This window comes from Nonomuraea sp. NPDC050310 (assembly GCF_040655795.1).
GTDB lineage: Bacteria > Actinomycetota > Actinomycetes > Streptosporangiales > Streptosporangiaceae > Nonomuraea.
Genome location: NZ_JBFAKP010000002.1, coordinates 79,566 through 136,738 on the forward strand (window position 1 = coordinate 79,566; position 57,173 = coordinate 136,738).

The following is a 57,173-nucleotide window of genomic DNA, read 5'->3' on the forward strand; positions in this document are numbered from 1 at the left end:
CCCCGGGGCCGCGGGGGGGGGGCCCCCCCCCCCCCACTCAGGTCACAGGCGCTCGAGGAGCTTGCGCATCTGGGCGATCTCGGCCTGCTGCGCGGACTCGACCGCCTTGGCCAGTTCCTTGGCCGCGGGGTCGGCGCCCTGGGCCTGCTCGGTCCTGGCCATCTCGATCGCGCCCTCGTGGTGCGCGATCATGAGCTCGGCGAACTGCCGGTCGAACGCCGCGCCCTTGGCCGCGGCCAGCTTCTTCATGTCGTCGGCGGACATGATGCCGGGCATCTCGTGGTGCATGCCGCCGGACGGGGCCGGCTTGCCCCAGGCGGCGAGCCAGCTCTTCATGGTCTCGATCTCCGGGTCCTGGGCGGCCTTGATCTTCTGGGCCAGCTCCTTGATCTCGGGGTCCGCGGCGCGGGTGGCGGCCAGGCCGGCCATCTCCACGGCCTGCTCGTGGTGCGGGATCATCATCTGCGCGAACATCACGTCGGCGTCGTTGACGGCGGCCGACGGCTTGGTGCTGGCCGAAGGGGACATGCCCTGGTGGCCGGCCGTCGGGTCGGCGGTTCCGTCGGCGTTTCCGCAGGCGGTGAGCAGGGCGAGGGCTCCGGCGGCGAGCGAGATCTTGCGCAGGATCGAGCGGTTGGTGTGCATGACTGTGGACTCTCTCGGTCGAGGTGTACGGCTGAGCTGCGGTGAACTCGACCGGCCTATAGACGCAGCACCGAGAGAGCGGTCAGGCGGGGAGCTGTGGGTGGTGGGCGGGCGGCTCGCCGGACCCGGGTGAACGTCCGGCTCAGGTGGAAGGACGTGCGCCGCAGCCGGCCGCGCCGGGCGGCGAGTGCCAGGACGAGGAGTGAGGCGAGGATCGCCACGCAGACGGCCGTGGGGTCCAGGCCGGGTGCGGCCGGCTGCTGGTGAGGGGACGGGGTGGCGGGTCGTCCGTGGGTGGAAATCGCGGCGGGCTGCTGGTGCGGGGAGGGGGAGGTCGCCTGGGTGGGCTGACCGTGGGTCTGGCCGTGGGTCTGGCCGGGGTGGCCCATCGTGTGCATGCCGGAGATGCCGAGCGCGAGCAGGACGAGCAGGAGCCCGCGCACGAGGCGCGCGCGTCCGTGGTCGGTCAGTTTGCTGCCGGCCATCACTATCCACAGTAGTAGATGGGCGGTCGGGCTCGGAACCGGCCGAGCCCGACACCCGGCCGATCAGACCAGGACCGCCTCGTAGCCGGTCTCCTCGATCGCGTCCACGATGACGGCGTTGTCGACGGTGCTGTCCGTGGTCACGGTGACGTGGCCGGTGGCGAGTTCGATGTCCACGTTGCTGACGCCGGCGACGGTGGTGATCTGGTTCTTCACCTTGGTGGCGCAACCGTTGCAGGTCATGCCGGTGACCTTGTAGGTGGCGGTGGTCATGCCGTCCTCCTCGATCCTTAATACCCCCCTTGGGTATCGACTCGGTGCACTCTACGCCGATACCCCCTCCCTGTATATGAGATCCACATCACACCGCTCCCGTATACCCCAGTGGGGTATGGTCTTTTGGCATGAAACGAATCACTGTGGTCGGGGCGTCGCTGGCCGGGTTGCGGGCCGTACAGGCGCTTCGGCGGGAAGCGTTCGACGGGGAGGTCACCCTGATCGGCGCCGAGACGCACCTGCCCTACAACCGGCCGCCGCTGTCCAAGAGCGTCCTGCGCGGCGACGACGACATCGCCCTGCCCGGGGCCGAAGAACTGGACGAGCAGTGGCTGCGCGGGCGGCGGGCCGCCGCGCTCGATCCGATCGGCAAGGTCGTCAAGCTCGACGACGGCTCGGAGGTCGGCTACGACGGGCTCGTGATCGCGACCGGCGCGCGGCCGAGACGGCTGGCCGAGCACCCGCCAGGCGTGCACACCCTGCGCACCATCGAGGACTCGCTCGCCCTCCGCGCCGAGCTCGCCGCGGGTCAGCGGCGGGTCGTCGTGATCGGCGGCGGCTTCGTCGGCGGCGAGGTCGCCTCGACCGCGCGCTCGCTCGGCCACCGGGTGACCCTGATCGACAGCGCGCCCCAGCCCATGCTGGCCACCGTGGGGTCCGACGCCGCGCACTGGCTCGCCGCGCATCACCGGCGCAACGGCGTGAACCTGCTGTCCGGCGTGCGGGCGATCGGTTTCGCGGGCGAGGCTCGGGTGGCGGGCGTACGGCTCAGCAACGGGCAGTCCGTCCCCGCCGACCTCGTGATCGCCGGCATGGGCGTCGTGCCCAACACCGAATGGCTCGCCGGCAGCGGGCTGACCGTCGAGGACGGCGTGCTCTGCGAGCCGACGCTGTTCGCCAGGGGCGCCGCCGACATCGTGGCCGCCGGGGACGTGGCCCGCTGGCCGCACGGCTTGTACGGCGACGCGCTGGTCCGGGTCGAGCACTGGGCGACCGCCAACGACCAGGGCGCCCTCGCCGCGCTCAACCTGCTGGCCGGGCCGGAGCACGCGAAGCCGTACACCGACCTGCCCTCCTACGCCACGCACGTGCACGACGCGCGGATCCAGACGGCGGGCCTGCCGCACCTGGCCGACGAGGCCAGGGTGCTCGCCGGGTCGCCGGCCGACGACAGCTTCGCGGTCGGGTTCGCCCGGCGGGGCCGCCTGGTCGGCGCGGTGGCGGTCAACTCACCCAAGGAGCTGATCCGCCTCAAGCGCCGGGTCGCCGCCGGTGAGGAGCTCTGATCTACGATCCTCGATAGCATGACGGGATGCGCCGCCTGGGTGAGCTCGAAGCTGTGATCATGGAGCGGATGTGGTCCGGCCGGCGTCCGGCCACGGTTCGAGACCTGGTCGAGGAGCTGCGCAACGACCGGGAGATCGCCTACACGACGGTGATGACCGTGATGGACAACCTCCACACCAAGGGCCTGCTGAAGCGGCGGACCTCGGGCAAGGCGTACGTCTACGAGACGGTGTCGTCGAAAGAGGCCTACGCCGCTGAGCTGATGCGTGAGTTGCTGGCCGGCAGCGGCAACCGGTCGGCGACGCTGGTCCACTTCCTGGAGCGGCTCGACCCCGAGGAGGCCGAGGCCATGGAGGCGGCGCTCCGAATCATCCCGCCGGGCGGCCGCCCCTGACCGTCGGCCGGGGGCTCCTCACTCGGCGGGTTCGAGGCCGATCAGCAGGTTGAAGGCGCCGGTCAGCAGGTTCAGCGACACCAGGCCGACGATCTCGGCGATCACCCGGTCGCTCCAGCCGTGTGCCCTGAGCTCGGCCACGTCCTCGTCGGTGAGTGAGGACGGCTCGGCCAGCACGCGGACGGCCACGGCGATCAAGGCGGCCTCGCGGGCGTCGGTCGAGGTGCCCTGACGGGCCAGTTCGATGTCGGTCTCGCTGAGCCCGGCGGCTCGCGCGGCCTTGGTGTGCGCCGACAAGCACATCGAGCACCCGATCCACTCCTGCACGGCGAGCGAGATCTTCTCGCTCAGCGGGCGCGGGATCTTCACCCGCTTCATCGCCCGGGAGAAGTCCAGGTAGCCCTGGAGCAGCGCGGGCGAGTGCGCCATGGTGGCGACCATCTCGCCGGCCCCGCCCCGCCTGGCGACGATGTCCTCCAGGATCTCGCGGGACTTCTCGGGTGCTTCGGTCGGGTCGAGTGCCGGAAGGCGTCGCATCGTGTTCCTCCTTGTGCCGCTGCCAACGCTATACCCCCTACCAGTATTTCGGAACCCCCACCGGGTATGCTTAAGTTGAACAGTTATGTTCAGGTTAAGGAGTGAGCGGATGAAGAATTCGAGCTGGGCGGTCCTGGTCCTGTTGTGTCTGGCGCAGTTCATGCTGATCATCGACATCACCGTGGTGCAGGTCGCGCTGCCGGCCGTGGGAAGCGGGCTGGACCTCGACCGTGAGGCGCTGACCTGGGTCGTCACCGCGTACACGCTGTGCTTCGGCGGCCTCATGGTGCTGGGCGGCCGGCTGGCCGACGCCTTCGGGGCCCGCCGCACGCTGCTCGCCGGGCTGGTCGTCTTCACCGTGGCCTCGCTGGTGTGCGGCCTGGCCTCGACCGGGGCCATGCTGATCGCCGGACGGGCGTTGCAGGGCGTCGGCGCCGCGTTGCTGTCCCCGGCCGCGCTGGCGATCATCACCAGCACGTTCGACGGCCCGCGGCGTCACCGGGCGCTGGGCGTGTGGGCGGCCATCGGCGGCACCGGAGCGGCGCTCGGCGTGCTGCTCGGCGGCGTCCTCACCGCCGGGCCGGGCTGGACCTGGGTGTTCTTCGTCAACGTGCCGGTCGGGCTGATCCTGCTGCTGGCCATTCCCGCGCTGGTGCCCGCCCTGCCCGGCCGGCCGCAGCGGCTGGACCTGCCGGGCGCCACCGCCGTCACCCTGGCCACCGGCCTGCTGATCTACGGTCTGGTCACCGCGGGCGACGCCGGCTGGGCGGCTCCGGCCACCTTGCTGCCGCTGCTCGGCGCGGTGGCGCTCTACGCCGGTTTCGTGCTGATCGAGCGGGCGTCCCGCGCTCCGCTGATGCGTGCCGAGACGCTCGCCCGCAGGCCGGTCCTCTCCGGGACGTTCGTCATGCTGCTGGCCACCGGCCTCATGCTGGGGCTGTTCTTCCTCAGCTCGCTGTACCTGCAGCACGTCCTCGGCTTCAGCGCTCTGGAGACCGGCCTCGTCTTCCTGCCGGTGGCCGTCGCCATCACCCTCGGGGCGCAACTCGGCGGCCACCTGATCGGCCGGCTCGGCGGGCGGCCGGTGGCGGTGGGCGCGTTCGTCCTCACCGCGCTCGGCGCGGCCCTGATGGCCCGCGTCTCGCCCGAGGCCGGCGTCTACACGACGTTGGTGCCGGGCTTCGTCGTCGCGGCCTTCGGCATCGGGCCCGCCTTCGTCACCGCCACCACCACGACCCTGGCCAACATCCCCAGCGGCGAGACCGGGGTGGCGTCCGGCGTGATCAACACCTTCCACGAGCTGGGCGGGTCCATCGGCGTGGCGGTCGTGTCCACCGTGGCGGCCGCCAGCCTGGCGCCGGGTGCGGGGGACCTGGGTGGCTTCACCTCGGCCTTGGTCGTCTGCCTGGGCGCGGCCGTTGTCGCGGCGGTCGTCTCGTTGGTGCTGGTCCCCGGAGGTAGGCCGGCCGCTGCGTTCGTCGGCCATGGGCACGGGCACTAGGGGACAGTACAGTCTGGGCTGTATTGTCGTGCTGGTGAACACGGTGGTGAATGCGGAGGCGCTGGCCCGGGTGGGGACGGCGCTCGCCGATGAGAACCGGCGCCGGTTGCTGCTGGAGTTGCTGCAGGCACCGGCTTATCCGGCGGATCTGGCCGAGCGGTTGGGGATGACTCGGGGGAACGTGTCGAACCATCTGGCCTGCCTGCGGGGGTGCGGGCTGGTGCGGACCGTGCCGGTGGGGCGGCGGGTTCGGTACGAGCTGGCGGATGTGAAGCTGGCTCGGGCGCTGGCCGAGCTGGCGTCGCTGGTGTTGCTGATCGACGAGGCGGAGGGCCGGGCGGAGGGGGAGGCGTGCGAGCCGGGTGATTTCGGTGGCTGACGCCTGCTGCGCGCCGGGCCCGGCCGCCTCGGGTCCCGCCGCGTCGGGTTCGGCCGCGCCGGGTTCGGTCACCTCGGAGGAGGTGGCGCCGGCGGCGATCTGGCGGGTGCGGGAGCTGCGGTTCGCGGCGGTGGCGGGGGTGTTGCTGCTGGCCAGCGTGGCCGCCCCCGGGCTGTGGGCCGGTGGGGCCGCAGCCTGGTGGGCGGCCGGGTTACAGCTCGCCGCCGTAGCCGTGGGCGGAGCCACGTTCGTCCCGGAGGCGGTGCGGGCGCTGGTGAAGGGGCGGCTCGGGGTCGGGCTGCTCATGGCCATCGCCGCCGCCGGCGCGGTCGCGCTCGGCGAGTACGGCGAAGCCGCCACCCTCGCCTTCCTCTTCTCCATCGCCGAAGGGCTGGAGGGCTACGCCGTCGCCAGAACCAGGCACGGCCTGCGCGCCCTGCTGGACCTGGTGCCGCCGACCGCCCGAGTACGTCGCGACGGCAGGGAGTCGGAGGTCCCGCCCGCGGAGCTGCGCGTCGGCGACATCCTGGCGGTACGGCCCGGCGAACGGATCGCCACGGACGGCGTGGTCACCGCCGGTCGCGGCTCGCTCGACACCTCGGTCGTCACCGGCGAATCGGTGCCCACCGAGGTCGAGCCCGGCGCCGTGGTGTACGCGGGCACGGTCAACGGCTCGGGAGCGCTGGAGATCAGCGTCACCGCGACCGCCAAGGACAACTCGCTGGCTCGCCTGGTCCACATCGTGCGGGAGGCCCAGGAACGCAAGGGCGCGAGCCAGCGCCTGGCCGAGCGGTTCGCCCGCCCGCTGGTGCCCGGCGTCCTGGTCCTGGCGGCGTTGATCGCGCTCGTCGGGAGCCTGACCGGGGACCCGGCCGTGTGGATCGAGCGGTCTCTGGTCGTGCTGGTCGCCGCGGCGCCGTGCGCGTTCGCGTTGTCGGTGCCGGTGGCGGTGGTCGCCGCGATCGGCGCGGCTTCCAAGGCCGGGGTGCTGATCAAGGGGGGCGCGGCGGTCGAGGCGCTGGGCCGGGTCAAGGTGGTCGCGCTGGACAAGACCGGCACGCTGACCCGCAACCGGCCGGTGGTGATCGAGGTGCTTGCCGTACCCGGTGGTGATCGGGATCGGGTCCTCGGTGTCGCCGCCGCGCTGGAGGCGCGCAGCGAGCATCCGCTGGCCGCCGCGATCCTGGCCGCCTGGCCGGGTCCGGAGGCGCCGGCGGCGGACGTGGAGGCGGTGCCGGGGCACGGGCTGCGGGGACGTGTCGAGGGCGTGCCGGCTCGGCTGGGCAAGCCGGGGTTCGTCGAGCCGGGGCCGCTCGCCTCGGAGGTGCGCCGGTTGCAGGACGCGGGGGCGACCGTGGTGCTGGTCGAGCACGACGGCTCCCTGGTGGGGGCGGTAGCCGTACGCGACGAGATCCGCCCGGAGGCGGCCGAGACCGTCGCCCGGTTCCGGGAGCTCGGGGTCGAGGTGGTCATGCTCACCGGCGACAACTCCCGCACCGCCGCCGCGATCGCCGCGCAGGCCGGCATCACGGACGTCCGCGCCGGACTGCTGCCCGCCGACAAGGCGCGCATCGTCACCGAGCTCAAGGCACGCGGGCCGGTCGCCATGGTCGGCGACGGCATCAACGACGCGCCCGCGCTGGCCACCGCCGACGCGGGGATCGCCATGGGCGTCATGGGCAGCGACGTGGCCGTCGAGGCCGCCGACCTGGCGCTCATGGGCGAGGACCTGCGCCGCCTGGCCGACGCCGTCGCGCACACCCGGGCCGCGCGGGCGATCTTCACGCAGAACCTGCTGCTGTCCGGGGCGATCCTGGTGGCGCTGGTGCCGCTGGCCGCCGCCGGGGTGCTGGGCCTGGCCGTCGTGGTGGCCGTGCACGAGGTGGCCGAGGTGCTGGTCATCGGCAACGGCATCCGGAGCGGGCGACGCCGCCACCTGCCCCAGCGGGTCCGGGGCGCGAGCATCCAGGAGGCCGCGTAGACGGCCGAGACGCCGTCGGCGAGCACCGCCACCAGCCCGGATACGGCAGCCATTGATCGCCTCGCGCTCATGACCCGAGATCCGCGCCCTTCGCGGGATCGGCCCCCGGGTTCCCTCATCCCGACCTCTCCGGAAGATCAAGGGGTTCGGCAGCGCTCGACAAGGCACCCGGTCAGGCGACGGTTCCGGCGTCGACCAGGAAGGCCGCGCCGGTGATGTTCCGCCCGCCGGGACCCGCCAGGTGGGCGACCGTCTCGGCCACGTCCTCCGGATCCAGGTAGCGCCCCAGCGCCGTGAAGGCCCGCTCCTCCTCGGCGTCCGGGCCGTCGGCGGGGTTCATCTCGGTGTCGGTGGAGCCGGGATGGACCAGGTTCACGGTGATCCCCCTCGGCCCGAGCTCCCTGGCCAGCCCCTTGGTCAGCCCGACCAGCGCCGACTTGCTCATCGCGTACAACGTCCACCCCCCGTACGGCACGCGCTCCACCAGGCTGCTCCCGATGTTGACGATCCGCCCGCCCGCCCCCATGACCGGGACGACCGCCTGGGCCAGCAGGAACGACGCCCGAGCATGGATGGCCATCGTCCGGTCGAGCTCTTCGAGGGTGACTTGCTCGACCGGCCCGAACGGCGCCACACCGGCGTTGTTGACCAGGATGTCGACCCGCCCGAACACCTCCACCGCACGCTGGACCGCGGCCCGCAGCGCCGCCGGGTCCGTGGCTTCGGCCCGCACCGCCACGGCCTCGCCCCCGGCCGCGTTGATCGCCGCCACGACCTCCTGAGCCCGGTCAGCGGCCGAGGCATAGGTGATCACCACCCGGATGCCGTCCCGCGCGAGCCGCCGGGCGATCGCCGCTCCGATGCCCCTGCTCCCACCGCTCACCAACGCCACTCTCATGACCGCCTCCGATGTAAACGGAATTCATTCCGCTTAAGACGGTATCCAGAATCTGTTCCGTTTACCACCCCGCACTAGGCTGGTCCGGTGACAGCCGAGCGAGCCGACGCCGCCCGCAACCGGGCGAAGATCCTCGCGACCGCGGCGGAGATCGTCGCCACCCAGGGGATCGACGGCCTGACCATGGCCGAGGTGGCCGCGGCCTCCGGGGTCGGGGTCGGCACCCTCTACCGCCGCTTCGGCGACCGCTCCGGCCTGGCCCACGCATTGATCGACGCCCGCGAGCGCGAGTTCCAGCAGGCCTTCCTCACCGGCCCCCCGCCCCTGGGCCCGGGCGCCGAGCCCGCCGAACGCCTGCGCGCCTTCCTGCACGCCCTGGCCGACCGCACCCTCGCCCAGCTCGACCTGCTGCTCATGGCCGAGACCGCCGCCCCGTTCGCCCGCTTCGGCGGCGCCTACGAGGCCTACCACCAGCACCTCAGCCTGCTGCTCGGCCACCTCCGGCCCCCGGCCGAGGCGCCCTTCCTCGCCGACGCGCTCCTCGCCCCGCTGGCGGCCAACCTCGTCGCCCACCGCGGCTACTCGGCCGACACCCTCAAATCCGGCCTCGACCGCCTCCTGCTGAGTCTCGGCTGACTATGAGGCGTCGGAGGCGAGTCTCCCCATCTCGCCCCGCCTCTCCCCGCGATTTCCGGATAATTCGTTTCATGGCGAGGGGATACCGGTATGTCGATGCCGTTCGATTACTGAACGGGGACGAGCCCGCGATCCAGGATCTCGACACCGTCCTGGGGGTGGCGACCCTGGGCCTGTGGGATCTGATCGACGTCAAAGGTCAGCTCGTCCAGGTGGGCAAGGATCTGCTGGCCCGATGGCGGGAGTGGAGATCGCGCAGTTCGTGGCGCAGCCGTACGGAACGGATCGAAGCCGCGCACACGATCGTGGTCGTCACCGCCTTCTTCTCGGCCCTGGACGAGTTGCGCCTGGACATTCGGCTGACCCCGGAAGAGCAGGAGCGGCTCGCCGGTGTTCCGCTCGGCCGGCCGCCGCTCGAATCCGTGCCGTTCTGCCCGTCGCCGCAGCAGCCGTTCGAGGCCACCCGCGACCTGGTCGCGAGCTATTACCGCGACCTCGCCCTCCAGTTGTTCCGTTTCATCGGCGGCTTCGCGTTCTGGGAGGACATGCCGGAACACCGGCGTGAACGGATCTCCGACGCGGTCCTCGCCCAGCAGGCGCTGCGGCTCTACGAGGACAGTTACCGCCGGCTGGCGCAGGACGTACCCGAATTCGGGTTCTGGGCCGGCATGATCGACCACCAGGCCACTCGGGCGAGTCTGACGGACCTGCACGGGCTGCTGTCCCGGGTGGCGGCCGAGATGGTTCCCGGTGACCGGCTCGCCGAATTGACGCGAGCGCAGCAGGCGCTGCTTCGCCGAGCGATCGCCGACATCGGCGAGGTGCCGGACGGCCTCGTTCTGCCCAGCCTGGAAGAGGCCTACATCACGCCGTGCTACCGCATCACCGATGTAGGGCGGGGAGACAATCCCGCCATCGAGTCGTGGTGGGACGAGCATCGGCTCCGCCGCGATCTGCCCGCCTTTCTGGCCGGCTTTCTCACCAATCCCATGGCCAGCCGGGTGCCTTTGGTCGTGCTGGGACAACCCGGAGCGGGCAAGTCGGTGCTGACGAAGGTGCTGGCCGCCCGGCTGCCCGCAACCCAGTACCTCCCTATTCGCGTGCCCCTGCGGGAGGTCTCGGCCAATTCGGGGATCCAGGAGCAGATCGAGCAGGCCGTCCACCAACTGACCTCCGAGCAGTTGTCCTGGCCCACCATCGCGAAATCGGCCAACGGCGCGCTGCCGGTCGTGATGCTCGACGGTTTCGACGAATTGATCCAGGCCACTGGAGTGCGCCAGTCGGACTACCTGGCGAAGGTCGTGAAGTTCCAGGAGCGCGAGGCGGACCTGGGCCGGGCGGTGTCGGTGATCGTGACCTCCCGCACGGCGGTCGTCAACCGGGCGGAGTTCCCGGTCGGCACCGTGGTCGCCCGGCTGGAGCCTTTCGACCAGAAACAGATCGAGGCCTGGCTGGCGATTTGGAACCGGGCCAACGCCGACCATTTCCGTACGGCCAGGATTCAGCCTCTGGGTGCGGAGGAGGTCCTTTCGCAGCGGCAGCTTGCCGAGCAGCCGCTGCTGCTGCTCATGCTGGCCATTTACGACGCCGACGGAAACGCGCTCGGTAAGGGGTTCGAGCTGAGCCAGGCCGAACTCTACGAACGGCTGCTCCGCCGCTTCGCCGAACGAGAGCTGCTCAAGGAGCACCCTCCGGCCCGTGCCCGGGAATTGGTGGACTGGGAGCTGACAAGGCTGTCACTCGTCGCTTTCTCGATGTTCAACCGGAGGCGGCCGTGGGCCACGTCGGACGAAGTCGATCGGGATCTGGAAGCGCTTCTGGAGCCCGCGCCACTGGCCCAGCCCAAGGACTTCGCCACTCCGCTCGGCCACGGCGACCGGGCTTTCGGCCGGTTCTTCTTCGTGCATCGCGCGCAGGCCGTACGGGACGACCGGGTTCTGGAAACCTACGAATTCCTCCACCTGACCTTCGAAGAGTTCCTGATCGCCAGGATGGTGGTCACCGTCGTCGCAGAGCTCGCGATCCAGGAATCGGCCAGATTCCGGCCACGGGCGGCGGACGGTTTGCTGCGAACCCTGTTGTCCTACTCGGTGCTCACCAACAGCACAGCCATCATCACCTTCATGCGGGAGGTCATGGCGTCCCATTCTGTGGAGGAGCGGAAGAACTGGCAGTCCGTGCTCGCCCGGATAAGCCGCGAGCTGGATCAGCGAGACGACTCCCACCTGCCGGGCTATCGGCCCTGGGATGCGGGCTCGGTCAGGCGACATGCTTATTACTCGGCGAATCTCATGATCATCGCGCTGATCTGCCGGCCGAGCCTGAACGCCCGCGAGCTGTTGTCCGACGAGGGCGAGGGCATGGCGGGCGCGTGGCGGCGGCGGGCGCTGCTCTGGCGCTCCCAGGTCGCGCTCGCCGAGTGGTACGGCCTGGTCAGCCTGGTCACCATCAGCGACTACCTGGGCTTGAGCATCGAGGACCTCGCGAGCAGAGAACGGAGCATGCTCTCCAGCAGCGAGGCCTTCACCTACGACCGGGGCGCTCCGAGCAGCGAACTGCTGCGGGAACAGGCCCGCTTCTCGTACCTGGGTGACGAGATCAAGCTTCTCCACGCGGTCGAGCCGATCCTGCCGATGGGTCCTCCGGAACTCCTTCGCGACTATCTGGACATCCTCATGCTGCCGCTGAACGTCCCGGTGAGGGATCGGAGCCAGGCCTACGTCCGCATCGGCTACCGGACGGAGCAGCAGTGGGAGATGAAGGCGATTCTCGGGGACCTCGCGATGATGCCCGTCCAGGCGGCGGGCGCCGTTCTCAAGGAGCTCGCGACCGTGTCCGACGCGGCGGAGCAGTACGCGATCGAGCTCGCCACCCGGCTGGGTCTGCCGCAGCGGATCGGCTGGTATGCCCGGGGATGACCCTTCCAGGGCTTTGACCAAAGCGATCAGAAATGGAGAAGCCCAGGTCGAAGTCCCGCCCGTAGCGTGAGGGCATCACTTCGATCCCATAGAGGAGTCACCGCATGAAGGCGCACGTCAGCTCGATCCTCCTGGCCGTCGACGACATGGAGCGGGCCAAGCGGTTCTACACCGAGGGCCTCGGCTGGAAGGTCAAGAACGACTACGGCATCTCGGTCTTCTTCGAGTCCGACGGGGCCTCGCCGGTCGGGTTCTACGGGCGCGAGGGGCTCGCCGCGCAGGTGGGGCTGAGCCCGGAGGGCAGCGGGTTCAGCGGCCTGGTGCTGACCTACGTGGTCCGCAGCGAGGGCAGGGTGGACGAGATCATGGACGAGGCCGAGAAGGCCGGTGCGACGATCCTGAAGCCCGCCGGGGCGCTGCCGTGGGGCGGGTACGGCGGGGTGTTCGCCGACCCGGACGGCTACGTCTGGAGCCTCGGTTACAGCGACCAGGGCGAGGACCAGCCCTACGCCGAGTAGGACCCGGCGCGCCGGAAATCAGGTGTCCGGCACCCGCACCGCGCGCCGGAAATCAAGTCTGCCGAATCCCCTTCCCGCGGCGTAGGATCCGGGCCTCAACGGGCCGACGGGGGAAGGGTCAGGGAGCCGATGAGCGATTCGTTCGTGCATCTTCACGTCCACACCGAGTATTCGATGCTCGACGGAGCGGCCAAGGTGAAGCCGCTGTTCGCGGAGGCCGCGAGACTGGAGATGCCGGCGATCGCCATGTCCGACCACGGCAACATGTTCGCCGCGTACGAGTTCTACCAGACCGCCAAGGGCGGCCCGGTCAAGCCGATCATCGGCATCGAGGCCTACGTCGCGCCGGAGAGCCGGTTCGTGAAGAAGCCGGTGTTCTGGGGCCGCCGGGCGGAGACGGGCGTCGCCGACGAGGAAGGCGGCAAGGACGTCTCCGGCGGCGGGCGCTTCACGCACATGACGATGTGGGCCAAGGACGCGGCCGGGCTGCGCAACCTGTTCCGGCTGTCGTCGCTGGCCAGCTACGAGGGGTACTACTCCAAGCCGCGCATGGACCAGGAGCTGATCTCCGCCAACGCCTCCGGCATCATCGCCACCACGGGCTGCCCGTCAGGGGCCGTGCAGACCAGGTTGCGGCTGGGGCAGTGGGATGAGGCGGTCCGGGTCGCCGGTGAGTACCAGGACATCTTCGGCCGGGAGAACTACTTCCTGGAGATCATGGAGCACGGCGTCGACATCGAGAAGGAGGTCCGCGCCGACCTGCTCAAGCTGGCCAAGCATCTCGACCTCCCGATGCTGGTCACCAACGACTCGCACTACGTCACCGCGGACCAGGCCGACGCCCACGACAGCCTGCTCTGCGTGGGCGTCGGCAAGAACAAGGACGACCCCAACCGTTTCCGCCTCAACGGCTCGGGCTACTACCTGAAGTCCGCCGAGGAGATGCGCGGCCTGTTCCCGGACTACCCGGAGGGCTCCGACAACACGCTGCTGATCGCCGAGATGGTCGGCTCCTACGACGAGGTGTTCAGCTACGTCGACCGGATGCCGCAGTTCCCCGACGTGCCGGAGGGCGAGACGCAGGAGTCGTGGCTGCGCAAGGAGGTGCTCACCGGGCTGGCGATGCGGTACGGCACGCCGATCCCCGAGCACGTCCTGGAGCGCTACGAGACCGAGATGAAGATCATCGGCCCGATGGGCTTCTCGTCCTACTTCCTCGTGGTCGCCGACATCTGCAAGTACGCCCGCGACAACGGCATCCCGGTGGGCCCGGGCCGGGGCAGCGCCACCGGCTCGATCGTCGCCTACGCCACCCGCATCACCGAGTTGTGCCCGCTGGAGCACGGCCTGCTGTTCGAGCGGTTCCTGAACCCGGAGCGGATCAGCCCGCCCGACATCGACCTCGACTTCGACGACCGCCAGCGTGACCGCATGGTCCGCTACGTCACCGACAAGTACGGCACCGAGATGACCGCCCAGGTCAACACCTTCGGCACGATCAAGGCCAAGGCCGCGGTGAAGGACGCCTCGCGCATCCTCGGCTACCCCTTCGCCGTCGGTGACAAGATCACCAAGGCGATGCCGCCGGACGTCATGGGCAAGGGCGTGCCCCTGGCCAAGCTCTTCGACGAGAGCCACCCGCGTTACGTCGAGGGCACCGAGATCCGCGCCCTCTACGAGAACGACGCCGACGTCCGCAAGGTCATCGACACCGGGCTCGGGCTCGAAGGCCTGATCCGGGGCACCGGCGTGCACGCCGCCGCCGTCATCCTGTCCTCCGCGCCGCTGCTGGACCTGATTCCGATGCACATGCGGAACAAGGACGGCGTGATCATCACCGGGTTCGACTATCCCTCGTGCGAGGAAATGGGCCTGATCAAGATGGACTTCCTGGGTCTTCGGAACCTGGGCATCATCGATCACGCCATGAAGATCATCGAGCAGAACCGGGGCGTCCGGCTCGACACCCTCACCATCCCGCTCGACGACGCGACCACCTACAAGCTGATGGCCCGCGGCGACACGCTGGGCGTCTTCCAGCTCGACGGCGGGCCGATGCGCCAGTTGCTGCGGCTGATGGAGCCCACCCGGTTCGAGGACATCGCCGCCGTGCTCGCCCTCTACCGGCCGGGCCCGATGGCGGCCAACGCGCACACCAACTACGCCCACCGCAAGAACGCCCGCCAGGACATCGACCCGATCCACCCCGAGCTCAAGGACGCGCTGGAGCCGATCCTCGGCACCACCTTCCACCTGCTGGTCTACCAAGAGCAGATCATGGCCATCGCCCGCGAGCTGGCCGGCTACACCCTCGGCGGCGCCGACCTGCTGCGCCGCGCCATGGGCAAGAAGAAGCCGGAGATCCTGGCCAAGGAGTTCGAGAACTTCCAGTCCGGCATGCGCGGCAACGGCTTCTCCGACGAGGCCATCCAGGCGTTGTGGGACGTCATGCTGCCCTTCTCCGGGTACGCCTTCAACAAGTCGCACACCGCCGGCTACGGCCTGGTCGCCTACTGGACCGCCTACCTCAAGGCCAACTACCCCGCCGAGTACATGGCCGCCCTGCTCACCAGCGTCGGCGACGACAAGGACAAGGCCGCGATCTACCTGGCCGAGTGCCGCAAGATGGGCATCCAGGTGCTGGCGCCGTGCGTCAACGAGTCGCACCAGGACTTCGTCGCCGTCGGCGAGGACAAGGTCCGCTTCGGCCTGGGCGCGGTCCGCAACGTCGGGGAGAACGTCGTGGAGGGCATCGTCACCGGCCGTGCCGAGGCGCCCTACACCGACTTCAACGACTTCCTCGGCAAGATCCCGCTGACCGTCTGCAACAAGCGCATCATCGAATCGCTGATCAAGGCCGGCGCCTTCGACGCCATGAGCCACCCGCGCAAGGGCCTGCTGGTCGTGCACGAGCAGGCGGTCGACTCGGTCATCGGCATCAAGAAGAACCAGGCCCACGGCCAGGACTCGCTCTTCGGCTCGTTCACCGAGAGCGGCGACGACGCCTCCTTCTCCATCGCGGTGCCGGACGCCGAGTGGGACAAGAAGACCAAGCTCGACTTCGAGCGCGAGATGCTCGGCCTCTACGTCTCCGACCACCCGCTGGCCGGCACCGAGCGGCTGCTGGCCCGCAACCGCGACACCACCATCGCCGACCTGCTGGACAGCGGCCGCGACGACCGGGGCGACGTGCGGGTCTGCGGGTTGATCACCAAGGTCGAGCGGCGGGTCAACAAGGCCGGCAACATGTGGGCGATCGCCACGGTCGAGGACATGGACGCCGCCGTGGAGTGCCTGTTCTTCCCCAAGAGCTACGAGCTGTACGCCCCGGAGCTGCGCAGCGACCTGGTGGCCTCGGTCAGCGGGCAGATCAACAACCGGGACGGCGCGATCTCCATCTTCGCCACCGACCTCACGCCGCTCGACGTCTCCGGGATCACCAGCGACAGTGGGCACCCGGTGACGCTGCACCTGCGGGAGGAGCGGCTGAACCCCGCCTCCGTGGAGGAGCTGCGCCGGGTGCTCAAGGCGCACCAGGGCACGGTGCCGGTCCGCATCGCGTTGCGGCGGCGGTCGGGGAAGTCGGTGTTGCTGGCGTTGCCGGAGTACCCGGTCACCGCGGAGGTGTCGTTCGCGGCCGACATCAAGACGCTCTTCGGCCCCGACGCGGTTTCCTTGTAGTGAGGTGCCCCCGTGACACGGTCCCTGTGAGACGCCTGCCGTACCTCGCCCGACATATCCGTACTCGCGTGACATGCTCTACGCGTGCCCACCACCATCTACGACGTAGCCCGCCGTGCCGAGGTGTCCGCGGCCACTGTCTCCCGGGTGCTGAACGGTAACCCCAACGTCGATCCCGACATGGTGGCCCGGGTCCTGAAAGCCATCAGGGAGCTGGGCTACCGGCCCAACGCCGTGGCCCGCAACCTGCGGCGCAGCCGTACCACCCTGTGGGCGGTGATCGTCTCCGACGTGGGCAACCCGTTCTTCACCACCCTGGTGCGCGGGGTCGAGGACGTGGCCCAGCAGGCGGGTTTCTCCGTCGTCCTGTGCAACACCGACGAGAACCCCGCCAAGGAGGAGACCTACGTCGCCGCCGCGCTGAGCCAGCAGATGGCCGGCGTGATCATCTCGACCAGCGGCAGCACGAAGGCGGCCAAGTCGCTGGCGGGTTCGCCCACCCCGGTGGTGGCCATCGACCGCGAGCTGGCCGGCGCCGGCGTGGACATGGTGGTGGTGGACAACGCCGGGGGAGCCGAGGCGGCCACCCGGCACCTGGCCGCCGCCGGGTTCGCGCGGATCGCCTGCATCACCGGCCCGGCGGGCGTCTCGACCGCGGAGCAGCGGCTGGCCGGCTACCTGGCCGGGGTGAAGGCGACCGGCCGCGAGCCGATGGTGCTGCGCTCGACCTTCCGCGAGCAGGGCGGGTTCGACGCGATGAGCGCCCTGCTGGACGCCCCCGACCGGCCGGACGCGGTCTTCGTGGCCAACAACCTGATGGCGGTCGGCGCGATGCGCTGCCTGGTGCGCCGCCGCATCGCCGTGCCGGAGGAGATGGGCCTGGTCGGCTTCGACGAGCTGCCGTGGGCCGACCTCATCCGGCCGTCGCTGACCACCGTCGGCCAGCCGGCCTACGAGCTGGGCCGCACCGCCGCCCGGCTGCTGGCCGACCGGATCCAGTCCCCGGCGTCCGAGCCCGCCCGCATCGTCCTGCCCACCCAGCTCAACGTACGGCAGAGCAGCACCCGCTGAACTGAGCAATCGATTGCAGTTACCCTTTCCCTCAGGCGATCCGAACGGGGGCAGGATGACGACGATCTACGATGTGGCCCGCCACGCGGGGGTTTCCGCCGCGACCGTCTCGCGGGTGGCGAACGGCCGGGCGACCGTGGATCCGGTGCTCGCCGAGCGGGTACGGCAGGCGATGAGCGAGCTGAAGTACCGCCCCAACGCCGTGGCCCGCAATCTGCGCAAGAGCAGGACCACGCTGTGGGCGGTCATCATCTCCGACGTCGGCAACCCGTTCTTCACCGCGATGGTCAGAGGGGTCGAGGACGTCGCCCAGCAGGCCGGTTTCTCCGTCGTGCTGTGCAACAGCGACGAGGACCCGGCCAAGGAGGGCAGGTACGTCACCGCCGCGCTCGACGAGCAGATGGCCGGCGTGATCATCTCGCCCTCGGGCCGGGCCACGCACGTTAACCGCCTGGTCGAGGCGGGGGTGCCGGTGGTGATGATCGACCGCCAGGTGCGCGGCAGCAGTGTCGACACCGTGCTGGTGGACAACGAGCACGGCGCCGAACTGGCCACCGCGCACCTGATCGAGGCCGGGTACGAGCGGATCGCCTGCATCACCGGCCCCCGCCGGTTGTCCACCGCGGCCCAGCGGTTGCGCGGTTACCAGCGGGCGCTGCGCGCGCACGGCCGTGCCGTACCGGCGGAGCTGATCAAGTACGCCGACTTCCGGGAGGAGGGCGGGTATGCGGCCATGGCCGAGCTGCTGCGGGAGTCGCGGCCGGACGCGGTGTTCGCCACCAACAACCTGATGACCGTCGGCGCCGTCGAGTGCCTGGTCGACCAGGGGGTGCGCATCCCGGAGGAGGTCGGGGTGGTCGGCTTCGACAACATCCCGTGGGCGCACCTGGTCCGGCCGTCGCTGACCACGGTCGGGCAGCCCACCTACGACCTGGGCAGGACCGCCGCGCTGCTGCTCGCCGAGCGGATCGCCGAGCCCACGCGGCCGGCGACCAGCGTCACCCTGCACACCCGGCTGCACGTCCGGGAGAGCTCGGTCCGCTGAACCCTTGACTCCGGAATCGGGGCTCATTACCTTTTGGGCAACCAGCAATCGATTTCTCAGGGGTGCTCATGACCGTGCCCGCTGTGCTCGGGGTCGACATCGGGACGTCCAGCAGCAAAGGGGTCCTGGTCGGCCTGGACGGCACGCTGCTGCGGACCGCCGTCAGGGAGCACGCGGTGGACCGGCCGATACCCGGCCACGTCGAGATGGACGGGCGTGTCTGGTGGACGGAGTTCGTCTCCCTGGCCCGTGAGCTGGGCCAGGACGCCGAGGTGCGCGCGGTCGGGGTGAGCGGGATGGGCCCGTGCGTCCTGCTCGCCGATGCCGACGACGTCCCGGTCCGCCCGGCCGTCCTCTACGGCGTCGACACCCGCTCGACCGCGCAGATCGCCAGGCTGGAAAGCGAGCTGGGGGCCGAGGAGATCCGCCGGCTGGGCGGCTCCGATCTGTCGAGCCAGGCCGCCGGAGCCAAGATCGCCTGGGTGGCGGACGAGGAGCCCGAGCTGTTCGCGCGGGCCCGGCGGCTGTTCATGCCCAGCTCGTGGCTGGTGCGCCGGCTCACCGGCGAGTACGTGCTCGACCACCACTCGGCCAGCCAATGCACCCCGCTCTACGACGTCGGCCGGCTCGACTGGCACGGGCCGTGGGCCGAGCGGATCGCCCCCGGCCTCGACCTGCCGCCGCTGCGCTGGCCGGGCGAGGTCGCCGGGAAGCTCAGCATGCAGGCCGCCCGAGAAACCGATCTCCCGGCCGGAGTTCCGGTCATCACCGGGACGATCGACGCCTGGGCCGAGGCGCTCAGCGTGGGCGCGCACGAGCCCGGCGACCTCATGCTGATGTACGGCACCACCATGTTCCTCATCCACACCGCAGCCGAGCACCGCACCTGGCCCGGACTGTGGGGGACCGTCGGCGCGCTGCCCGGCACCTACAACCTGGCCGGCGGCATGGCCACCTCGGGCGCGATCACCGCCTGGCTGCGCGAGCTGGTCGGCGCGGGCTACGAGGAGCTGCTGCACGAGGCGGCCGGAGCGGGCCGGGGGGCCAACGGGCTGCTGATGCTGCCCTACTTCGCCGGGGAGCGCACGCCGGTCATGGACCCGCGGGCCAGGGGAGTGATCGTCGGGCTCAGCCTCTCGCACACCCGGGGCGACCTCTACCGGGCGGCGCTGGAGGCGACCGGCTTCGCCGTACGGCACAACATCGAGACCATCCGCGCGGCCGGCGGAGACATCCGCCGGGTGGTCGCGGTGGGCGGCGGCACGCAGGGCGGCCTGTGGACGCGGATCGTCTCCGACATCACCGGCCTGCCGCAACACCTGCGCGCGACCTCGATCGGCGCGTCGTACGGCAGCGCGTTCCTCGCCGCCCAGGCCGTCGGCCCGGCCGAGATCGACGACTGGAACCCCGTCCGGGAGGAGGTCGTCCCGCAGCCGGAAGCGGTCGCGGACTACGACCGCCTCTACCGCCTCTACCAGCAGCTCTATCCGAGCACGGCGAGCCTCGCGCACGAGCTCGCCGACCGTCAGCTCCGTTGAAGGGCAGGTCATGTACCGACTCCCCCCGCTCATCGAGCCGCCCGCCGCAGAGCCCGGCGTCATCTACACGGTGGCCAGCGGCGATCTGCGCCAGGGCGCCAACCAGACGTGCTGGCCCGTGCAGGAGAAGCTGGAAAGCGACCTTTCCGCGGCGTTACGCGACCTGGGCTGGAAGGTCCGGCGCGGGCACGAGGTGGACCCGGCCAAGGGGCACGGCTTCATCGACAGCCAGCGGGCCGGGATCGAGGTGTTCAAGCGGCTGCCGCCGGACGCCCCGCTGATCGTGGTCGAGGCGGTCTGGCAGTACAGCCACCACGTGCTGGCGGGGCTGCGCAGCCACCGCGGGCCGATCCTGGTCGTGGCCAACTGGAGCGGGCAGTGGCCCGGCCTGGTCGGCCTGCTCAACCTCGCCGGCAGCCTGACCAAGGCCGGCAAGCCGTACTCGCTGCTGTGGAGCGAGGATTTCACCGACGAGTGGGCGCGGCAGGGGTTGAAGACCTGGCTGGAGAGCGGCGAACTGACCCACGACACCAGCCATGTGACGAAATATCGGCAAAAAGGGGATGGTCCGGAGGTCGCTCTCGGCCAGGCGGTCGCCCGGCAGCTCGCCACGGAGAAGGCGATCATCGGCGTCTTCGACGAGGGCTGCATGGGCATGTACAACGCGATCATCGACGACGAGCTCCTCAACCCGCTGGGCATCTACAAGGAGCGGCTGTCGCAGAGCGCGCTCGTCGCCGAGATGGGCCGGGTGAGCGACGAGGAGGCCCGGCAGGTCCGGGTCTGGCTCGACCACATGGGCCTGGTCTTCCACACCGGCACCGACGAGGCCACCGAGCTGACCGAGGCCCAGCTCACCGCCCAGTTCAAGATGTACATCGCCGCCCTGCGCATCGCCGACGACTTCGGCCTCGACGCCGTGGGCATCCAGTACCAGCAGGGGCTCAAGGACGTCGTCCCGGCCAGCGACCTGGCCGAGGGCCTGCTCAACAACGTCTCGCGCCCGCCGGTGCGCAGCCGCGACGGCTCGCGCGAGCTCTACGCCGGGCAGCCGCTGCCGCACTTCAACGAGGTGGACGAGGGCGTCGCGGTCGACTCCCTGATCACCAACCGGATCTGGACCGCCATGGGCCTCGACCCGGCCACCACGCTGCACGACGTGCGCTGGGGCGAGGAGTACGACGGGCGGTTCGTCTGGGTCTTCGAGATCTCGGGCTCCGTGCCCGCCTCGCACAACGGCGGCTACCACCGCTCGTGGAGCATGCGGCAGCCCCCGATGTACTTCCCGCTCGGCGGCGGCACGCTCAGCGGCGTGTCCAAGCCGGGGGAGATCGTCTGGTCGCGCGTCTTCATCATGGACGGCGAGCTCCACGTCGACCTCGGCCGCGCCACCGTGGTCGAGCTGCCCGCCGAGGAGACCAGACGCCGGCTCGACGCGACCACCCCGCAGTGGCCGATCATGCACGCGGTCCTGCACGGCGTCAGCCGCAACCAGTTCATGGCCCGGCACCGGGCCAACCATCTCAACGTCGCCTATGCGGACGACGCCGCCGGCGCGGACAAGGCGCTGGAGGCCAAGGCCGCGGCCTTCGCCGAACTCGGCGTGCACGTGCATCTCTGCGGAATCTCCTGACAGGAGGGGGCCTCGTGAAGCCCTTACGCGTCGCACTGATTCCCGTCCTGGTTCTGGCGCTCGCGCCGGCCGGGTCCGTCCAGGCCTCGACGGTGCACTCCCCGGCCGTCGTGGTGAGCAAGCTGACCGGTCCTCACTCGGTGAGCGACACCGGCGGCCGGTGGCAGGTCCACGCCACCGATCTCGGCATCATGTGGGACAACGGCAGCGGGGAGGTCCTGGCCGCCTTCGGCGACACCTTCGGCAGCACGTGGCAGCCGCCGGGCGCCAACGGCAACGACTGGCGCAGCCAGGTGCTGTTGCGCAGCACCGACCGCAACCTCGCCGACGGCCTGTCCTTCAGCAGCGCCGCGACCGACACCGCGGGCCACGCCAAGGAGCTCATCCCGAGCCGGAAGATCGACAACGACGAGATCACCGTCATCCCCACCGCGGGCGTCGCGGTCGGCTCGCGGCAGTACCTCGGCTACATGTCGGTCCGGCACTGGGGCCAGCCCGGCTTCTGGGACACCAACTACGCCTCCATCGCCTACTCCGACGACAACGGCCAGACCTGGGTCACCGCCGGCGGCCCCCGCTGGGACAACCCCGGCGGCGCCAACCGCTTCCAGATGGCGGCCTTCGTCCGCCGCGACGGCTTCGTCTACGTGTACGGCACGCCGAACGGCCGCAACGGGGCCGCCCACCTGGCCCGCGTGCCCGAGGGCTCGATCCTGAACAAGTCGGCCTACCAGTACTGGACCGGCACCGCCTGGCAGTCCGGCCAGGACACCCTGGCCGCGCCGATCGTCGCGGCCCCGGTGTCGGAGCTGTCGGTGCAGTTCAACGCCTACACCGGCAAGTGGCTGATGACCTACCTCAAGGGCAGCGACATCGTGCTGCGCAGCGCTAGCGCGCCCACCGGCCCGTGGAGCGCCCCGGCCGTGGTCGCCAGCTTCGCCGACTTCCCCGGCCTGTACGGCGGCTTCATGCACCCGTGGTCGTCGGGGCCCGACCTGTACCTGGCGCTCTCGCAGTGGACGCCGTACAACGTCTACCTGGTCAAGGTGCAGCTCAACCGGGACGCGACGATCACCAACCCCAACCTGGTGCGCGACCCGAGCTTCGAGCGCCAGGCGACCGGCACGGTCTCCAGCCCGTGGGCGGTGCGCGGCAACGGCGGCATCGACAACGGGACCTGGTCCTTCACCGCCGACCGCAACGCCTTCGTCCGCTACAACCGCGGCTGGCACGACCTCTACCAGACGGTCGCGGTCACCCCCAACACCAACTACACGCTCACCGGCTGGCTGCGCACCTCGCCGAACAACGACAACGGCTTCTTCGGCGTGCGGGCCCCGGGCGGGCCGCCCATCGCCGAGGTCAACTTCCGCGCGCTGGGCGGCTGGACGAAGCAGACCGTCACCTTCTCCAGCGGCAGCCGCAGCTCCGTCGAGATCTTCGCCGGGATCTGGACCGACAACGGCGACATGTGGCTGCAACTCGACGACCTGTCCTTGACCAAGAGCTAGAAATCGATTTCTCTCAGGAGGACCCGTGACGTACGGCCAGTACGGCAGCAGCCTGCGCGATCTGCCGCGGTTGCGTTCGCATCGCCGCCGGAGGGTGTCGAGCTGGGACCGTTCGGGCGGCAACGACGACCGCGTCACCGTCGAGCCGGGACAGACCGTCACGCTCGCCGACATCCGGGGCGCCGGCTCGGTCAACCACATCTGGATGACCGTGGCGCCCCGCGACCCGGGCACGCCCGAGACCCGCGACCGCGACTTCCTGCGCAAGCTGGTCCTGCGGGTCTTCTGGGACGACAACGAGCACCCCAGCGTGCTCGTGCCGCTGGGCGACTTCTTCGGCATGGGCCACGCCCGCACCGCCAACTTCGTCTCCGCGCCGCTGCAGATGAGCCCGCAGGACGGCAAGGCGTTCAACTGCTGGTTCCACATGCCCTTCGGCAGCCGCGCGCGCTTCGAGCTGACCAGCGAGTGCGCCGAGGAGGTGCTCTGGTTCTACTACTACATCGACTACGACGAGTTCGACGAGCTGGGCGAGGGGCTGGGCCGCTTCCACGCCCAGTGGCGGCGGGAGAACCCCGCAGACGGCGTCGAGCAGGGCACGATGTCGAACTCGGAGTACCTGTTCGGCGGGGTCAACCTCGACGGCGCCGGCAACTACACCATCCTCGAGGCCGAGGGCCGCGGCCACTACGTCGGCTGCGTCCTGAACGTCACCAACCTGCGCCACACCTCCGACTGGAACTGGTACGGCGAGGGCGACGACATGATCTTCATCGACGGCGAGGCGTTCCCGCCGTCGTTGCACGGCACCGGCACCGAGGACTACTTCAACACCGCCTGGTGCCCCAGCCAGAGCTACCACGCCCCCTACCACGGCCTGACCCTGCCGGGCGGGGAGAACTGGTCGGGGCAGATCTCCATGTACCGCTTCCACATCGAGGACCCGGTGCCCTTCACCACCTCGATCCGGGTCGGCATCGAGCACGGCCACGCCAACCGGCGCCAGGACGACCTCTCCTCGGTCGCCTACTGGTACCAGGAGCTGCCGCACAAGCCGTTCACGCTGCCTCCGGTGCGCGCACGGCTGCCCATCTTGTGATCATGACGTAAGGAGACGACGTGCGCACACCACTCATCCGGCTGATCGCGGCCGTGGCCGGCGCGGCCGTGCTGGCCGCCGGCTGCGGCTCGGGCGGCAAGCCACCCGCCCAGGGCGGCGGCGGGGGCGCCAAGGCCGAGATCACCCTCTGGCAGCAGAAGTTCACCGACCAGGAGGACGCCTGGTACAAGAAAGCGGTCGCCGCCTTCAACAAGGCGCAGGACAAGGTCGTGCTCAAGCACGTGATCGTCCCCGCCGACACCTGGGACCAGAAGATGAAGGCCGCCCAGGCCGCCGGCAAGGCGCCGGACGTCTACACCGTCAACTACAGCAAGGTGCCCGGCTTCGCCCGTACCGGCGTGATCCAGCCGCTCGACAAGCTCATCCCGGCCGACAAGTGGGCCGGGCTGCAGGAGTCGGTGGCCGGCTCCGTGGCGTACAAGGGGCAGAAGTACGCCTACCCCATGCTCGTGGAGCCCTCGGCGGTGCTGTTCTGGCGCAAGGACCTGTTCACCCAGGCCGGGCTCGACCCCAACCGGCCGCCGGCCACCTGGCAGGAGCTCATCGACTACGGCAAGAAGCTGACCACCAAGGACGTCGCCGGCGTCGTCACCGCGGCCAACCAGATCGACATGGCCTGGTCGACGTGGGGCCTGCAATGGAACGCGGCCGGGCACCTGCCGATCACCGACGACTGGTCGGCGCCGCAGGCCACCGATCCCAAGTACAAGCAGTTGTTACAGGTCTACCAGACCCTCTACCAGGAGGGGATCATGCCCAAGCAGCCGCTGGCGCCCTACGCCGACGCCAACCCGCTGGGCCAGGGCAAGACCGCGATGATGGTCTGCGGCTCGTGGGCGGCCAGCGTGCTGATCCAGGACTACCCGAAGCTGGTCGGCACCATCGGCGCCGCGGCGCTGCCCTCCTTCGACGGCGACGCGACCAAGCCCACCGCCACGCTCGGCGGCTGGACCATGGTGGTCGACGCCAAGAGCAAGAACCCGCAGGGGGCGGCCGACTTCGTCTCCTGGCTGCTGGCCGGGGACACCACCCTGCTGGTGGAGTTCTTCAAGAACACCAAGTTCTCCAAGTACTCGCCGCGCTCGGCCGTCGCCGACGCGATCGCCCAGGACCCGGCCGTGGCCGAGAACCCGTGGGCCAAGATCATCGAAGAGCAGGTCGTCAAGCACGCCAAGCCCGAGCCCACCTACGACTGGGCCATCAGCCTGGCCTTCGGCAAGGCCATCGAGAAGGCGCTGCAGGGCAAGGACATCGACCAGGCCCTCCAGGCCGCCGACGCCGAGATCAAGGACCTGATCGCCAAGAACAACCTGGCCGGACAGGGATCCTGACCCTCGCGAGCCCGCTGCCGGCCCGCGCGCAGGACCGGCAGCGGAGAAAGGAGTGCCCGTGGCTGTCACGTCACTGCGGGCCACGAGCGCCGGGGCCCAGGCCGGCACGGCCCCGCCCCGGCGGCTGAGGCGGGACAACCGGGCGGCGTTCCTCATGGTGACGCCGCTGCTGGTGCTGCTCGGCGTCTTCGTGATCTGGCCGCTGCTCCACGCGGCCTACATCAGCTTCTTCACCTGGAGTTTCTACGACCCGGCCGTCTTCGTCGGCCTGGAGAACTACCTCAACGTGCTCACCGACGCGGAGTTCCTGCACTCGGTCTCGCGCGGCCTGCTGTTCTCCGCGATCGTGGTGCCGATCCAGGTGACCGTCGCCTTCGTCTTCGCCAACCTGGTCAAGTCGGTCAGCCGCCGGATGGCCGCGGTGCTGAAGGTGACGATCTACGTGCCGGCCGTGATCTCCGAGGTCATCGCGGCCATCGTGTTCACGCTGATCTACACCCACCGCGGCGGGCTGCTCAACTGGTTCCTCGACTTCTTCGGCATCGAGGCGATCCCGTGGCTCGGCGACACCGCCACCGCGCTGCCCGCCATCGCCGTGCCGGCCATCTGGATCGGCATGGGCGTCGCCTCGCTGATCATGCTCGCCGGGCTGCTCGACATCCCCGAGACCTACTACGAGTGCGCCTCGCTCGACGGGGCCGGGCCATGGACCAAGATGACCCGGATCACCCTGCCGCTGATGAAGAACGTCATCCTGTTCCTGCTGGTGACCGGCTTCGCGGCGTCGCTCCAGTTCCTCATCCTGCCGTGGCTGATGACCCAGGGCGGCCCGGTGAACTCCACCAACCTGCCGAACCTGTTCATCCTCCAGCACTTCAACACCGACCTGTACGTCGGTTACTCGATCGCCGCCGCGCTCCTGCTGTTCGTCGTGCTCGGCGCGGTGTCGGCGATCATCTTCCGGCTGGTCAGATCAGAGAAGGCGATGGACGCATGAGGCGCGCACTGGGCTGGATCCTGCGGTACGGCCTGGCCGTCCTGTTCGTCGTCGCCGCGCTGTTCCCGCTGGCCTGGCTGGCGGTGGCCGGGTTCAAGGCCAAGACCGAGGTGGTCGCCACGCCGTTCCAGTTCTTCCCCGAGGTGTGGCGCTGGGAGAACTACACCCAGCTCCTGGCCGACGAGGCCTTCGTGCGCTCGCTCGGGGTGACGCTGGTCGGCGCCACCCTGTTCGCGGCGCTGAGCCTGGTGGTCAACTCGCTGGGGGCCTACGCCTTCGCGCGGCTGGAGTTCGCCTTCAAGCGGACCCTCTGGGTCATCGTGCTGACCACGATGTTCATCCCCGGCATCGCGATCATGCTGACCTCGTTCATCGTGGTGACCGAGCTGGGCATGCTGGACAGCATGGCCGTGCTGGTGGTGCCCGGCGCGGCGGCGGGGGTGCAGGTCTTCTTCCTGCGGCAGTTCTTCCTGTCGGTGCCGGCGGCGCTGGAGGAGGCCGCCCAGCTCGACGGGGCGGGGCCGTGGCGGATCTTCCGTCACATCTTCATCCCGCTGTCCAAGGGGGCCTTCGTGGTGGTGGGGGCCACCTCGTTCCTGCTGTTCTGGAACTCCTACGTCTGGCCGGTGCTGACCATCACCGACCCGGAGCTCTTCCCCATCCAGCAGTACCTCGCCGGCTTCCGCTCCGAGCGGAGCAGCGAGCAGGGCCTGCTCATGGCCGGGTCCACGCTCGCCGCGCTGCCGGTCATCCTGCTGTTCCTGATCTTCCAGCGGCACATCATCCGCGGCGTGCGCATCGCGGGGCTCAAGTGAGGGCCGGGCGGGCGATTCCGCACGAGGAGGGCCGGCACGTCGCGATGCCGCTGGGCGGGATCGGGACCGGCAACCTGGCGATCTGCGCCGACGGCTCGCTGCGCCAGTGGCAGCTCCAGAACGTGGGCAACCACCGGGGCGTCCTGCCGTACACCTTCTTCGCCCTGCGGGTGAGCACGTGGGAGCCGCCGGCCGACGAGCTGTTCGTGCTGCAGGCGCAGGCCCCGGACGCCCCGGCCACGCCGCTGGTCGACGACGACCACGTGCCCGCCTGGCAGCGGGACCTGCTGAGCGCGCATCAAGGCGTGCCCGCGACGACCTTCCGCGGGGTCTATCCGTTCGCGCACCTCGACTACCACGGGCTGCCGGTCGAGGTCGGGCTGGAGGCGTTCAACCCGCTGATCCCGCTGGACGTGGACGACAGCTCGCTGCCCGCGGCGCTGTTCACCTTCACCGTCACCAACCCCGGCCCGCTGCCCGCGCAGGTGTGGCTGGCGGCGGCCGTCCAGAACCCGGTCGGGCACGACGGGACGACGCCGGTGGACGGGGTGCGGGCGCTCGGCTACGGCGGCAACACCAACCGGGTGCGGCGCTCGGGCGGCTGGACCTCGCTGGTCATGGACAACGCCGGGCTCGACCCCGCGGCGCCCGGCGCCGGGCAGGCCGTGCTGACCGTGGACGCGGCCGACGCGGCGGTGCTGCCGCAGTGGACCCACCCCGACGAGTTCCTCGCCTTCCTGGCCGGGCGCGCGGTCTACGGCGACGCCGAGCGGGTACGGCACGCGTCCTGGGCGGCCGACCCGCAGGCGAGCGGCCCGCAACAGGCCTTCGGCACCAGCCCGCCCGGCCAGACGTGGAACGGCGGCGTGGTCGCGCCGATGGTCCTGCAGCCCGGCGAGTCGCGCCAGGTCCGGCTCTGCCTGGCCTGGTGCTTCCCCAACCGCTATGCCAGCTTCGTGCAGTTCGGACCGCCGAACCCGGAGTGGGGGCCGACCCGGTTCTGGCTGGGCAACGCCTACGCCACCCGCTTCGCCGACGCGCTCGACGTGGCGGCCCACGTCCGCGACCGGTGGACCTCGCTGCGCGAGGACTCGTTGCGCTGGGTGGAGACGCTGACCGGCAGCAGCCTGTCGCCGGTCGAGGTCGAGCATCTGGCCGCGCAGGCCTCGATCCTGCGCAGCCCGACCTGCTTCCGTGCCGCGGACGGGGCGTTCTTCGGCTTCGAGGGCGTGCTGGGCGCCTCGACGGTCATGTGGACGGGCGACGTCGGCGGCTCGTGCCCGCTCAACTGCACCCACGTGTGGAACTACGCGCAGGCGGCGGCCCGGCTCTTCCCCACCCTGGAACGGAGCATGCGAGACACCGAGTTCGGGGTCATGCAGGCGCCCGAGGGCTACCTGCCGCATCGCGTGATCGTGCCGACCTACCTGCGCCAGCTCTGGGACCGGCCCATCGGCGGCCCGGTCGAGCCCGCCCTCGACGGCATGCTCGGCGCGGTGCTCAAGACCTACCGCGAGGTACGGCACGGCGCCGCCCTCGACGCCTACTGGCCGGGCGTGAAGCGGTTGCTGGACCACATCCGCGGCAAGTGGGACCCGCACGGCAGCGGCGTGCTGCTGGGCGTCCAGCCCTCCACCCACGACATCGACCTGTGCGGGCTCAACCCCTTCATGGGCACGCTCTGGCTGGCCGCGCTGCGGGCGGCCGAGGAGATGGCGCTGCTGGCCGGGGAGCCCGCGCTCGCGGCGGAGCTGCGGGAGTTGTTCACGCGGGGGAGCGCCCGGTACGACGAGGAGCTGTTCAACGGGTCCTACTACGTGCAGGTGCCGGCGGAGGGCGACTCGGCGGAGTTCCAGTGGCTCGACGGGTGCCTGGCCGACCAGCTCATCGGGCAGTGGTGGGCGCACCAGCTCGGGTTGGGATACGTGCTGCCGCGCGAGCACGTCGTCTCGGCGCTGCGCGCGGTGGTGGCGCACAACCTGCGCAAGGGGTTTCGCGACTTCGAGCATCCCTACCGGGTCTTCGCCGACGAGGACGACGTGGGGCTGCTCATGTGCACCTGGCCACGGGGCGGGCGGCCTGCCGTACCGACCCGGTACTGCGACGAGGTGTGGACCGGCAGCGAGTACCAGGTCGCGGCGCACTGCCTGTGGGAAGGGCTGGAGGAGGAGGGCCGGGCGATCCTGGACGGGCTGTGGAGCCGCTACGACGGGCGGCGGCGCAACCCGTACAACGAGATCGAGTGCGGCGATCACTACGCGCGGGCGCTGGCCGGGTGGTCGGTGCTGGACGCGCTGGCCGGGGCGTCCTACGACGCGGTCACCGGGCGCCTCACCGTGGCTCCGCGCGGACCGGGCCGGTGGCCGTTGCTGCTGCCGGACGGGTGGGGCACGCTCGTCCGCGACGCGGAGGGCGTGCGCGTCGAGCCCGCCTGGGGCGAGCTGAGCATCAGCGGGATCGAGCACGGGCCCGGCTGAGGGGCGCGGCGGATCGAGGACCTCGTGGTCACCGGCCGGCGGTCTGGCGGCTCTGGTAGGCGGTCAGGGCTCCGGCGCCGCCGCGGCAGCCGTACACCATGCGCTGGCGGGCCGCGCCGCAGCCCACGCGCCGCAGCCAGGTGAGCTGCCTGGCGACCATGGGCAGGTCGCCGGCGGCCGACAGGGCGGGCGTGAGGTAGGTGACCAGCTCGCCGACCAGCCGCCAGGCCGGGACCAGTTTGCGGGTGGCCAGGTCCAGGCCGTTGCCCTCCAGGCCGTCGTGCGCCGCCCGCCAGTGCGCCGCCCGCAGGACCGACTCGGGCGGCTGCGGCGCGGGCAGCCCCGAGCGCACCTCGCCGAGCACGGTCGAGACCAGGGCCCGCACGATCGCGGCCAGCAGCACCGTCTCCCCGGCGGTCGCGCACGCGTCGGCCACCCGCACCTCGACGGTGGGCAGGTGATGGGAGGGCCTCACCAGCCAGTAGATCATCGCCTCGTCGAGGATGACCCCGGAGCACAACATCGCCTCGACCGTCTCGCGGTACTCCTGGACGCTGTCCAGATAGGGCGGGAAGTCCACCGTCGGCCACCTCGCCTGAGCCCGCGCCCGCCAGGCGGCGTGCCCGCTGTCGGTGCAGCCCACCAGGGGCGAGTTCGCGGTCAGCGCCAGCAACGTCGGCAGCCAGGGCCGCAGATGGTTGCAGACCTGGACGGCCTCCTCCAGGTCCGGCACCTCGACGTGCACGTGGCAGCCGCAGGACTGGTCGCCGACCAGCACGGCCCCGTACTCGCGGGCCATCATGCGGTAGCGGGGATCCTCGGTCAGGACGGCCCGGCCGGGCCGCTCGAAGGGAATGGTCCCCGAGGCGATCAGCCGGCAGCCCGCGTCCCGGGCCGCCGCGGCCAGCTCGGCCCGCATCGTGCCCGCCTGCTCGCCCAGGTCGGCCAGGTCATGGTGCGGCGTGGTGATGGCCTCGACCTGGCAGGCGGCGAACTCGCGTTGCAGCAGCCCGCGAAAGCGCGGCGGCATCTTGGCCACGACCTGCCCTGCCCGTGGCGCGGCCCGGCCGGTGCATGGATCCACGAGGAAGAACTCCTCCTCGACGCCGACCGGCGGCACGGCTGTGCCGGTCGGCGGCCGTCCTCTCGACGTCGCCGACGCCGGCGGGCACGACGTCGTCCTACGGCTGTGATCCACAGGGCCTCTTCTCCGCAGCGGACACCGACATCCTTTTTGCCCCGAAATGTCGGTTTCATGCGCGAGCGGGTGAGGTGCGGTCAGTCGGCGGTGATGGTGAGGCGGGACTGGGTCGCGCCCTGCCACTCCACCAGCAGCACCGTGGCGTCGTCCTGGAGCAGGCCGTCGTGGTAGTCCAGCACGCCGTGCACCAGGCGGCGCAGCGTTTCGGGCGCGGCCAGCCCGTCGGCGGTGTGCCGGATGATGAAGTCCACGAACCGGCTGAGCCCGAACTCCCTGCCCCCGGCGCTGCGGGCCTCGGTGATGCCGTCGGTGTAGAGCAGCACCCGGTCGCCGGGTTCGAGCTGCTCGCGGCACATGACGACGGGCAGGTCGAGGCCCATGCCCATGGGATGCGCGGGCGGGCAGGTCAGCGACGTCGTCCACCGGCCCCCGCGGATCACCACCGGCGGGTGGTGGCCCCGGTTCACCCAGCTCAGCATCCCGGTGCTGGTGTCGAGATCGGCCAGGATCGCGGTGACGAAGCGGGTGCCGCGCCCGAACTCGGAGATCAGCACCTCCTCGATGTTCACCGTGTTCTCGGCCAGGCCGAGGTCCTGCCGCCGGTTGTTCCGGCACGCGGCCACGGCCAGGCTGGCGGTCAGCCCGGCGGACACGTCGTGGCCCATGGCGTCGAAGATGCCCAGGTGCGCGACGTCACCGGCGATGGCGTAGTCGTAGGCGTCGCCGCCGACCTCGTAGGCCGGCTCCATGGCCGCGCAGATGACCACCTCCGGGTGGGCGAAGGTGAGCGGCGGCATGAGCTTCCACTGCATCTCGGCCGCCACGTGCATCGGCCTCGTGCGCACCAGCCGGGCGTAGGAGTCGCTGTGCGAACGTTTGCTGGCCACCAGCAAGGCCGCCAGCGAGGCCAGCGCCCGCATGTTCACCAGGTCGGTGTCGTCGGCGTCCCGGACGCTGACGCGGAGCATCCCCAGGCGTTCGGTGCCGTCGAGCAGCGGGATCCACCAGTGGTCCGGCTCGCCCTCGGCGCCGGGCCGCGACACGATCCGGGTCTCCATGAACCCGCGCCCGGCCACGGTGTTGCCGATCCGCAGCTCGGCCGGAGGTTTGACGGCGGTGTCCGCGTCCCCGGCCGGCAGGAGCCTGAGCACCTGCTGCTGGAGATCGGTCAGGTAGATCAGCACTTCGTGCAGACCGACGTACGCGGCGTGCTTCGCGATCAGCGAAGGCATCTGCTCCAGGGCGCCGATGTGGCCGGCCTCCAGCAGCCCTGCCAGCATCCTGCCGGTGTCTCTCACCATGTCGATCTCGATTTCTTGCGGCGCCTGTGCCTCGTGAGGCCGTACGGGTCCTGCCCCGGTTGAGCCGGATTCACGCCGCACCTGGGTATGGGATCCAAGGTAGGCGAGATGTCGTATAGCGCGGGTCGCCGATCGTCTTCCTGGTAAAGCTGGAACCAGACGCGGGAGGCAGCCGACATGAAGTACGTGCTGATGTTCGTCGAGACCGAGCAGTTCGCCAAGGAGCTCGAGGCGATGGGAGAACTGGAGCGGGAGACCGCCTACGAGGCGGTGGGCCGGTGGTTCGCCGACCACGCCGACCAGATCACGCACCACACGCATCTCGCGCCCGCGCACACCGCGACCACCATGCGCTTGCGGGCCGGCGCCGAACCGGTCGTCACGGACGGGCCGTTCGTGGAGGGCAAGGAGGTGGTCAGCGGCTACGTCGAGGTCGAGGTGGCCGATCTCGACGAGGCGCTGCGGCTGGCCAGGACCTGGCCGGCCTGCCCGCTCGTGGAGATCCGCCCGGCGGGATGACCACCAGGTCAGGGGCGCCCGGCGGTCCCGAGGCGGAACTGCTGGCGCGGGTGGTGCGGGAGCACGCGGGGCGGCTCGCCGCCTCGCTGGTCTCGTTGCTGGGCGACTTCTCCGCCGCCGAGGACCTGGTCCAGGACGCCGTGGAGACCGCGCTCAGGCGCTGGCCCGCCGAAGGCGTCCCCGACCGGCCCGACGCCTGGCTGTTCACCGTCGCCCGCCGCCGCGGCCTGGACGTGCTGCGCCGGGAGTCGACCTACCGCGCCAAGCTCGCCGAACTGCGCTGGCCGGTGCGGCAGGAGCCGGACGACCGGCTCCGGCTCATCTTCACCTGCTGCCACCCGGCGCTGTCGCGGCCGGCGCAGATCGCGCTGACGCTGCGGGTGGTGTGCGGGCTGAGCACCGCGCAGATCGCGGCGGCCTTCGTCGTCCCGGAAACGACCGTCGCGCAACGGCTGACCCGCGCCAAACGCAAGATCGCCGAGGCCGGGATCCCGTACCGCGTGCCGTCGGCCGAGGAACTGCCCGCCCGGCTGAACGAGGTCCTGGCCGTGGTCTACCTGCTGTTCAACGAGGGCTACCTGTCCAGTACGGCGGAGCGGGCCCAGGCGCGGGACCTGGTCGACGACGCCGAGTTCCTGGCCGCGCTCCTGGTCAGACTGGCGCCCGGCGAGCCCGAGGCGGCCGGGCTGCTGGCGCTCATCCGGCTGCACCGGGCCCGCAACGCCGCCCGCTTCGGCCCGGACGAGCGCCTGGTCCTGCTGCCCGACCAGGACCGGTCGCGCTGGGACCGGCCGCTGATCGAGGAGGCCACCGCGTTGCTCACCCGGGCCGCCCGCACCCATCACCGTCCCGGTCCCTACCAGGTGCAGGCCGCCATCGTGGCCTGTCACGCCGAGGCCGAGCGGTGGGAGGACACCGACTGGCCGCAGATCGTGATGTTGTACGACGTGCTGCTCCACCTCGCGCCGTCGCCGGTCGGCCGGCTGCACCGGGCCGTGGCGGTGCGGTACGCGCAAGGTCCCGCCGCCGCCCTCGCCGAGCTGGACGCGCTGGCCGGCACGCTGGACGGTTACCCGCTGTATCACGCCATCCGGGCGGAGGTCCTGCGGGCGCTGGGGGAGCCGGGGGCGGCGCGCTCGTGTGACGCGCGGGCGCTGGAGCTCACCGTCAATCCCGCTCAGCAGGCTCTGCTGGAGGAGCGGCTGCGCTGGGGTTAGCGGCTCGGCTTCGCCGTACCCGGTGGAGGGTCAGGGCGGCCACGAGCAGGACGGCGAGCGCGGCCCAGGCGAGGCCCACGGACTCCAGCAGGCCGGTGACCAGGCCCTGCGCCGAGGTGACGGCGGAGATGATCGGGTCGTCGGCCGCGGCTCCGGCGAACACCCGCAGCTCGTACCAGCCGTAGTAGGCGACGTACAGGCCGGCGAGCAGCAGCAGCGCCCCGCTGACGCGGGTGACGTACGGCAGGACACGCCGCATCCGGCCCACCACGGCGGCCCTGGCCAGAGCCACGGCCAGGGACAGGAAGGTGACCACCAGCCCCATGCCCAGCGCGTAGGCCGCGAAGACGGCCAGCGCGCCGAGCGGGCCGCCGCCGGTCAGCGAGGCCGAGGTGACCGCGAGGAAGGGCCCGACGGTGCAGGACAGCGAGGCGACGGCGTAGGACAGGCCGTAGCCGTAGAGCGAGGCCGCGGAGGTGGTGGGCCGGCCACGGGACAGCGTGGGGACGCGCAGGAGCAGCTCCCGGCCGCTCAGCAGCCACCCGCCCAGCGCCAGCAGGGCGAGGCCGATGACGATGGTCACCCAGGGCAGGTAACGTCCGACCGAGACCGCCAGCGGCGTGACGACCAGCCCGAACAGGCCGAAGACGGTGACGAACCCGGCGGTCATCGCGGCCGACAGGGTCAGCGCCCGGACGACCGGGCCCCGCGCGGAGGGGCTGTCGTCGCCGAGCAGCAGGGTCAGGTAGGCCGGGAGCATCGCGAAACCGCACGGGTTGAACGCGGCCACGAGGCCGGCCGTCCCGGCGAGGGCGAGCGGCAGGTCGGCGGCCATCGGTCAGCCCGTCAGCTTGCGCACGTGGCCGGCGAGCTCGGCCTCGCCGAGCGGGCCGGTGGCCTTGGTGGTGGAGCCGTCGGGGCGCAGGAAGACGAAGGTGGACTGGCTGCTGACGCCCAGCTTCGTCCACACCGCGCCCTTGGGGTCGGCGAGCTGGACGATGGAGCCGGTGCCGGTGCGCTGGACGAACTCCTTCATCGCGGCCTCGGTGTCCAGGCCCGCGACGCCGACGAAGGCGGCCTCGCCGTACTCGGCCGCTACGGCCTTGACCGCGGGGGCCTCGGCGCGGCACTTCGGGCACCAGGGGGCCCAGAACCAGAAGACCACCGGCCGGCCGGCCAGACCGGCGCCGTCGAACGGCCGGCCGTCCAGGGTCCGCGCGGTGAACCGCAGCGCGGCCGGGACAACAGGCGTGGGCACCGCCGAAGCCGAAACCGCTGCGGGGGTGGTGGGGGCCGAGAGCGGGGCACGGGTGTCGAGCGGCGCGGCCGCGTCGTCCCACTCACCCCCGCCACACCCGCTGACCAGCAAAAACGCCGCGGTGAGCGCCGCCGTGGCGGCCCGTGCTCTGACCATGCGGCCAGCGTAGGACCACGCACCCGGCCACGGTCTTACGAGGTGATGACGGGCTCAGACGGTCCGCGTCGGCAGGCTCCGCGCGGTCCGCCGCAGTTCGGCGCCGAGGGCCTGGAGCCGCTCCAGCCCGACCTCCTCGTCGAGGGACTGCCGGGCGTCCTGCACCAGTTGCCCGGCCTCCTCCCTGGCGTCGGGCGCCAGGACCGCGCCGAGGTCGACCATCCGGCTCTCGACCTGGTCGGCGGCGGCGACCACCTCGGCGCGCGCCTCCTCGATCTGGTTGTCGGCGGACATCCCTGCCTCCATGAAAGTGTCGTTAGGTAGATGAACCGTAACATTCCGCAACACCAGTCGGCGGACTCCCCCCAAACCCACCGATCCCTTGCCCAAAGCCGAGATTCCGCGGAGCAGGCCGCGGGAATCGTGTGACCGGCGAGGGGCGCTGAGCCTCCGCGGCAGGCGTCACGAAGGGATGCGCCGTGAACGGTGGCGAGGCGGAGCAGGTCGGTCCCGTGCCGGGGAAGGAGCCCGAGGCACGTCCGTACCGGCACCCGGCCGCGGGCTGGGGAGCGGCGAAGGCGGTCACCGAGATCGTGCTGCGCCAGGGCGAGGTGGTGGACGGCCCGAGGTCCCTCCTGCGGATGAACCACGAGGACGGCGGCTTCGACTGCCCGGGCTGCGCCTGGCCGGACACCCAGGGCCTGCACCTCGACATCTGCGAGAACGGCGTCAAGCACGCCACCTGGGAGATGACCCGCAAACGGGTCGGGCGCGAGTTCTTCGCCGCGCACTCGGTGACGGAGCTGACCCAGTGGAGCGACTTCGCGCTGGAGGACCAGGGCCGGCTGACCGAGCCGATGGTCTACGACGCCGAGACCGACCACTACGTGCCGATCGGCTGGCAGGAGGCGTTCGAGCTGTTCGGCAGCACCGTGCGCGCGCTGGAGAACCCGAACCAGGCGGCCTTCTACACCTCCGGGCGGCTCGGCAACGAGGCCACCTTCCTCTACCAGTTGATGGCCCGCGAGCTGGGCACCAACAACCTGCCCGACTGCTCCAACATGTGCCACGAGGCCAGCGGCCGGGCCCTGACCGCGGCGCTCGGCACCGGCAAGGGCACCGCCGACCTCAAGGACTGGGAGACCGCCGACGCGCTGTTCGTCATGGGGGTCAACGCCGCCTCGAACGCGCCCCGGATGCTCACCACGCTGGCCCAGGCCTACCGGCGGGGCGCGCAGGTGGTGCACGTCAACCCGCTGATCGAGGCCGCCGCGGGCAGCACGATCATCCCGCACGAGTTCACCCAGATGGCGTTGCTCCGCGCCACCCGCACCAGCACGCTGAACCTGCAGGTGCGCAGCGGCGGCGACATGGCGCTGATGCGCGGCATCGCCAAGGCCACCCTGGAACTGGCCGAGACCGACCCCGGCGCGGTGGATCGGCAGTTCCTCGACCGCTACACCGTCGGCTTCCAGGAGTACGCGGCGCTGTGCGCCTCGACGTCGTGGGAGGAGATCGAGCTCCAGTCCCGGATCAGCCGCGAAGGCGTCCGCAAGGCGGCCCGGGTCTACCGCGACGCCGACCGGACCGTCATCAGCTGGTGCCTCGGCGTCACGCAGCACGAGCACGGCGTCGACACCATCCGGGAGATCGTCAACGTGCTCCTGCTGCGCGGCAACATCGGCCGCGAGGGCGCCGGCCCGTCACCGGTGCGCGGGCACAGCAACGTGCAGGGCAACCGCACCTGTGGGATCGACCACCGGCCGCCGGCCGGCTTCCTCGACCGGCTCGCCGCGGTCTGCGGCATCGACCCGCCGCGCGCCCCCGGGCTGGACACGGTCGGGGTCATCGAGGCGATGCACCGGGGCGAGGTGAAGGTCTTCGTCGGCATGGGCGGCAACTTCGCGCTGGCCGCGCCGGACACCGTCTACACCCAGGCGGCCCTGCGCTCGTGCGAGCTGACCGTGCACGTCAGCACCAAGCTCAACCGCAGCCACCTCGTCCACGGGCGCAAGGCGCTGATCCTGCCGTGCCTCGGGCGGACCGAGAAGGACGAGCAGGCCGGCGGGCTCCAGGGGACCTCGGTCGAGGACTCGATGAGCATGGTCCACCTGTCCGTCGGGATGAAGGGGCCCGCTTCGCCGCACCTGCGGTCGGAGCCGGCGATCATCGCCGGGCTGGCCCGCGCGGCGCTGCCGGCCAGCGCCACGCCGTGGGAGTGGTACGTCGAGGACTACGACCGGATCCGGGACACGATGGCCCGGGTGCTCGACGGGTTCGAGGACTTCAACCGGCGGGTGCGGCTGCCGATGGGCTTCCGCATCAAGCAGCCCGCGCGCGAACTGGTCTTCCTCACGCCGTCGGAGCGGGCCGAGTTCGCTTCGGCGCCGCTGCCCGACGTGCTGCCCGCTCCCGGCACGTTCAGGTTGTGGACGATGCGCTCGCACGACCAGTGGAACACCACCATCTACTCCGACGACGACCGCTACCGGGGGATCAAGAACCTGCGGACCCTCGTCTTCATGAACGCCGACGACATGCGCGAGCTCGGCATCCCCGAGTTCGGGCCGGTGGGCGTCACCGCCACGGCCAAGGACGGCTCCACCCGCTCCCTGACCGGCTTCCTCGCCGTCCCGCACGACATGCCCCGCGGGTGCGCGGCCGGCTACATGCCGGAGATGAACGTGCTGTGCGCGATCACCGACTACAGCGCCCAGAGCGACCAGCCGCTGATGAAGCAGTTGCGGGTCACCATCACCGGCACATGATCCGGCCGCCGCTGTCGGCCGTCACCCGGCTCGTGTACTCCGGGCTGGCCGGCGCGGTCGTCGGCGCACTCGTCGGACTGCTGGCCGACGGGCCGATCGCCCTGCTCACCGCGATCACCGCGACCGCCACCGCCTTCGTCGTCTCCGGGTGGATCGTGTTGTGGTCCATGGACGCGGGCACCACGCACCGCTACGCGCGGCGCGAGGACTTCCGGCCGGTGACCGAGGAGGTCGTGATCGTCACGGCCGCGCTCTCCGGGCTGACGGTCATCGTGGTGCTGCTCCTGGTCGGCAACACCGGCGACAGCCACGCCGCGGCCGCCGCCGGCGTCGCCGGGGTGTTCATGGCGTGGGCGGCGCTGCACCTGATGTACGCCACGCGCTACGCCTACCTCTTCTACGAGCACGCCGGCGGGATCGACTTCAACTCCCCGCACCCGCCGTCCTACAGCGACTTCCTCTACTTCAGCTACAACCTCGGCATGACCTACCAGGTCTCCGACACCGACGTCTCCAGCCCCGAGATCCGCCGGGTGGTGCTGCGCCACTGCCTGCTGTCCTACGTCTTCGGCACCAGCATCCTGGCGACCACCCTCAACCTCGTCGCGGGCATCGTCACAGGTCCCTCGTAAGCACCCGGCCGGCCGTCCGCAGTGCAGTCATCTGACCGATTGCCGCCGGGCGGCGCGGATCTAGCGTCGATCCCGTCGAGACCGACCAGGGAGGATCCCAGATGCCTTACGTGAGCAGCGCAGACGGAACCGAGATCTTCTACAAGGACTGGGGGAGCGGGCAGCCGGTCGTGTTCAGCCACGGCTGGCCGTTGAACGCCGACGCCTGGGACAACCAGATGCGCCTGGTGGCCGACCGCGGCTTCCGCGCCATCGCCCACGACCGGCGCGGCCACGGCCGCTCCGGGCAGTCGTGGGAGGGCAACGAGATGAACACCTACGCCGACGACCTCGCCGGCCTCCTGGACCGCCTCGACCTGCGCGAGGCGGTGCTGGTGGGGCACTCCACCGGCGGCGGCGAGGTGACGCGCTACATCGGCCGGCACGGCACCTCGCGGGTGGCCAAGGCCGTCCTGCTCGGCGCGGTCCCGCCGCTGATGCTCAAGACCGACGCCAACCCCGACGGGCTGCCGATCGAGGTGTTCGACGGCATCCGGGCCGGGGTCGAGGCCGACCGCTCCCAGTTCTACAAGGACCTGGCGGTGCCGTTCTACGGCTACAACCGGCCCGGCGCCAAGGTGTCCCAGGGCGTGATCGACGCGTTCTGGCTGTGGAGCATGCAGGTCGGCGTCAAGGGCGCGCTCGACTGCATCCGAGCCTTCTCCGAGACCGACTTCACCGAGGACCTCAAGCGCTTCGACGTGCCGACCCTGATCGCGCACGGCGACGACGACCAGATCGTGCCGCTCGTCGCCTCCGCGCTGGCCTCGGTCGAGCTGGTCAAGGGCGCGACCCTCAAGGTCTACGAGGGCGGGCCGCACGGCCTGGCCGGGGACTTCGAGCGCGAGTTCAACGACGACCTGCTGTGCTTCCTGACCCAGTGAAAGCTTCCGGCCCAGCGAAAGGTGAAACCGCTATGAGCAAGCCCGACACCATCGTCCTCATCCACGGCTTCTGGGTGACGCCCCGCAACTGGGAGCACTGGATCGCCCGCTACGAGGCCCAGGGGTTCAAGGTCCTGGCCCCCGCCTACCCCGGCTTCGAGGTCGAGGTGGAGGCGCTCAACGCCGACCCGACGCCGATCGAGCAGGTCACCGTCCCGCAGATCATCGAGTCGCTGGAGAGCCTGATCCGCGGCCTCGACCGGCCGCCGATCATCATGGGCCACTCGGCGGGCGGCGTGTTCACCCAGATCCTGCTCGACCACGGGTACGGCGCGGCGGGCGTGGCCATCAACTCCGCGCCCACCGAAGGCGTGAAGGTCATCCCGCTCTCCCAGATCAAGGCCACCTTCCCGGTGCTGAAGAACCCGGCGAACCGCCACAAGGCCGTCGGTTTCACCTTCGAGCAGTGGCGCTACGCCTTCACCAACACCTTCCCCGAGGAGCAGGCCCGCGCCGCCTACGAGCGCTACCACATCCCCGCCTCCGGCCACATCTTCTGGGGCAGCGCCCTGGCCAACATCCACCCGGGCAAGGACGACAACTGGGTGGACTACCGCAACGACCGGCGCAAGCCGCTGCTGTTCATCTCCGGCGAGCACGACAACCTCATGCCGCCGAAGATCCAGCGGTCCAACGCCGCCCACTACAAGTCGCCCGAGACCCTCACCGAGGTGCTCGAGTTTCCCGGCCGCTCGCATCTCATGCCCGCCGAGGAGGGCTGGGAGGAGATCGCCGACGCCGCGCTCGCCTGGGCGCTCAAGCACTCCTGAGCCAGGAACCCGACGGCCCCGCCGTACCTCTCCGAGAAGGAGGTACGGCGGGGCCGTCGGCGTTCACGGGAGAGGGCCGCAGCGGTTACGTAAGTCCATCTACGTCATCCGACGAATGCCTTCAGCCGCCCCGCTGCCTACCGTCGGATCATGCTCTCCAGCCCGAAGCTCCGCCAGCAGCAGCCGGTTCCACTCCTCGGCATGAGTGACCGAGGCGCCGTGCGGCGCGTCCGGGACGCACGCCAGCCGGGCGCCGGCGATCGACCGGGCCACGCGCTCCGCTCCGCCGTCCGGGTCCACGAAGGCGTCCCGGCCGCCCGCGATGACGAGCACCGGCACGGTCACCCGGGCCAGGTCGGGTCCGGGGTCGGCGTCACGCCAGGTGCCGAGCGCGCCCAAGGTGGCCTGGGGCGCGCCGTCGCAGGCCTCCCGCAGCAGGTAGAGCCGGGTCTGCTCGTCCAGGGCGTCCTGCCCGTCGACGGCGAACAGCCGCCGCAGGACCTCGTCCAGCACCGGGATGCGGTGCCGCGCGGCGGCGTCGTGCAGGTCGCCGGCCAGCGGGCCGGGGAACAGGACCGGGCTGCCCAGGACCAGCCGGCGCACCCGGGTGGAGGTCGCGGCGTAGGCGAGCGCTTCGGCGCAGCCGGTGCCGAACCCCACCAGGCTCACACCGGTCAGGCCGAGCCCGTCCACCACGGCCGCCAGGTCGGCGGTGAAGGCCGCCTGGTCGTACCCGCCCCAGGGCCGGTCGGACCGCCCGAAGCCGCGCCGGTCGTAGCCGATCACCCGGTGCCCCGCCGCGACGAGCGCGGCGACCTGGGGTTCCCAGAACCGGAGGGTGAGCGGCCAGCCGGGGACCAGGAGCACGGGAGCGCCCGAGCCGAAGTCCTCGACGTGCAGGCGCACCTGGTCATCCACCTGTAGCAGCGGCATCTGCCCAGCATGGGCTCGCCGGGTCCCGGCGGCATCGGTCAAATGACTGCACCCGAGGAGGCGTTCCATGGACATCATCGGCCGCGAGCGTGAGCTCGCCGAACTCCGCCGCGCGATCGACCGCGCCCCGGGCACGCCGCCCAACGTGGTCCTGCACGGCGATCCGGGCGTGGGCAAGTCCGTGCTGCTGCAGGCGGGCATCGCCTACGCCAGAGAGCGCGGCGTCCGGGTGCTGGGCGGCAGCGGGTTCGAGAGCGAGGCGCAACTGGCCTTCGGCGGCCTGTTCCAGCTCTTCGCCCCGGTGATGGACTACCTCGACCGCGTCGAGCCGTTCCACCGCGACGTGTTACGCCGGGTGCTGGGCCTGCAGGCGGGGCCGGCGCCGGACCGGCTGGCCATCTCGGTGGCCTCCCTGGCCGTGCTGGCGGCGGTGGCGGAGGACGGCCCGGTGCTCATCGCGGTGGAGGACGCGCACTGGGTGGACCACCCCACGCGCGAGGTCATGATGTTCATCCTGCTGCGGCTCCAGCCGTACGACCTGCGGGCGATCTTCGCACGCCGGCCGCTGACCGCCCGCGAGCGGGTCACGCCGGGGATCAACATGCTGGAGCTCGGCCCGCTGGCCGACGAGGACGCCGGGCACCTGCTCGACGAGGTGCATCCGGGCCTGCCCGAGTCGGTCCGCCGCCGCGTGCTGCAGGACGCCGCGGGCAACCCGCTGGCGCTCACCGAACTGCCGCAGACCTCGGTCGGGGTGGAGCTGCTGCCCGCGGGCGCCCCCTTGCGCACCCGGCTGGAGGCGGCCTTCGCCGACCGGGTGCTGGCCCTGCCGCCGCACATCCGCACCACGCTGCTGGTCGCCGCGCTGGACGGGGACCGCCTCGAACACCGGGCCGAGCTCTCGCCGCACGACCTGCTGGAGGTCGAAGGGCTCGGGCTGGTCACCCGGCACTCGACCCCGTCAGGGCTGCGCTTCCGGCACCCGCTGGTGCGGTCGGCGATCAGCGGCACCGCCTCGCCGGAGGAGCTGCGCCTGGCGCACGCGGTGCTGGCCGAGCAGTACAAGGACGATCCCGAGATCAGGATGTGGCACCTGGCCGCCGCGAGCGTCGAACCGGACGAGGCGACCGCCGCCGAGATCGAGGCGGCGGCGGACGCGGTGAGCGTGCGCGGCGGCACCGGGCTGGCGGTCGAGGCGATGCGCAAGGCCGCGGCGCTCACTCCCGACCTGGCCGACCGCGCCCGCCGGCTGGAGCGCGCCGCCGAGCTGGCGGGCGAGTCCGGCCAGCTCGACCTGGCCCAGGAACTGCTCGACGAGGCCCGCCGCCACCTGGACGACCCGGCCCGCGCGCTGTCCACCCGGGCGCAGATCCTCCTGCTGCGCGACGGGGACCTCGACGCCGCCCGCCGGCTGCTGCGCCGCGCGCCGGGCTCGGGCCTGCTGGTCCGGGTGCTGGCCGCCTCCTACGCCCAGGACCACGAGGAGTGGGCCGAGGTCACCGGCCTCGTCTCCGGCCTCGTCTCCGGCAGTGGCGACCCGCACGTCCGGCTGCTGCACGACGTCTTCCGCGGCGAAGGCAGCGCGGAACGGGTCCGTGCCGCCTTCGACGCCCTGCCCGGCGACGCCCCGCCCGGCCGGGTGGCCGCGCTGTGCCGGGCGGCGACCTGGCTGGACCTGCTGCCCGACTACCGACCGCACATCCGCGGCCTGATCGGCGGCGAGGGCGCCATGCACGCGGCGAGCGGCTACTGGCTGGCCGCGCACGACCACTTCCTGGCCGGCCAGTGGGACGCCGCCGAGACCGCCGCCGGCGCGGGCCTGGACCTGTGCGTCCGGCACGACCTCGACCTGCTCGCCCACGACCTGCGCTGCAGCCTCGGCTGGATCGCCGCGGGCCGCGGGGACGCCGACAGCGCGCTGGAGTACAGCCGGACCGTCGAGCAGTGGGCGGCGCCGCGCGGCAGCGGGCTGCACCTGTCGCTGTCGGCGCGCAACCTGGCCCTGGCCGCGATGGCGCACGGCGACTACGAGAGCGCCTACGGGCACTGGAGCGGCATCAGCCCGCCGGGCTCGGTGCCGGCGCACGTCGCCTACGCCCCCTGGACGGTCTTCGAGCTGGTCGACTCGGCCGTGCGCACCGGCAGGACCGCCGAGGCACGGGCGCACGTGGCGGCGGCCATGCGGCTGGCCGTACAGCCGCCGAGGCTGCGGCTGCTGATCACCGCCGCCCGCGCGCTGGTCGCCCCGGAGGAGGAAGCGGTCGGCCTGTTCCGCTCGGCGCTGGCGCTGCCGCTGACCGAACGCTGGCCCTTCGATCACGCGCGGATCCGGCTGGCCTTCGGCGAGCTGCAGCGCCGCCGCCTGCAGCCCGGCGAGGCCCGCCCCGAGCTGCGGCGGGCCTCGGCGCTGTTCGCCGGGATGGGGGCGAGCGCCTGGCAGCAGCGGGCCGAGCAGGAGCTGCGCGCGACCGGCGTGGCGGTCACCGCGCGGCCCAACGCCGCGCACGGGCTGACCTCCCAGCAGTTGGAGGTGGCCCGCCTGGCCGCCTCGGGGCTGAGCAACAAGGAGATCGGCGAGCGGCTGTTCCTGTCCTCGCGGACGGTCAGCGCGCACCTGTACCGGATCTTCCCCAAGCTCGGGATCACCTCGCGGGCAGCACTGCGGGACGCGCTGGAGGGTGCAGTCAACTGACCGATTCGTGGGCCGGGGGCGCCGCCGCATGCTCGTGCTGCCGACGAGAAGCCGGCGCCTACCGACGAGGAGCGATCACCATGACCGTCCGCCCCCGCCACCGCGGCCTGAGCATGTTGCTGGCCGTACTGACCCTGATGCTCGGCCTGACCGGCACCGCCACCTCCGCCGCCGCCACCTCTGCCACCACCTCCGCCGCTGCCACCACGGGCGGCACCGCGAAACCCACCGTGGTGCTCGTGCACGGCGTGTTCGCCGACTCCTCCGGCTGGAACGCGACGATCACCGCGCTCCAGGCGGCGGGTTTCCCGGTGATCGCCGCGGCCAACCCGTTGCGTGACCTGGCCGGGGACTCCGCCTACGTCTCCAGCCTGGTGAAGACCATCCCCGGCCCGGTGATCATGGTCGGGCACTCCTACGGGGGCGCGGTCATCACCAACGCGGCGCGGGACAACGCCAACGTCAAGGCCCTGGTCTACGTGGCCGCCTTCGCTCCCGACCAGGGCGAGACCCCGCTCAAGCTGGCCGAGCGCTTCCCCGGCAGCCTGCTGGGCGGCGCCCTGGTGATCCGCGACTTCCCGGGCGGCGGCCACGACGGCTACATCGACCAGGCCAAGTTCCGTGAGGTCTTCGCCGCCGACCTGCCCGTGCACGTCACCCGGCAGATGGCGGTCACCCAGCGGCCCGGCAGCGTCGACGGCCTGTCCGGCCTGAGCGGCGTCCCGGCCTGGAAGTCGGTCCCGTCCTGGTACGTCATCCCGACCGAGGACAAGGTCATCCCGCCGGCCGTGCAGCGCTTCATGGCCGAGCGGGCCGGCAGCAAGGTCCGCGAGGTCACGGGCGCCTCGCACGTGGTCATGCAGTCCCGGCCCGACGTCGTGGTCCGGCAGATCCTGGCGGCCTACTCCGCCACCCGCTGACCAGCTCCATCGAAGGGCCCGGCGTCCGCGCCGGGCCCTTCACCCGTTCCCGGGCAGGGCGTCGCGGAGCTGGCTGCGGGCGTTGATGCCGAGCTTGGGGAAGAGCCGGTACAGGTGGGTGCTGACGGTCCGGGGCGACAGGTAGAGCTGCTGGCCGATCTCCCGGTTGGACAGCCCCGCGGCGGCCAGCCGGGCGATCTGCAGCTCCTGCGGGGTGAGCCGGTCGAGCGTGCTGGGCAGTCGCAGGTCGCTGGCCTCACCGGCGGCACGCAGCTCCTGGCGGGCGCGCTCGCCCCAGGGCAGCAGGCCGAGGGTGTCGAAGGCGTCGCGGGCGGCGCGCAGCGAGGCGCGGGCCTCGTGCACCCGCCGCCGGCGGCGCAGCCAGGTGCCGTGGGAGAGCAGGAGCCGGGCGCGCGAGGTGGGCCAGGTGGACAGGTCGGCCTCCAGCGCCTCCTGGTAGAGCCGCTCGGCGTCGGCGTCGGCGGCCAGGAGCGCGCGGGCGTGCCGCAGCCCCACGTGCAGCAGCGGGGCGGGGGTCGTCCGCCCGTCCGCCTCCAGCTCCGCCAGCAGCGGGCGGACCTCGTCCTGCCGCCGGGCCAGGACCGCGGCCTCGACCAGCTCGCTGATCACCCAGTGCCGCCAGACGGCGTGGTAGGCGGTTCCGCCGCGGTCGAAGATCCGCAGCAGGTAGTCGACGGCCTCGTCGTGCCGCCCGGCGCACAGCGCGATCATGCCTCGGGCGTGCTGGAGCATCGACCGGATCGAGCTGATGTTCATGGTGCCGAGCGCCCGGTCGCCCTCGGCGGCGAGCGCGAGGCCCTGCTCCTCCTCGCCGCGCAACCCCGCCAGCAGGGCGAGTACGGCCAGGCAGCTCGCCACCCAGCGCGGCTGGCCGGACTCCCGGGCCAGCCGCTCGCCTTCCTGCCCGGCGAGTACGGCATTGCGCCAGTCGCCGCAGAACACCTCGTTCCAGGTCTGCGAGCAGAGCGCCTGGGCCAGGACCCCGAGCCGGCCCTGCGCCCGCAGGCCCGCGATGGCGGTCTCCAGGAGGTCGCGGGAGAGCGGGTAGTCGCCGACCGCGGTGGCGGCCACGCCCAGCAGCCGGGCCTCGGCGCCGTCGAGACTCTTCTCGCGCAGCCTGCGCACCCGCTCGATCACCTCGGCGCCGTGCTCGACCGGGGCGGAGGTGGACATGATCATGATCAGCCCGGGGTCGTCCGGGCCGGGCGCCAGCCGCCGCGCCAGGGTGAGGACCTGGTCGCGCAGCTCCCAGCCCGGTTCGGTCCACCAGCAGCGCAGGCCCGCGGCCCGGACGAAGTTGAGCGCCAGGGGGCGGTTCCCGGACGCCTCCAGGGTCTCGGCGGTGGCGATCAGCCGCCGGATCCGGTCGGGGCCCTCGTTCTTGCCCTCGTCGAACACCGCGCCCAGCCAGGTCAGCCGGGCGCGTTCCGTCTCGTCCAGGTGCTCGGGCTCGACGAGGGCCAGCAGGGCGGCCACCTGGTCGCCGCGGCCCAGCTCGAACGAGAGCTCGGCGGCACGCAACAACCGGCGCGCGCGGACCGGACGATCCTCGCTGATCTCGGCCGCCCGGCGCAGGGCGGTCACCGCGACCGCCACCGCACCGCGCCGCCGTGCCCGTGCGGCCGCCGCCTCCAGCTCGGCGGCTACCGGCTCGTCCGGCCGCTCGATGGCCGCGGCGCGATGCCACGCCCTGCGATCCGGATGTGCACCGAGCACCTCGGCCAGCGCCGCGTGCGCGCCGAGCCGCTCGGCGTGCGCGGCAGTCCGATAGACCGCCGACCGCACCAACGGATGCCGGAACCGCACCACCCGCCCCACACCACCCTGCTTTGGGACCTTGGCCACCCCACCCTTTTCCTCGATTAACACCAGCCCGGCCGTCACGGCTGGGGTCAGGTCGGCGGGTGTGGCTCCGGCGGCTGCGAGTGCCTCGGCCAGGTCGGGCCCGTCGTTGGCCGCCGCGGCGAGCAGCAGCCGCCGGCCCGAAGGTGAAAGCTCGCCCAGCCGGGCCGCGAAGGCCCGCTCCAGCCGCGCGGTGAGCGGCAGGAACCCGTCCTCCGCACCCTCCTCCCCGCCCAGCGCCACCGGAAGCTCGGCCAGCGCCAGCGGGTTGCCCGCCGCAGCCTCCAGGACCCGCAGCCGCACCCCCTCGGCCAGCCCCGGCGCCCGGACATCGAGCAACTCCTCGGCCGCAGCAGGCTCCAGCCGCTCCAGCTCCAGCTCAGGCAGCCGAGGCCCGGGCAGCAGGCTGGGATGCCCGTCCCGGATCGTCATCAGCACCGCCACCGGCTCGGCCCCCATCCGCCGCGCCAGGAAGGCCAGCACCTCGGTCGTCGGCCGGTCGAGCCACTGCACGTCATCGACGGCCACCAGCACGGACCGCCGGGTAGCCGCGTCGCTGAGCAGCGTGAGCACGGCCAGCGCGATCAGGAACGGCTCGGTGTCGTCCGCCTCCCGCAGCCCGAACGCGGCGCGCAGAGCCTCCCGCTGCCGCTCCGGCAACGCGTCGATCCTGCCGAGCAACGGCTGCAGAAGCTGGTGCAGCCCGGCGAACGGCAGATGGGTCTCGCTCTGCACGCCCGCGGCGGACAACACCACGACACCCCGCCGCCGCGCGTCGTCGGCGGCAGCGGCGACCAGCGCGGACTTGCCGATCCCGGGAGTGCCGCGCACCAGCAGCGCGCCGCCCCGGCGGGGCAGGCCGTCGAGGAGCGCCCCGATCCGCGCCGTCTCGCGCTCGCGGCCGATCAGCACGTCCGACCTCCTGCCGCCGATTCAGTCCACTTTGTGGATCTTAGGAGGTGGTCGGCCGGGGCGGTGAGTGCAGTCATCTGACCGATTCCCCGCCTGCGCCGCCGTTCTAGCGTCGTGCTCGTCACCGCCGAGCCCACCGAGGAGCCCGCACGATGTCCACGCCTCCGGGAGCGTTCCCGCCATGACCGCCGTCCGTTTCACGCATATCGGCGGGCCGACCGTCCTCATCGAGTTCGACGGCTGGCGGTTGCTGACCGACCCCACCTTCGACCCGCCCGGGCAGACCTACTCCTTCGGCTGGGGCACCTCCTCACGCAAGCTCGCCGGGCCCGCGCTGGCCGCCGCCGACCTGCCGCCGATCGACGCGATCCTGCTCACCCACACCCACCACGGCGACAACCTCGACCGGGCGGGGCGGGACCTGCTGCCGGCGGCGGCCACCGTCGTGACCACCCGCTCCGGCGCCCGCACCCTCACGGGCGCAGTGCGCGGGTTGCGCGCAGGGGAGATGACGCGGCTGGAGGCGCCGGGCCGCCCGCCGATCGACGTCACCGCCACACCCTGCCGGCACGGCCCGCCGCTCAGCCGCCCGCTCACCGGCGAGGTGATCGGCTTCGCCCTCACCTGGCCCGGCCAGGAGTACGGCCCGCTGTGGATCACCGGCGACACCGTCTACCACCGCGCGCTCCGCCGCAGCGCCGCCGAGGTAAGGCCCGGCACCGTCCTGCTGCACCTGGGCGGCGTCGGCTTCCCGCTGACCGGGCGGCTCCGCTACACGATGACCGCCCGCCAGGCCGTCCGGCTGTGCGAGAAGGCGGTCCCGCGCACGGTCCTCCCCGTGCACTACGAGGGCTGGCAGCACTTCCGCCAGGACCGCGAGGACGTCGAGCGGGACCTGCGCCGGGCGCCGCGCTGGGTCGGCGGCCTCTTCCACTGGCTGCCCCTCGGCACCCCCGACCCGGTGACCGTCTAGGCGAACACCACCATGACCACCCAGCCCTGAACTCACGTGTTCGTGCGATGTCCGGCGGCCGGCCGTCGCCCACGCTCCCTGGAGGAGGAAGCCATGACCATCTTTTCGCGCGGGTTCCGCGGCCGGAGCCGTGGCGACGACCGGCTGCCGCCGGGCCAGTACCTCACCGAGGACTTCCCGGTGCTGTCGGCCGGTCCCACGCCCCGGGTGCCGCTCGACCGGTGGGAGTTCACCGTCGACACCGAGACCGGGCAGGTGCACCGCTGGACGTGGCCGGAGCTGATGGCTCTGCCGTACGAGACGCCGACGGTGGACATCCACTGCGTGACGAGCTGGTCGAAGCTCGGCACCCGGTGGCGCGGGGTCTCGCTGGACGTGCTGTTCGAGCAGGTGGAGACCTCGGCGGAGTACGCGCTGGTCTACTCCTACGGCGGCTACACCACGAACCTGCCGCTGGAGGACCTGCTGGACGGCAAGGCGTGGATCGCCTACCGCTTCGACGACGAGGAGCTGGCGCCCCGGCACGGCGGTCCGGCGCGGCTGCTGGTGCCGCACCTGTATTTCTGGAAGTCGGCCAAGTGGGTGCGCGGCATCCGGCTGCTCGCCGAGGACTGGCCGGGGTTCTGGGAGAGCGCGGGCTACCACAACTACGGCGACCCGTGGCGTGAGCAGCGCTACGCCGATGACTAGGTGGCTGACCGCGCGGCTGGTCGAGGCGCGGGACGAGACGCCGACGGCGCGCACGTTGCGTTTCGAGGTCCCCGGCTGGCCGGGTCACCTGCCGGGGCAGCACGTGGACGTCCGGCTGACCGCCGAGGACGGGTACACCGCGCGCCGCAGCTACTCCCTGGCCTCGGCCACCGGCGTGGAGCTGACCGTGCAGCGGGTGGCGGGCGGGGAGGTCTCGCCGTACCTCACGCGGGACCTTCGCCCCGGCGACCTGGTCGAGCTGCGGGGTCCGGTGGGCGGCTGGTTCGTCTGGCGTGCGGCCGATCCGGCGCCGGTGCTGCTGGTCGCCGGGGGCGCGGGCATCGTCCCGCTGATGTCCATGATCCGGGCGCGCCGCGCGGCGGGGGTGTCCACGCCGTTCCGGCTGGTCTACTCGCTGCGCTCGCCCGCCGAGCTCTACTACGCCGCCGAGCTGCTGGACCCGCCCGCCGGGCTTGAGGTGAGCCTGGTGCACACCCGCCGCACCCCGCCCGGCCACGCGCGGCCCGCCGGGCGGCTCACCGCCGCCGATCTCGGCCCGTACGGCGAGGCGGACTGCTTCGTCTGCGGCCCGTCCGGCTACGTCGAGGCCGCCGCCGACCTCCTGCTGGGCCTGGGCCACGACCCGGCCCGCATCAGGACGGAACGCTTCGGCCCCACGGGCTGACTGGCCAGCCTTAAGGGCTGGCCGGCTCGTCCGCCGGGCCGAGCAGGTCCCAGCGGTTGCCCGAGACGTCCACGAAGACCGCGACCCGCCCGTAGGGCTCGCGCCGGGCCGGGCTGACGAACTCGACGCCGGCCGCGACCATCCGGGCGTGGACCGCGTCGAAGTCCGTCACCCGCAGGAACATCCCCACCCGCCCGGCGAACTGCCGCCCGACCGCCGCCTCCTGCTCGGGCCCGTCGGCCCGGGCGAGCAGGATGCCGGTGGCCGCGCCGGGCGGGCGGACGACGACCCAGCGCTTGGGCCGGCCGTCGTTGGTCAGGGAGGGCGAATCCTCGGCCAGCTCGAAGCCGAGCACGTCCACGTAGAACCGGATCGCCTCGTCGTAGTCGTGCACGATCATCGAGACCAGGTCGAGCTGCATCGCCCCACCTTAGCCACGCCGGTGCGACTCCCGCTGACACCCGGCCATGACATCCTGATATTTCGGGCATGGCACAATCGCCGCCATGCCTAACCGGATCCTGGCCATGGCGGCCGTGCTCACACTGGCGGCAACGGGATGCGGGCTGGTCTCCGGCCAGGAGGCCGCGACACCGCCCCCTGCGCCGACCGCCCCGCAGTCCGACCAAGCACAGTCAGGCGCGTCGCCGTCGGACAAGGCGGGCAAGCCCGAATCGGGCAAGTCCGCCGAACCGCAGCCCCTCGCCAGCACGCGCAGCACGATGACCGAGTCGCTCAAGATCGACGTGATCGGCCTCAACCGCTACAAGTCCAAGCACCTCGTCGCGCAGCTCCGCCTGTCCAACACCGGCACCGAGGACCTGCCCTGGACCGGCCAGCTGGGCGACCACACCCGCGAGCTGGGCGCGATCCGGTGGGCCTCGGGCATCGGCGTGCTCGACCACGACACCCGCACCTGGCTCCTGCCGTACCAGCCGGCCGACTCGCCGTGCCTCTGCACCGACCAGCAGCGCGACGGCCTCGACTACGCCATCGAGCCCGGCGCGTCGATCACCGTCTACGCCGTGCTGCCCGCCCCCTCCGGGTCCACCACGACCGTCGTCACCCCGGCCGCCCCGCCCATGCCCGGCGTGCCGATCAGCGACGAGCCGCCGGCGGGCGACTTCCCCGACCCGGACGCCCAGCCGGTCACCCCGGTGACCCGCAAGATCGTCCTGCCGTCGGAATCGCTGGACAAGTCCGAGGAGACCGCCGACGACGGCCAGAACCTCCAGGTCAACCTCTCCTCCGACGTGCTGTTCGCGGTCGACAAGGCCACCCTCACGCCGCGGGCGCGCACGGTGCTCGCCCGCACCGCCAAGCTGATCGACGCCTCGCCCGCCACCACCGTCGAGGTGGCCGGCCACGCCGACTCCTCCGGCAACGACGCGATCAACGACCCGCTCTCCAGGCGCCGCGCCCAGGCCGTCCAGCGCGCCCTCGCCGGCCTGCTGACCAGGGACGGCGTCCGCTTCCAGGCGAAGGGGTACGGCTCGCGCCGCCCGCTCTACCCCAACGAGAGCGACGAGGGCCGCCGCCGCAACCGCCGCGTGACGGTCACCTTCGCCAAGGCCCAGCCGCCCGCCGAGCCCGCCCCCGAGCCCGCCGCGACCACCCGGCCCGGCGCGGCCGGCCTGACCGGCAGCACCCGGGTCAAGGGCCAGGAGTTCGCCCTGGAGGTCACCGGCCTGCGGCGGCTGCCCGGCGGCATGGGCCTGCTCACCTACACCGTCACCAACAAGGGCGACGCCGAGACCTGGTTCAACGAGCTCCACCACGCCCCGGACTGGCAGGCCTACAAGTACCAGGCCGCGGGCAACGTGCGGCTCACCGACGTCGCCACCCGCCGGCAGTACCTCCCGGGCCGGCTGCAGGTGCCGACCGACGCCGGGACCGACGCCTACTGCGCCTGCACCGACGTCTCCGGCGTACGGCTCAGCACCGAGAAGTACGCCCCGGGCCAGGTCCGCGAGTTCTGGGGGCTGTTCGCGCTGCCCGACACGGCCGCCGAGCTGAAGGTGGCCATCGGTCCCTTCCGTCCCCTTCAGGTGGCCGTCGGGTAGAGGGGTTGATGGGTCCCGCAGGAAGGGGCAAGATCTCTATCCCGAACCCGGGAGGCTTTCTCATGCGCGTTGTCATCGCTGGCGCAGGAATCGCGGGGCTGACGACAGCCCTGAGCCTGCACGCCGCCGGCATCACCGACGTGGTCATCCACGAGTCCGTCGAGGAGATCCGGCCGCTGGGAGTGGGCATCAACCTGCTGCCGCACGCCGTCCGCGAGTTAGTCGAGCTCGGCCTCGGCGAGAAGCTGGCGGAGACGGGCGTGGCCACGGCCGATCTGACCTTCATCAACCGCTACGGCCAGGTGATCTGGTCGGAGCAGCGCGGCCTGGCCGCGGGCTACGGCTGGCCCCAGTACTCCATCCACCGGGGCCGCCTGCAGTACCTGCTCCTGGACGCGGTCAAGGAGCGGCTGGGCGAGGATTCAGTGATCACCGGCTCGCCGGTCACCGGCCTGGAGCACGACGGCGACGTCCTGATCGGCGCCGACGGCATCCGCTCGGGCGTGCGTGCCGCGCTCTTCCCCGACGAGGGCGAGCCGCTGTGGAGCGGCCAGGTGCTGTGGCGCGGCACCACGGTCACCAAGCCGTTCCACGGCGGCCGGTCGATGGTCATGGCCGGCGACGACGTCCAGAAGATCGTCATCTACCCGATCGCGCCGGTGGACGAGGACGGCAACCAGCTCATCAACTGGGCGATCCAGCGCCAGGCGCCCGAGACGGTGCCGAGGGGCGACTGGAACCGCAAGGTGGAGATCGAGAAGTTCCGCCACCACGTGGCCGGCTGGCGGTGCGAGTGGCTCGACATCCCCGCGCTCGTCGACGGCGCCCAGGTGGTCTACGAGTACCCCATGGTGGACCGCGACCCGCTGCCCCGCTGGTCGACCGACACGGTCACGCTGGTCGGCGACGCGGCCCACCCGATGTACCCCACCGGCTCCAACGGCGCGGTGCAGTCCATCATCGACGCCCGCGTGCTGGCGCACACGCTGGCCACCGGCGGCGACCTGGCCGCCTACGAGAAGGAGCGCCGCGAGAAGACCAACGCCATCGTGCTGGCCAACCGGCAGGACGGCCCCGAGGTCGTGCTGCGCCTGGCGCACGAGCGGGCCCCGCAGGGCTTCGACGACATCGACGAGGTCTTCCCGCGCGCCGAGCGCGAGGCCATCGCGATGAAGTACAAGCAGACCGCGGGGTTCGTGGCCGACGTGCTCAACGAGCGGTCGTCGTACTCGGTCTGACGACCTCCTCGGCGATCCGCCGGAGCTGGCCGGCGAGCCGCTCGGGCGGGAAGAGCCACAGCCCCACGCCGGCGGCTCCGGCGGACCGCAAGGCCCGGAGCCGCTCCGCGACCCGTTCCGGGGTGCCCGCGACGGCGAACTCGTCCACCCAGGCATCCGGTACGGCAAGCGGTTCGTCCGGGGCCAGGGCGGCGACCCGCTCGCGGATCTCCGGCCCGTGCGCGGACTGCCCGACCAGCGCGGTGTGCGCCTCGGCCCGCAGGAAGAACCCGACCGCGTCCCGCACCGCGTCACGCGCCTCGCGCTCGTCGTCGGCCACGGCGGCCAGCGCGAAGGCGACGATCGGCGGCCCCTCGCCCTCGGCCCATCGACGGTCCCCCGCCCGCCGGCCGGCTGAGGCGGCTCCGGCGCGCACCTGCTCGCGGGCCCAGGCCACGTAGGCGGGCCCGGCCAGCACGGAGAGCAGCACCCCGTCGCCCTTGGCCCCGGCCACCCGCAACGCCCGCCCGTTGACCGCCCCGATCCACAGCTCCGGCGGCGTCGCCGGCGGGAAGTCCAGCCGCACCCCCGCGAACTCGTGCGTGCCGGCCCGCCGGTCGACGACCTCCCCGTCCATCAGGTCGCGCACCGCGTCGAAGGTCTCGGCGACCGCGGTCAGCGGCCGTTCGGGCAGCAGGCCGAGTTGCCTGAGCCAGTGCGTGTTCCCCAGCCCCACCGCGGCACGGACCCGCCCGGGGTACATGCGCGCCAGGCCGGCCAGTTCCATGGCCAGGATCGCCGGGTGCCGCGTCATCACGCTGGCCAGCCCGAGCCCCGCGGGCAGGTCGCGGGTGGCGGCCAGGAGCTGGGTGAGGCCGGACATCCCGCCGGTGAAGAAGCAGTCCTCGGAGAACCACAACCCGCCGAAGCCGAGCTGCTCGGCGAGGGCCGCGCCCTCGGTGAGCTGTTCGGGCGGGGTCAGGCTGCCGAAGACGATCCCGATGGTGTCGAGGTCCATCCTGGATTCCTTCCGTGGGCAATAACCCAGGACAACCGGACAGCGTGTCCGGTTATTCCGGCCCGAGCCAGCCGTTCTCCCGTGCCAGCCGGATCGCCTCCGCCCGGCCCGGCACGCCGAGCTTGGCGACGATGGCGCTGAGGTGGTTGCGGACCGTCCCCGCCGACAGGTGCGTCCGGCGGGCGATCACGGTGACCGGCGTGTCGAACTCGGCCAGCCGCAACACGTCCAGCTCGCGCGGGGTGAGCGGGCAGGGCGGCGCGGTGAGCGCGTCGGCGGCCATGGCCGGGTCGACGTACCGGCTGCCGGCGTGCACCCGGCGGATCACGTCGGCCAGTTGCCCGCCCCGGGCGCCCTTCGGCAGGAAGCCCTTGGCGCCGGCGTCGAGCGCCCGCTTGAGCAGGGGCGGCCTGCCGTACCCGGTGAGGATGATCACCGCGCAGGACGGCAGGGCGCGGGACAGTTCGGTGGCGACGCCGAGGCCGTCGAGCTCGGGCATCTGCAGGTCGACCACGGCCACGTCCGGCCGGTGGGCCAGCGCCTCGGCGACGGCGGCGCGGCCGTCGCCCGCCTGGGCGACGACCTCCAGGTCGGCCTCCAACCCCAGCAACGCGGCCAGCGCGGTGCGGATGAGCTCCTCGTCGTCGGCGAGCAACACTCTGATCATGGATCCACCGTCGGGGGCTCAGGCGGCGGCCGGGAGGGCGGCCTCGAGGGTGAACAGCCCGCCTTCGGCGCGTGTCCGCAGCGTGCCGCCGGCCTCCGCCAGCCGGTCGCGCAGGCCGTCGAGCCCGGAGCTGTGCCGGTCGGGCCGCGCCGCGGCGGCGCCGTCGTTGGTCACCGTCATCCTCACCTGGCCGTCGTGTCGGGAGAGCTCTATGGTGCACCAGGCGGCACCGCTGTGGCGAAGGATGTTGGTGCCCGCCTCGCGCAGCACGAAGGCCAGCAACGTCGCGGTCGCGGCGGGCACGCCGCCGCTGCGGTCGGTGACCGTGCACCGGATCCCGGACGAGCGCAGCACCTGGGCCAGCGAGTCGAGCTGCGCGCCCAGGTCGATCTCCCGGTAGCCGTGCACGGCGCGGCGCAGGTCGGCCAGCGCGGTCGCGGCCAGGCGGTTCACCTCGGCCGACTCCTGCCCGGCCCGGCCGGGGTCGGCGGTGGCCAGGCGCTCGGCGAGCTCGGACTTCAGGGCGATCACCGACAGGGTGTGGCCGAGGATGTCGTGCACGTCGCTCGCGAAGCGCAGCCGCTCCTCGGTGGCGGCGAGCCGGCTCTGCGCGGCCTGGCCCTCGCGGGCCGCGATGAACAGGTTCCACAGCCAGGCGTGCACGCCGGTGATCGCGATCGTGCCCAGCCCGATGCCGGCGGTGATCAGCAGGTAGGGGCCGGGGGAGTCGCCGTTCCACCACGCCGCCCCGGCCGAGCCGGCCAGGGCCGCGACCACGGCCGACCAGCCGGCCGCCCGGCTGCCCAGCATGGGGGCGGTCCCGATCACCGCCGCGCCCACCCAGGCCCAGGTGCGCCAGCTCTCGGCGGCCAGCGGCACGGTGAGCGGGAGCGAGAGCACCACGGCCGCGGCGAAGGCGCCCAGCAGCCACCGCTGGGCCCGCGCGGAGATCGAGGGGGTGACCGCGGCGTAGAGCACGCCCGACTGCGTGAGGGTGAGCAACGCGATGCCGGCCGCGCCGAGCCAGACGCGGGTGGGGTCGCTCTCGCGGGCCAGCCCGACGCCGGGCATGAACACGGTGGTGAACACGGCCATGGCCAGGGAGGCCAGCGTGGCCGCCCTGACCAGGGCCAGTTGCCGGTGGAGCACCGTCATGGAAGCCATTCTCCCTAGATCAGGATGAGGATCGTCAGGCCGACCACGGCGTCGAAGACCGCGCAGCCCTCGGCGTACGCCTTGGGCACGACCTTGCCGAGCCGGTGGTGCAGGATGTCCCAGCCGGAGTGCGCGAGCCAGCCCGCGGCGACCAGGTAGGGCATGAGGGTCGCGTCCACGGCCATCGCCACTCCGGCCAGCACGACGTAGGCGGCGAAGGCGGCGAGCTGCATGACCAGCAGGCGGCGGTCGTGCAGTTCCCGGCGCAGCAGGCCGATCACCAGGTAGGCGCCGGACAGCAGGAGCAGCAGCCAGGGCGCGGGCACCCAGGGGTTCACCCAGTTGTCGACGGTGATGGCCAGGGCGATCCAGCTCGGCCACCGCCGGGAGATCACTCCCGCGATCGACCGGGGCCGGGCCTCGTGGTGCGTGGTGTAGGCGGCCCGCCGGGCCAGCATCAGGGCGAGCATGGCCACGAGCATCAGCACGTGCCCGCCGGTGTGCAGGTCGCCGCCGCTGATCAGCCCGGCCCAGTACGGCAGGAGCAGCACCGCGAACGGCAGGACCATCGCGGCCCCCATCTCGGTGACGTCGCGCCAGCCGTGGCCGCGATAGCGCATCCACAGGGACATGGAGAGCGTCATCTCGGCGGCCATGACCATGGCCTGCAGGTCCGCGCCGGGGGTCCAGCCGAACAGGGCGCAGACGAGCTTCCAGAGCGGGTCGAGCAGGGTCATCCCGACGAGCATGGCGAGGACCATCTCGGCGAAGTGCCGGGTGAAGGGCCAGACGCGCTGGAGGAGGGACCGGCGGGGGGCGGGGGAGTGGGTCGAGGTTGTCATGGCTTCAGCGTCGTTCCGCCGCGGCGCAGCCGGCACCCGCGTGCCGTCACGTCCCGCCCGTGAG

Annotated in this window: 49 protein-coding genes; 32 read left to right on the top strand and 17 right to left on the bottom strand. The window is 71.8% G+C overall.

What is annotated here, in order from left to right:
- Positions 1–42 precede the first annotated feature (42 nt).
- The 3 genes from AB0I67_RS06505 to AB0I67_RS06515 all read right to left on the bottom strand — a co-directional run bounded on the left by AB0I67_RS06505 (position 43) and on the right by AB0I67_RS06515 (position 1,403).
- Positions 43–645: a DUF305 domain-containing protein gene (locus tag AB0I67_RS06505; protein ID WP_357918634.1), complete on the bottom strand. Its 603-nt coding sequence runs from the start codon at positions 643–645 to the stop codon at positions 43–45.
- A gap of 56 nt (positions 646–701) precedes the next feature.
- Positions 702–1,130: a hypothetical protein gene (locus AB0I67_RS06510; RefSeq protein ID WP_357918637.1), complete on the bottom strand. Its 429-nt coding sequence runs from the start codon at positions 1,128–1,130 to the stop codon at positions 702–704.
- Positions 1,131–1,193: 63 nt separating this feature from the next.
- Positions 1,194–1,403 (bottom strand): heavy metal-associated domain-containing protein, encoded by a 210-nt coding sequence (locus AB0I67_RS06515; RefSeq protein WP_357918639.1) that lies wholly within the window; start codon positions 1,401–1,403, stop codon positions 1,194–1,196.
- Positions 1,404–1,534: 131 nt separating this feature from the next.
- On the opposite strand from AB0I67_RS06515, the gene AB0I67_RS06520 reads away from it, so the two are divergent.
- Both AB0I67_RS06520 and AB0I67_RS06525 read left to right on the top strand, forming a co-directional pair.
- Positions 1,535–2,692 (top strand): FAD/NAD(P)-binding oxidoreductase, encoded by a 1,158-nt coding sequence (locus AB0I67_RS06520; protein WP_357918642.1) that lies wholly within the window; start codon positions 1,535–1,537, stop codon positions 2,690–2,692.
- Between the two features lie 26 nt (positions 2,693–2,718).
- Entirely contained in the window at positions 2,719–3,087 is a 369-nt protein-coding gene (locus AB0I67_RS06525) for a BlaI/MecI/CopY family transcriptional regulator (RefSeq protein ID WP_357918645.1), read from the top strand.
- A gap of 18 nt (positions 3,088–3,105) precedes the next feature.
- Here AB0I67_RS06525 and AB0I67_RS06530 read toward each other — a convergent pair whose 3' ends face one another.
- A complete protein-coding gene (locus AB0I67_RS06530; RefSeq protein ID WP_357918648.1) occupies positions 3,106–3,624 on the bottom strand; it encodes a carboxymuconolactone decarboxylase family protein in 519 nt (172 codons plus the stop codon).
- Between the two features lie 109 nt (positions 3,625–3,733).
- Between AB0I67_RS06530 and AB0I67_RS06535 the strand changes: the two genes are divergently transcribed.
- The 3 genes from AB0I67_RS06535 to AB0I67_RS06545 all read left to right on the top strand — a co-directional run bounded on the left by AB0I67_RS06535 (position 3,734) and on the right by AB0I67_RS06545 (position 7,485).
- A complete protein-coding gene (locus AB0I67_RS06535) occupies positions 3,734–5,125 on the top strand; it encodes an MFS transporter (RefSeq protein ID WP_357918651.1) in 1,392 nt (463 codons plus the stop codon).
- 31 nt (positions 5,126–5,156) lie between these two features.
- Positions 5,157–5,504 (top strand): helix-turn-helix domain-containing protein, encoded by a 348-nt coding sequence (locus tag AB0I67_RS06540; protein WP_357920363.1) that lies wholly within the window; start codon positions 5,157–5,159, stop codon positions 5,502–5,504.
- Between the two features lie 82 nt (positions 5,505–5,586).
- Entirely contained in the window at positions 5,587–7,485 is a 1,899-nt protein-coding gene (locus AB0I67_RS06545) for a cation-translocating P-type ATPase (protein ID WP_357920366.1), read from the top strand.
- A gap of 172 nt (positions 7,486–7,657) precedes the next feature.
- Here the strand turns inward: AB0I67_RS06545 and AB0I67_RS06550 are convergent, their stop codons facing one another.
- On the bottom strand, positions 7,658–8,383 hold the full coding sequence (locus tag AB0I67_RS06550; protein WP_357918654.1) for an SDR family oxidoreductase: 726 nt from the start codon (positions 8,381–8,383) through the stop codon (positions 7,658–7,660).
- Positions 8,384–8,470: 87 nt separating this feature from the next.
- Here AB0I67_RS06550 and AB0I67_RS06555 point away from each other — a divergent pair, with 87 nt between their 5' ends.
- The 14 genes from AB0I67_RS06555 to AB0I67_RS06620 all read left to right on the top strand — a co-directional run bounded on the left by AB0I67_RS06555 (position 8,471) and on the right by AB0I67_RS06620 (position 29,674).
- Complete coding sequence (locus AB0I67_RS06555) at positions 8,471–9,019, top strand: helix-turn-helix domain-containing protein (RefSeq protein ID WP_357918657.1); 549 nt, start codon at positions 8,471–8,473, stop codon at positions 9,017–9,019.
- 71 nt (positions 9,020–9,090) lie between these two features.
- Positions 9,091–11,937, top strand: coding sequence for a hypothetical protein (locus AB0I67_RS06560; protein ID WP_357918660.1), 2,847 nt, complete (start codon positions 9,091–9,093; stop codon positions 11,935–11,937).
- Positions 11,938–12,041: 104 nt separating this feature from the next.
- Entirely contained in the window at positions 12,042–12,455 is a 414-nt protein-coding gene (locus AB0I67_RS06565; protein WP_357918662.1) for a VOC family protein, read from the top strand.
- A 129-nt stretch (positions 12,456–12,584) separates the two neighbouring features.
- Positions 12,585–16,136, top strand: coding sequence for a DNA polymerase III subunit alpha (gene dnaE / locus AB0I67_RS06570; RefSeq protein WP_357918665.1), 3,552 nt, complete (start codon positions 12,585–12,587; stop codon positions 16,134–16,136).
- An 84-nt stretch (positions 16,137–16,220) separates the two neighbouring features.
- Positions 16,221–17,207 carry a LacI family DNA-binding transcriptional regulator gene (locus AB0I67_RS06575; protein ID WP_357918668.1) on the top strand — a complete coding sequence of 329 codons (987 nt, stop codon included), beginning with the start codon at positions 16,221–16,223 and terminating at the stop codon, positions 17,205–17,207.
- Positions 17,208–17,262: 55 nt separating this feature from the next.
- Positions 17,263–18,252: a LacI family DNA-binding transcriptional regulator gene (locus AB0I67_RS06580; protein WP_357918671.1), complete on the top strand. Its 990-nt coding sequence runs from the start codon at positions 17,263–17,265 to the stop codon at positions 18,250–18,252.
- A gap of 68 nt (positions 18,253–18,320) precedes the next feature.
- Positions 18,321–19,790, top strand: coding sequence for an FGGY family carbohydrate kinase (locus tag AB0I67_RS06585; protein WP_357918674.1), 1,470 nt, complete (start codon positions 18,321–18,323; stop codon positions 19,788–19,790).
- 10 nt (positions 19,791–19,800) lie between these two features.
- The gene (locus AB0I67_RS06590; RefSeq protein ID WP_357918677.1) at positions 19,801–21,423 is read left to right on the top strand and encodes a hypothetical protein; all 1,623 of its coding nucleotides are present in this window, start codon (positions 19,801–19,803) and stop codon (positions 21,421–21,423) included.
- 14 nt (positions 21,424–21,437) lie between these two features.
- Positions 21,438–22,934: a DUF4185 domain-containing protein gene (locus AB0I67_RS06595; RefSeq protein WP_357918680.1), complete on the top strand. Its 1,497-nt coding sequence runs from the start codon at positions 21,438–21,440 to the stop codon at positions 22,932–22,934.
- 25 nt (positions 22,935–22,959) lie between these two features.
- Positions 22,960–24,033 carry a glycoside hydrolase family 172 protein gene (locus tag AB0I67_RS06600; protein WP_357918683.1) on the top strand — a complete coding sequence of 358 codons (1,074 nt, stop codon included), beginning with the start codon at positions 22,960–22,962 and terminating at the stop codon, positions 24,031–24,033.
- Between the two features lie 20 nt (positions 24,034–24,053).
- Entirely contained in the window at positions 24,054–25,385 is a 1,332-nt protein-coding gene (locus AB0I67_RS06605) for an extracellular solute-binding protein (protein WP_357918686.1), read from the top strand.
- 58 nt (positions 25,386–25,443) lie between these two features.
- Positions 25,444–26,382, top strand: coding sequence for a sugar ABC transporter permease (locus AB0I67_RS06610; protein WP_357918689.1), 939 nt, complete (start codon positions 25,444–25,446; stop codon positions 26,380–26,382).
- Positions 26,379–27,197 (top strand): carbohydrate ABC transporter permease, encoded by an 819-nt coding sequence (locus AB0I67_RS06615; RefSeq protein WP_357918692.1) that lies wholly within the window; start codon positions 26,379–26,381, stop codon positions 27,195–27,197. Before AB0I67_RS06610 ends, AB0I67_RS06615 begins: the two co-directional genes overlap by 4 nt.
- A complete protein-coding gene (locus AB0I67_RS06620; protein ID WP_357918695.1) occupies positions 27,194–29,674 on the top strand; it encodes a GH116 family glycosyl-hydrolase in 2,481 nt (826 codons plus the stop codon). Before AB0I67_RS06615 ends, AB0I67_RS06620 begins: the two co-directional genes overlap by 4 nt.
- Positions 29,675–29,702: 28 nt before the next feature.
- Here the strand turns inward: AB0I67_RS06620 and AB0I67_RS06625 are convergent, their stop codons facing one another.
- Complete coding sequence (locus AB0I67_RS06625) at positions 29,703–30,872, bottom strand: glutamate--cysteine ligase (RefSeq protein WP_357918698.1); 1,170 nt, start codon at positions 30,870–30,872, stop codon at positions 29,703–29,705.
- Between the two features lie 80 nt (positions 30,873–30,952).
- A complete protein-coding gene (locus tag AB0I67_RS06630; protein WP_357918701.1) occupies positions 30,953–32,176 on the bottom strand; it encodes a PP2C family protein-serine/threonine phosphatase in 1,224 nt (407 codons plus the stop codon).
- A 177-nt stretch (positions 32,177–32,353) separates the two neighbouring features.
- Here AB0I67_RS06630 and AB0I67_RS06635 point away from each other — a divergent pair, with 177 nt between their 5' ends.
- Together AB0I67_RS06635 and AB0I67_RS06640 are read left to right on the top strand one after the other, a co-directional pair.
- Positions 32,354–32,695 (top strand): YciI family protein, encoded by a 342-nt coding sequence (locus AB0I67_RS06635; protein ID WP_357918704.1) that lies wholly within the window; start codon positions 32,354–32,356, stop codon positions 32,693–32,695.
- Positions 32,692–33,912, top strand: coding sequence for a sigma-70 family RNA polymerase sigma factor (locus AB0I67_RS06640; RefSeq protein WP_357918707.1), 1,221 nt, complete (start codon positions 32,692–32,694; stop codon positions 33,910–33,912). Before AB0I67_RS06635 ends, AB0I67_RS06640 begins: the two co-directional genes overlap by 4 nt.
- Here the strand turns inward: AB0I67_RS06640 and AB0I67_RS06645 are convergent.
- Genes AB0I67_RS06645 through AB0I67_RS06655 form a run of 3 tightly spaced genes read right to left on the bottom strand, consistent with a single transcriptional unit; the run spans position 33,863 to position 35,620 of the window.
- Entirely contained in the window at positions 33,863–34,747 is an 885-nt protein-coding gene (locus AB0I67_RS06645; protein ID WP_357918710.1) for a cytochrome c biogenesis protein CcdA, read from the bottom strand. The genes AB0I67_RS06640 and AB0I67_RS06645 overlap by 50 nt on opposite strands.
- Positions 34,748–34,750: 3 nt before the next feature.
- Positions 34,751–35,326: a redoxin domain-containing protein gene (locus AB0I67_RS06650; protein WP_357918712.1), complete on the bottom strand. Its 576-nt coding sequence runs from the start codon at positions 35,324–35,326 to the stop codon at positions 34,751–34,753.
- A gap of 54 nt (positions 35,327–35,380) precedes the next feature.
- Complete coding sequence (locus tag AB0I67_RS06655) at positions 35,381–35,620, bottom strand: hypothetical protein (protein ID WP_357918714.1); 240 nt, start codon at positions 35,618–35,620, stop codon at positions 35,381–35,383.
- A 185-nt stretch (positions 35,621–35,805) separates the two neighbouring features.
- Here AB0I67_RS06655 and AB0I67_RS06660 point away from each other — a divergent pair, with 185 nt between their 5' ends.
- From AB0I67_RS06660 to AB0I67_RS06675, 4 genes are all read left to right on the top strand, one after another.
- A complete protein-coding gene (locus tag AB0I67_RS06660) occupies positions 35,806–38,094 on the top strand; it encodes an FdhF/YdeP family oxidoreductase (protein WP_357918717.1) in 2,289 nt (762 codons plus the stop codon).
- A complete protein-coding gene (locus tag AB0I67_RS06665) occupies positions 38,091–38,726 on the top strand; it encodes a DUF1345 domain-containing protein (RefSeq protein ID WP_357918720.1) in 636 nt (211 codons plus the stop codon). The genes AB0I67_RS06660 and AB0I67_RS06665 overlap by 4 nt, the downstream gene beginning before the upstream one ends.
- 101 nt (positions 38,727–38,827) lie before the next feature.
- The gene (locus tag AB0I67_RS06670; protein ID WP_357918723.1) at positions 38,828–39,649 is read left to right on the top strand and encodes an alpha/beta hydrolase; all 822 of its coding nucleotides are present in this window, start codon (positions 38,828–38,830) and stop codon (positions 39,647–39,649) included.
- A 32-nt stretch (positions 39,650–39,681) separates the two neighbouring features.
- Positions 39,682–40,479 (top strand): alpha/beta hydrolase, encoded by a 798-nt coding sequence (locus AB0I67_RS06675; RefSeq protein WP_357918726.1) that lies wholly within the window; start codon positions 39,682–39,684, stop codon positions 40,477–40,479.
- Between the two features lie 99 nt (positions 40,480–40,578).
- Here the strand turns inward: AB0I67_RS06675 and AB0I67_RS06680 are convergent, their stop codons facing one another.
- Complete coding sequence (locus tag AB0I67_RS06680) at positions 40,579–41,412, bottom strand: alpha/beta hydrolase (protein ID WP_357918729.1); 834 nt, start codon at positions 41,410–41,412, stop codon at positions 40,579–40,581.
- 67 nt (positions 41,413–41,479) lie between these two features.
- Between AB0I67_RS06680 and AB0I67_RS06685 the strand changes: the two genes are divergently transcribed.
- Both AB0I67_RS06685 and AB0I67_RS06690 read left to right on the top strand, forming a co-directional pair.
- Positions 41,480–44,104: an AAA family ATPase gene (locus AB0I67_RS06685; protein WP_357918732.1), complete on the top strand. Its 2,625-nt coding sequence runs from the start codon at positions 41,480–41,482 to the stop codon at positions 44,102–44,104.
- Between the two features lie 80 nt (positions 44,105–44,184).
- Positions 44,185–45,024: an alpha/beta hydrolase gene (locus AB0I67_RS06690; RefSeq protein ID WP_357918734.1), complete on the top strand. Its 840-nt coding sequence runs from the start codon at positions 44,185–44,187 to the stop codon at positions 45,022–45,024.
- Positions 45,025–45,063: 39 nt separating this feature from the next.
- On the opposite strand, the gene AB0I67_RS06695 is transcribed toward AB0I67_RS06690, so the two are convergent.
- Positions 45,064–47,799, bottom strand: a complete 2,736-nt coding sequence (locus AB0I67_RS06695) for a LuxR family transcriptional regulator (RefSeq protein ID WP_357918736.1) — start codon at positions 47,797–47,799, stop codon at positions 45,064–45,066.
- Between the two features lie 181 nt (positions 47,800–47,980).
- Here AB0I67_RS06695 and AB0I67_RS06700 point away from each other — a divergent pair, with 181 nt between their 5' ends.
- The 3 genes from AB0I67_RS06700 (at position 47,981) to AB0I67_RS06710 (ending at position 50,147) form a co-directional block, all read left to right on the top strand.
- The gene (locus AB0I67_RS06700; RefSeq protein ID WP_357918739.1) at positions 47,981–48,772 is read left to right on the top strand and encodes an MBL fold metallo-hydrolase; all 792 of its coding nucleotides are present in this window, start codon (positions 47,981–47,983) and stop codon (positions 48,770–48,772) included.
- Positions 48,773–48,865: 93 nt separating this feature from the next.
- Positions 48,866–49,462 (top strand): sulfite oxidase-like oxidoreductase, encoded by a 597-nt coding sequence (locus tag AB0I67_RS06705; RefSeq protein ID WP_357918742.1) that lies wholly within the window; start codon positions 48,866–48,868, stop codon positions 49,460–49,462.
- Entirely contained in the window at positions 49,455–50,147 is a 693-nt protein-coding gene (locus AB0I67_RS06710; RefSeq protein WP_357918745.1) for a ferredoxin reductase, read from the top strand. Before AB0I67_RS06705 ends, AB0I67_RS06710 begins: the two co-directional genes overlap by 8 nt.
- 10 nt (positions 50,148–50,157) lie before the next feature.
- Here AB0I67_RS06710 and AB0I67_RS06715 read toward each other — a convergent pair whose 3' ends face one another.
- Positions 50,158–50,568, bottom strand: a complete 411-nt coding sequence (locus tag AB0I67_RS06715) for a VOC family protein (protein WP_357918748.1) — start codon at positions 50,566–50,568, stop codon at positions 50,158–50,160.
- An 85-nt stretch (positions 50,569–50,653) separates the two neighbouring features.
- On the opposite strand from AB0I67_RS06715, the gene AB0I67_RS06720 reads away from it, so the two are divergent.
- Together AB0I67_RS06720 and AB0I67_RS06725 are read left to right on the top strand one after the other, a co-directional pair.
- Positions 50,654–52,210, top strand: coding sequence for an OmpA family protein (locus AB0I67_RS06720; protein ID WP_357918751.1), 1,557 nt, complete (start codon positions 50,654–50,656; stop codon positions 52,208–52,210).
- A gap of 62 nt (positions 52,211–52,272) precedes the next feature.
- Positions 52,273–53,448: a flavin-dependent oxidoreductase gene (locus AB0I67_RS06725; protein WP_357918754.1), complete on the top strand. Its 1,176-nt coding sequence runs from the start codon at positions 52,273–52,275 to the stop codon at positions 53,446–53,448.
- Here the strand turns inward: AB0I67_RS06725 and AB0I67_RS06730 are convergent.
- From AB0I67_RS06730 to AB0I67_RS06745, 4 genes are read right to left on the bottom strand one after another with little or no spacing between them, the layout of a single operon-like run.
- On the bottom strand, positions 53,420–54,445 hold the full coding sequence (locus AB0I67_RS06730; protein ID WP_357918757.1) for an LLM class flavin-dependent oxidoreductase: 1,026 nt from the start codon (positions 54,443–54,445) through the stop codon (positions 53,420–53,422). The two genes, AB0I67_RS06725 and AB0I67_RS06730, sit on opposite strands and share 29 nt — an antisense overlap.
- Positions 54,446–54,497: 52 nt before the next feature.
- The gene (locus AB0I67_RS06735; RefSeq protein ID WP_357918760.1) at positions 54,498–55,112 is read right to left on the bottom strand and encodes a response regulator transcription factor; all 615 of its coding nucleotides are present in this window, start codon (positions 55,110–55,112) and stop codon (positions 54,498–54,500) included.
- A gap of 18 nt (positions 55,113–55,130) precedes the next feature.
- The gene (locus AB0I67_RS06740; protein ID WP_357918763.1) at positions 55,131–56,267 is read right to left on the bottom strand and encodes a histidine kinase; all 1,137 of its coding nucleotides are present in this window, start codon (positions 56,265–56,267) and stop codon (positions 55,131–55,133) included.
- Positions 56,268–56,281: 14 nt separating this feature from the next.
- On the bottom strand, positions 56,282–57,109 hold the full coding sequence (locus AB0I67_RS06745) for a DUF6010 family protein (RefSeq protein WP_357918766.1): 828 nt from the start codon (positions 57,107–57,109) through the stop codon (positions 56,282–56,284).
- Positions 57,110–57,173: the final 64 nt, after the last annotated feature.

Bases quoted from the DNA above. Each gene is read 5' to 3' on its own strand.
- AB0I67_RS06505 (WP_357918634.1), bottom strand. From the start codon at position 645: ATGCACACCAACCGCTCGATCCTGCGCAAGATCTCGCTCGCCGCCGGA.
- AB0I67_RS06510 (WP_357918637.1), bottom strand. From the start codon at position 1,130: ATGGCCGGCAGCAAACTGACCGACCACGGACGCGCGCGCCTCGTGCGC.
- AB0I67_RS06515 (WP_357918639.1), bottom strand. From the start codon at position 1,403: ATGACCACCGCCACCTACAAGGTCACCGGCATGACCTGCAACGGTTGC.
- AB0I67_RS06520 (WP_357918642.1), top strand. From the start codon at position 1,535: ATGAAACGAATCACTGTGGTCGGGGCGTCGCTGGCCGGGTTGCGGGCC.
- AB0I67_RS06525 (WP_357918645.1), top strand. From the start codon at position 2,719: ATGCGCCGCCTGGGTGAGCTCGAAGCTGTGATCATGGAGCGGATGTGG.
- AB0I67_RS06530 (WP_357918648.1), bottom strand. From the start codon at position 3,624: ATGCGACGCCTTCCGGCACTCGACCCGACCGAAGCACCCGAGAAGTCC.
- AB0I67_RS06535 (WP_357918651.1), top strand. From the start codon at position 3,734: ATGAAGAATTCGAGCTGGGCGGTCCTGGTCCTGTTGTGTCTGGCGCAG.
- AB0I67_RS06550 (WP_357918654.1), bottom strand. From the start codon at position 8,383: ATGAGAGTGGCGTTGGTGAGCGGTGGGAGCAGGGGCATCGGAGCGGCG.
- AB0I67_RS06560 (WP_357918660.1), top strand. From the start codon at position 9,091: ATGGCGAGGGGATACCGGTATGTCGATGCCGTTCGATTACTGAACGGG.
- AB0I67_RS06565 (WP_357918662.1), top strand. From the start codon at position 12,042: ATGAAGGCGCACGTCAGCTCGATCCTCCTGGCCGTCGACGACATGGAG.
- dnaE (WP_357918665.1), top strand. From the start codon at position 12,585: ATGAGCGATTCGTTCGTGCATCTTCACGTCCACACCGAGTATTCGATG.
- AB0I67_RS06580 (WP_357918671.1), top strand. From the start codon at position 17,263: ATGACGACGATCTACGATGTGGCCCGCCACGCGGGGGTTTCCGCCGCG.
- AB0I67_RS06585 (WP_357918674.1), top strand. From the start codon at position 18,321: ATGACCGTGCCCGCTGTGCTCGGGGTCGACATCGGGACGTCCAGCAGC.
- AB0I67_RS06590 (WP_357918677.1), top strand. From the start codon at position 19,801: ATGTACCGACTCCCCCCGCTCATCGAGCCGCCCGCCGCAGAGCCCGGC.
- AB0I67_RS06615 (WP_357918692.1), top strand. From the start codon at position 26,379: ATGAGGCGCGCACTGGGCTGGATCCTGCGGTACGGCCTGGCCGTCCTG.
- AB0I67_RS06630 (WP_357918701.1), bottom strand. From the start codon at position 32,176: ATGGTGAGAGACACCGGCAGGATGCTGGCAGGGCTGCTGGAGGCCGGC.
- AB0I67_RS06635 (WP_357918704.1), top strand. From the start codon at position 32,354: ATGAAGTACGTGCTGATGTTCGTCGAGACCGAGCAGTTCGCCAAGGAG.
- AB0I67_RS06640 (WP_357918707.1), top strand. From the start codon at position 32,692: ATGACCACCAGGTCAGGGGCGCCCGGCGGTCCCGAGGCGGAACTGCTG.
- AB0I67_RS06645 (WP_357918710.1), bottom strand. From the start codon at position 34,747: ATGGCCGCCGACCTGCCGCTCGCCCTCGCCGGGACGGCCGGCCTCGTG.
- AB0I67_RS06650 (WP_357918712.1), bottom strand. From the start codon at position 35,326: ATGGTCAGAGCACGGGCCGCCACGGCGGCGCTCACCGCGGCGTTTTTG.
- AB0I67_RS06655 (WP_357918714.1), bottom strand. From the start codon at position 35,620: ATGTCCGCCGACAACCAGATCGAGGAGGCGCGCGCCGAGGTGGTCGCC.
- AB0I67_RS06665 (WP_357918720.1), top strand. From the start codon at position 38,091: ATGATCCGGCCGCCGCTGTCGGCCGTCACCCGGCTCGTGTACTCCGGG.
- AB0I67_RS06670 (WP_357918723.1), top strand. From the start codon at position 38,828: ATGCCTTACGTGAGCAGCGCAGACGGAACCGAGATCTTCTACAAGGAC.
- AB0I67_RS06675 (WP_357918726.1), top strand. From the start codon at position 39,682: ATGAGCAAGCCCGACACCATCGTCCTCATCCACGGCTTCTGGGTGACG.
- AB0I67_RS06680 (WP_357918729.1), bottom strand. From the start codon at position 41,412: ATGCCGCTGCTACAGGTGGATGACCAGGTGCGCCTGCACGTCGAGGAC.
- AB0I67_RS06685 (WP_357918732.1), top strand. From the start codon at position 41,480: ATGGACATCATCGGCCGCGAGCGTGAGCTCGCCGAACTCCGCCGCGCG.
- AB0I67_RS06690 (WP_357918734.1), top strand. From the start codon at position 44,185: ATGACCGTCCGCCCCCGCCACCGCGGCCTGAGCATGTTGCTGGCCGTA.
- AB0I67_RS06700 (WP_357918739.1), top strand. From the start codon at position 47,981: ATGACCGCCGTCCGTTTCACGCATATCGGCGGGCCGACCGTCCTCATC.
- AB0I67_RS06705 (WP_357918742.1), top strand. From the start codon at position 48,866: ATGACCATCTTTTCGCGCGGGTTCCGCGGCCGGAGCCGTGGCGACGAC.
- AB0I67_RS06710 (WP_357918745.1), top strand. From the start codon at position 49,455: ATGACTAGGTGGCTGACCGCGCGGCTGGTCGAGGCGCGGGACGAGACG.
- AB0I67_RS06715 (WP_357918748.1), bottom strand. From the start codon at position 50,568: ATGCAGCTCGACCTGGTCTCGATGATCGTGCACGACTACGACGAGGCG.
- AB0I67_RS06720 (WP_357918751.1), top strand. From the start codon at position 50,654: ATGCCTAACCGGATCCTGGCCATGGCGGCCGTGCTCACACTGGCGGCA.
- AB0I67_RS06725 (WP_357918754.1), top strand. From the start codon at position 52,273: ATGCGCGTTGTCATCGCTGGCGCAGGAATCGCGGGGCTGACGACAGCC.
- AB0I67_RS06730 (WP_357918757.1), bottom strand. From the start codon at position 54,445: ATGGACCTCGACACCATCGGGATCGTCTTCGGCAGCCTGACCCCGCCC.
- AB0I67_RS06735 (WP_357918760.1), bottom strand. From the start codon at position 55,112: ATGATCAGAGTGTTGCTCGCCGACGACGAGGAGCTCATCCGCACCGCG.
- AB0I67_RS06740 (WP_357918763.1), bottom strand. From the start codon at position 56,267: ATGACGGTGCTCCACCGGCAACTGGCCCTGGTCAGGGCGGCCACGCTG.
- AB0I67_RS06745 (WP_357918766.1), bottom strand. From the start codon at position 57,109: ATGACAACCTCGACCCACTCCCCCGCCCCCCGCCGGTCCCTCCTCCAG.